General features: G+C 63.8%; 56 protein-coding genes, 1 tRNA gene and 1 pseudogene (2 of these 58 only partly in view). 39 read left to right on the plus strand and 19 right to left on the minus strand.

Translation table 11 applies throughout. The features are described 5' to 3' along the window. The 3 genes from D3880_RS05730 to D3880_RS05740 form a co-directional block, all read right to left on the minus strand. On the minus strand, window positions 1-9 hold the beginning of the coding sequence (locus tag D3880_RS05730) for a GGDEF domain-containing protein (RefSeq protein WP_119892532.1). It extends 930 nt beyond the left edge of the window; the window shows 9 of its 939 coding nt (coding positions 1-9); it begins with the start codon at window positions 7-9; its stop codon lies off the left edge, out of view. A 221-nt stretch (window positions 10-230) separates the two neighbouring features. Beyond that, on the minus strand, window positions 231-2,138 hold the full coding sequence (locus D3880_RS05735) for an acyl-CoA synthetase (protein ID WP_119892533.1): 1,908 nt from the start codon (window positions 2,136-2,138) through the stop codon (window positions 231-233). A gap of 29 nt (window positions 2,139-2,167) precedes the next feature. Then, a complete protein-coding gene (locus D3880_RS05740) occupies window positions 2,168-2,824 on the minus strand; it encodes an alpha/beta hydrolase (protein WP_119892534.1) in 657 nt (218 codons plus the stop codon). Window positions 2,825-3,243: 419 nt separating this feature from the next. On the opposite strand from D3880_RS05740, the gene D3880_RS05745 reads away from it, so the two are divergent. The 8 genes from D3880_RS05745 to D3880_RS05780 all read left to right on the plus strand — a co-directional run bounded on the left by D3880_RS05745 (window position 3,244) and on the right by D3880_RS05780 (window position 10,415). Next, window positions 3,244-4,272 carry an amino acid ABC transporter substrate-binding protein gene (locus tag D3880_RS05745; RefSeq protein ID WP_119892535.1) on the plus strand — a complete coding sequence of 343 codons (1,029 nt, stop codon included), beginning with the start codon at window positions 3,244-3,246 and terminating at the stop codon, window positions 4,270-4,272. Between the two features lie 95 nt (window positions 4,273-4,367). Next, window positions 4,368-5,552 (plus strand): amino acid ABC transporter permease, encoded by a 1,185-nt coding sequence (locus D3880_RS05750; RefSeq protein WP_119892536.1) that lies wholly within the window; start codon window positions 4,368-4,370, stop codon window positions 5,550-5,552. A gap of 9 nt (window positions 5,553-5,561) precedes the next feature. Further along, window positions 5,562-6,656 carry an amino acid ABC transporter permease gene (locus D3880_RS05755; RefSeq protein ID WP_119892537.1) on the plus strand — a complete coding sequence of 365 codons (1,095 nt, stop codon included), beginning with the start codon at window positions 5,562-5,564 and terminating at the stop codon, window positions 6,654-6,656. A gap of 9 nt (window positions 6,657-6,665) precedes the next feature. Then, window positions 6,666-7,427 (plus strand): amino acid ABC transporter ATP-binding protein, encoded by a 762-nt coding sequence (locus D3880_RS05760; protein ID WP_119892538.1) that lies wholly within the window; start codon window positions 6,666-6,668, stop codon window positions 7,425-7,427. Between the two features lie 153 nt (window positions 7,428-7,580). Then, window positions 7,581-8,309, plus strand: coding sequence for a phosphatidylcholine synthase (gene pcsA, locus D3880_RS05765; RefSeq protein WP_119892539.1), 729 nt, complete (start codon window positions 7,581-7,583; stop codon window positions 8,307-8,309). A gap of 107 nt (window positions 8,310-8,416) precedes the next feature. Next, complete coding sequence (locus tag D3880_RS05770) at window positions 8,417-9,115, plus strand: glutathione S-transferase family protein (RefSeq protein WP_119892540.1); 699 nt, start codon at window positions 8,417-8,419, stop codon at window positions 9,113-9,115. Next, a complete protein-coding gene (locus tag D3880_RS05775) occupies window positions 9,112-9,432 on the plus strand; it encodes a GIY-YIG nuclease family protein (RefSeq protein ID WP_119892541.1) in 321 nt (106 codons plus the stop codon). Before D3880_RS05770 ends, D3880_RS05775 begins: the two co-directional genes overlap by 4 nt. A gap of 47 nt (window positions 9,433-9,479) precedes the next feature. Next, the gene (locus tag D3880_RS05780; protein WP_119892542.1) at window positions 9,480-10,415 is read left to right on the plus strand and encodes a glutathione S-transferase family protein; all 936 of its coding nucleotides are present in this window, start codon (window positions 9,480-9,482) and stop codon (window positions 10,413-10,415) included. On the opposite strand, the gene D3880_RS05785 is transcribed toward D3880_RS05780, so the two are convergent. The 4 genes from D3880_RS05785 to yjeH form a co-directional block, all read right to left on the minus strand. After that, window positions 10,396-11,271, minus strand: coding sequence for a DUF4344 domain-containing metallopeptidase (locus D3880_RS05785; RefSeq protein ID WP_238474413.1), 876 nt, complete (start codon window positions 11,269-11,271; stop codon window positions 10,396-10,398). The genes D3880_RS05780 and D3880_RS05785 overlap by 20 nt on opposite strands. Window positions 11,272-11,769: 498 nt before the next feature. Then, window positions 11,770-12,777 (minus strand): nucleoid-associated protein YejK, encoded by a 1,008-nt coding sequence (yejK, locus tag D3880_RS05790; RefSeq protein WP_119892544.1) that lies wholly within the window; start codon window positions 12,775-12,777, stop codon window positions 11,770-11,772. Window positions 12,778-12,813: 36 nt separating this feature from the next. Beyond that, the gene (locus tag D3880_RS05795; protein WP_119892545.1) at window positions 12,814-14,157 is read right to left on the minus strand and encodes a TAXI family TRAP transporter solute-binding subunit; all 1,344 of its coding nucleotides are present in this window, start codon (window positions 14,155-14,157) and stop codon (window positions 12,814-12,816) included. Between the two features lie 128 nt (window positions 14,158-14,285). Continuing rightward, window positions 14,286-15,551: an L-methionine/branched-chain amino acid transporter gene (gene yjeH / locus D3880_RS05800; protein WP_119892546.1), complete on the minus strand. Its 1,266-nt coding sequence runs from the start codon at window positions 15,549-15,551 to the stop codon at window positions 14,286-14,288. A 129-nt stretch (window positions 15,552-15,680) separates the two neighbouring features. Here yjeH and D3880_RS05805 point away from each other — a divergent pair, with 129 nt between their 5' ends. Genes D3880_RS05805 through D3880_RS05820 form a run of 4 tightly spaced genes read left to right on the plus strand, consistent with a single transcriptional unit; the run spans window position 15,681 to window position 21,326 of the window. Next, the gene (locus D3880_RS05805; protein ID WP_119892547.1) at window positions 15,681-16,100 is read left to right on the plus strand and encodes an Lrp/AsnC family transcriptional regulator; all 420 of its coding nucleotides are present in this window, start codon (window positions 15,681-15,683) and stop codon (window positions 16,098-16,100) included. After that, a complete protein-coding gene (gene sbcD / locus D3880_RS05810) occupies window positions 16,100-17,320 on the plus strand; it encodes an exonuclease subunit SbcD (RefSeq protein ID WP_119892548.1) in 1,221 nt (406 codons plus the stop codon). The genes D3880_RS05805 and sbcD overlap by 1 nt, the downstream gene beginning before the upstream one ends. Beyond that, the gene (locus tag D3880_RS05815; protein ID WP_119892549.1) at window positions 17,317-20,745 is read left to right on the plus strand and encodes an AAA family ATPase; all 3,429 of its coding nucleotides are present in this window, start codon (window positions 17,317-17,319) and stop codon (window positions 20,743-20,745) included. Before sbcD ends, D3880_RS05815 begins: the two co-directional genes overlap by 4 nt. Before the next feature lie 38 nt (window positions 20,746-20,783). Next, window positions 20,784-21,326: a hydrolase gene (locus D3880_RS05820; protein WP_119892550.1), complete on the plus strand. Its 543-nt coding sequence runs from the start codon at window positions 20,784-20,786 to the stop codon at window positions 21,324-21,326. 8 nt (window positions 21,327-21,334) lie between these two features. Here D3880_RS05820 and rlmF read toward each other — a convergent pair whose 3' ends face one another. The 8 genes and pseudogenes from rlmF to D3880_RS05860 form a co-directional block, all read right to left on the minus strand. After that, window positions 21,335-22,318, minus strand: a complete 984-nt coding sequence (gene rlmF / locus D3880_RS05825) for a 23S rRNA (adenine(1618)-N(6))-methyltransferase RlmF (RefSeq protein WP_119895675.1) — start codon at window positions 22,316-22,318, stop codon at window positions 21,335-21,337. 62 nt (window positions 22,319-22,380) lie between these two features. Continuing rightward, window positions 22,381-22,941, minus strand: a complete 561-nt coding sequence (locus D3880_RS05830) for a VTT domain-containing protein (RefSeq protein WP_119892551.1) — start codon at window positions 22,939-22,941, stop codon at window positions 22,381-22,383. A gap of 147 nt (window positions 22,942-23,088) precedes the next feature. Then, window positions 23,089-23,405: pseudogene (locus tag D3880_RS05835) on the minus strand (SLC13 family permease); the annotation flags it as partial. 15 nt (window positions 23,406-23,420) lie between these two features. After that, on the minus strand, window positions 23,421-23,717 hold the full coding sequence (locus D3880_RS05840; RefSeq protein ID WP_119892552.1) for a winged helix-turn-helix domain-containing protein: 297 nt from the start codon (window positions 23,715-23,717) through the stop codon (window positions 23,421-23,423). Between the two features lie 134 nt (window positions 23,718-23,851). Next, complete coding sequence (locus D3880_RS05845) at window positions 23,852-26,683, minus strand: valine--tRNA ligase (protein ID WP_119892553.1); 2,832 nt, start codon at window positions 26,681-26,683, stop codon at window positions 23,852-23,854. A 123-nt stretch (window positions 26,684-26,806) separates the two neighbouring features. After that, window positions 26,807-27,181 carry a DNA polymerase III subunit chi gene (locus D3880_RS05850; RefSeq protein ID WP_119892554.1) on the minus strand — a complete coding sequence of 125 codons (375 nt, stop codon included), beginning with the start codon at window positions 27,179-27,181 and terminating at the stop codon, window positions 26,807-26,809. Between the two features lie 8 nt (window positions 27,182-27,189). Further along, window positions 27,190-27,609 carry a DNA polymerase III subunit chi gene (locus D3880_RS05855; RefSeq protein WP_119892555.1) on the minus strand — a complete coding sequence of 140 codons (420 nt, stop codon included), beginning with the start codon at window positions 27,607-27,609 and terminating at the stop codon, window positions 27,190-27,192. Window positions 27,610-27,680: 71 nt separating this feature from the next. Beyond that, complete coding sequence (locus D3880_RS05860) at window positions 27,681-29,162, minus strand: leucyl aminopeptidase (RefSeq protein WP_119892556.1); 1,482 nt, start codon at window positions 29,160-29,162, stop codon at window positions 27,681-27,683. 139 nt (window positions 29,163-29,301) lie between these two features. Here D3880_RS05860 and lptF point away from each other — a divergent pair, with 139 nt between their 5' ends. Next, window positions 29,302-30,423 carry an LPS export ABC transporter permease LptF gene (gene lptF / locus D3880_RS05865; RefSeq protein WP_119892557.1) on the plus strand — a complete coding sequence of 374 codons (1,122 nt, stop codon included), beginning with the start codon at window positions 29,302-29,304 and terminating at the stop codon, window positions 30,421-30,423. Then, window positions 30,416-31,477, plus strand: coding sequence for an LPS export ABC transporter permease LptG (gene lptG, locus D3880_RS05870; RefSeq protein WP_119892558.1), 1,062 nt, complete (start codon window positions 30,416-30,418; stop codon window positions 31,475-31,477). The genes lptF and lptG overlap by 8 nt, the downstream gene beginning before the upstream one ends. A 41-nt stretch (window positions 31,478-31,518) precedes the next feature. On the opposite strand, the gene D3880_RS05875 is transcribed toward lptG, so the two are convergent. The 3 genes from D3880_RS05875 to D3880_RS05885 form a co-directional block, all read right to left on the minus strand. Beyond that, the gene (locus D3880_RS05875) at window positions 31,519-32,013 is read right to left on the minus strand and encodes an RDD family protein (RefSeq protein ID WP_119892559.1); all 495 of its coding nucleotides are present in this window, start codon (window positions 32,011-32,013) and stop codon (window positions 31,519-31,521) included. An 89-nt stretch (window positions 32,014-32,102) separates the two neighbouring features. Beyond that, the gene (locus tag D3880_RS05880) at window positions 32,103-32,315 is read right to left on the minus strand and encodes a cold-shock protein (protein WP_003459665.1); all 213 of its coding nucleotides are present in this window, start codon (window positions 32,313-32,315) and stop codon (window positions 32,103-32,105) included. 322 nt (window positions 32,316-32,637) lie between these two features. Next, window positions 32,638-32,722, minus strand: a tRNA-Leu gene (locus tag D3880_RS05885). Window positions 32,723-32,831: 109 nt separating this feature from the next. Between D3880_RS05885 and queA the strand changes: the two genes are divergently transcribed. From queA to D3880_RS05915, 6 genes are all read left to right on the plus strand, one after another. Further along, window positions 32,832-33,881, plus strand: a complete 1,050-nt coding sequence (gene queA / locus D3880_RS05890; RefSeq protein WP_119892560.1) for a tRNA preQ1(34) S-adenosylmethionine ribosyltransferase-isomerase QueA — start codon at window positions 32,832-32,834, stop codon at window positions 33,879-33,881. 14 nt (window positions 33,882-33,895) lie between these two features. After that, window positions 33,896-35,011: a tRNA guanosine(34) transglycosylase Tgt gene (gene tgt, locus D3880_RS05895; RefSeq protein ID WP_177412191.1), complete on the plus strand. Its 1,116-nt coding sequence runs from the start codon at window positions 33,896-33,898 to the stop codon at window positions 35,009-35,011. Window positions 35,012-35,051: 40 nt separating this feature from the next. Next, on the plus strand, window positions 35,052-35,387 hold the full coding sequence (yajC, locus tag D3880_RS05900) for a preprotein translocase subunit YajC (protein WP_119892562.1): 336 nt from the start codon (window positions 35,052-35,054) through the stop codon (window positions 35,385-35,387). Between the two features lie 63 nt (window positions 35,388-35,450). After that, entirely contained in the window at window positions 35,451-37,319 is a 1,869-nt protein-coding gene (gene secD / locus D3880_RS05905; RefSeq protein WP_119892563.1) for a protein translocase subunit SecD, read from the plus strand. Between the two features lie 12 nt (window positions 37,320-37,331). Then, window positions 37,332-38,243 carry a protein translocase subunit SecF gene (gene secF, locus D3880_RS05910; RefSeq protein ID WP_119892564.1) on the plus strand — a complete coding sequence of 304 codons (912 nt, stop codon included), beginning with the start codon at window positions 37,332-37,334 and terminating at the stop codon, window positions 38,241-38,243. Window positions 38,244-38,377: 134 nt separating this feature from the next. Next, window positions 38,378-38,932 carry a glycine zipper 2TM domain-containing protein gene (locus D3880_RS05915; RefSeq protein ID WP_119895676.1) on the plus strand — a complete coding sequence of 185 codons (555 nt, stop codon included), beginning with the start codon at window positions 38,378-38,380 and terminating at the stop codon, window positions 38,930-38,932. A gap of 62 nt (window positions 38,933-38,994) precedes the next feature. On the opposite strand, the gene suhB is transcribed toward D3880_RS05915, so the two are convergent. Beyond that, window positions 38,995-39,810, minus strand: a complete 816-nt coding sequence (gene suhB, locus D3880_RS05920) for a type III secretion system regulator SuhB (protein WP_119892565.1) — start codon at window positions 39,808-39,810, stop codon at window positions 38,995-38,997. Window positions 39,811-39,957: 147 nt separating this feature from the next. Here suhB and trmJ point away from each other — a divergent pair, with 147 nt between their 5' ends. From trmJ to der, 19 genes are all read left to right on the plus strand, one after another. Continuing rightward, window positions 39,958-40,731: a tRNA (cytosine(32)/uridine(32)-2'-O)-methyltransferase TrmJ gene (trmJ, locus tag D3880_RS05925; protein ID WP_119895677.1), complete on the plus strand. Its 774-nt coding sequence runs from the start codon at window positions 39,958-39,960 to the stop codon at window positions 40,729-40,731. Beyond that, entirely contained in the window at window positions 40,731-41,507 is a 777-nt protein-coding gene (cysE, locus tag D3880_RS05930) for a serine O-acetyltransferase (RefSeq protein WP_119892566.1), read from the plus strand. Before trmJ ends, cysE begins: the two co-directional genes overlap by 1 nt. 138 nt (window positions 41,508-41,645) lie before the next feature. Beyond that, the gene (iscR, locus tag D3880_RS05940) at window positions 41,646-42,137 is read left to right on the plus strand and encodes a Fe-S cluster assembly transcriptional regulator IscR (RefSeq protein WP_119892568.1); all 492 of its coding nucleotides are present in this window, start codon (window positions 41,646-41,648) and stop codon (window positions 42,135-42,137) included. Window positions 42,138-42,167: 30 nt separating this feature from the next. Beyond that, entirely contained in the window at window positions 42,168-43,382 is a 1,215-nt protein-coding gene (locus tag D3880_RS05945) for an IscS subfamily cysteine desulfurase (protein ID WP_119892569.1), read from the plus strand. Between the two features lie 46 nt (window positions 43,383-43,428). Continuing rightward, complete coding sequence (gene iscU, locus D3880_RS05950) at window positions 43,429-43,815, plus strand: Fe-S cluster assembly scaffold IscU (protein WP_119892570.1); 387 nt, start codon at window positions 43,429-43,431, stop codon at window positions 43,813-43,815. A gap of 24 nt (window positions 43,816-43,839) precedes the next feature. Then, window positions 43,840-44,163, plus strand: a complete 324-nt coding sequence (iscA, locus tag D3880_RS05955) for an iron-sulfur cluster assembly protein IscA (protein WP_119892571.1) — start codon at window positions 43,840-43,842, stop codon at window positions 44,161-44,163. An 8-nt stretch (window positions 44,164-44,171) separates the two neighbouring features. Further along, window positions 44,172-44,693: a co-chaperone HscB gene (hscB, locus tag D3880_RS05960; RefSeq protein ID WP_119892572.1), complete on the plus strand. Its 522-nt coding sequence runs from the start codon at window positions 44,172-44,174 to the stop codon at window positions 44,691-44,693. Between the two features lie 44 nt (window positions 44,694-44,737). Continuing rightward, window positions 44,738-46,600, plus strand: coding sequence for a Fe-S protein assembly chaperone HscA (gene hscA / locus D3880_RS05965; protein ID WP_119892573.1), 1,863 nt, complete (start codon window positions 44,738-44,740; stop codon window positions 46,598-46,600). Between the two features lie 7 nt (window positions 46,601-46,607). Next, window positions 46,608-46,946 carry an ISC system 2Fe-2S type ferredoxin gene (gene fdx, locus D3880_RS05970; protein ID WP_119892574.1) on the plus strand — a complete coding sequence of 113 codons (339 nt, stop codon included), beginning with the start codon at window positions 46,608-46,610 and terminating at the stop codon, window positions 46,944-46,946. A 23-nt stretch (window positions 46,947-46,969) separates the two neighbouring features. Continuing rightward, window positions 46,970-47,170: a Fe-S cluster assembly protein IscX gene (gene iscX / locus D3880_RS05975; protein WP_119892575.1), complete on the plus strand. Its 201-nt coding sequence runs from the start codon at window positions 46,970-46,972 to the stop codon at window positions 47,168-47,170. Window positions 47,171-47,271: 101 nt separating this feature from the next. Next, on the plus strand, window positions 47,272-47,703 hold the full coding sequence (gene ndk, locus D3880_RS05980) for a nucleoside-diphosphate kinase (RefSeq protein ID WP_119892576.1): 432 nt from the start codon (window positions 47,272-47,274) through the stop codon (window positions 47,701-47,703). A gap of 23 nt (window positions 47,704-47,726) precedes the next feature. Then, window positions 47,727-48,875 (plus strand): dual-specificity RNA methyltransferase RlmN, encoded by a 1,149-nt coding sequence (gene rlmN / locus D3880_RS05985; protein WP_119892577.1) that lies wholly within the window; start codon window positions 47,727-47,729, stop codon window positions 48,873-48,875. A gap of 13 nt (window positions 48,876-48,888) precedes the next feature. Continuing rightward, on the plus strand, window positions 48,889-49,650 hold the full coding sequence (gene pilW, locus D3880_RS05990) for a type IV pilus biogenesis/stability protein PilW (RefSeq protein WP_119895678.1): 762 nt from the start codon (window positions 48,889-48,891) through the stop codon (window positions 49,648-49,650). Next, window positions 49,647-50,681: a RodZ domain-containing protein gene (locus D3880_RS05995; RefSeq protein WP_119892578.1), complete on the plus strand. Its 1,035-nt coding sequence runs from the start codon at window positions 49,647-49,649 to the stop codon at window positions 50,679-50,681. The genes pilW and D3880_RS05995 overlap by 4 nt, the downstream gene beginning before the upstream one ends. A gap of 3 nt (window positions 50,682-50,684) precedes the next feature. Further along, window positions 50,685-51,797, plus strand: coding sequence for a flavodoxin-dependent (E)-4-hydroxy-3-methylbut-2-enyl-diphosphate synthase (ispG, locus tag D3880_RS06000; RefSeq protein ID WP_119892579.1), 1,113 nt, complete (start codon window positions 50,685-50,687; stop codon window positions 51,795-51,797). A 19-nt stretch (window positions 51,798-51,816) separates the two neighbouring features. Beyond that, window positions 51,817-53,106: a histidine--tRNA ligase gene (hisS, locus tag D3880_RS06005; RefSeq protein ID WP_119892580.1), complete on the plus strand. Its 1,290-nt coding sequence runs from the start codon at window positions 51,817-51,819 to the stop codon at window positions 53,104-53,106. Window positions 53,107-53,130: 24 nt separating this feature from the next. Next, window positions 53,131-53,772: a tetratricopeptide repeat protein gene (locus D3880_RS06010; RefSeq protein WP_119892581.1), complete on the plus strand. Its 642-nt coding sequence runs from the start codon at window positions 53,131-53,133 to the stop codon at window positions 53,770-53,772. Further along, window positions 53,765-54,916, plus strand: a complete 1,152-nt coding sequence (gene bamB / locus D3880_RS06015) for an outer membrane protein assembly factor BamB (protein WP_119892582.1) — start codon at window positions 53,765-53,767, stop codon at window positions 54,914-54,916. The genes D3880_RS06010 and bamB overlap by 8 nt, the downstream gene beginning before the upstream one ends. A gap of 77 nt (window positions 54,917-54,993) precedes the next feature. Beyond that, a protein-coding gene (gene der, locus D3880_RS06020; RefSeq protein WP_119892583.1) for a ribosome biogenesis GTPase Der crosses the window boundary here: on the plus strand, window positions 54,994-55,644 show its start. It continues 819 nt past the right edge of the window; only the first 651 of its 1,470 coding nucleotides appear in the window; it begins with the start codon at window positions 54,994-54,996; the stop codon falls past the right edge of the window.

Consider the following 55,644-nt stretch of genomic DNA (forward strand, 5'->3'; position numbering starts at 1 on the left):
GGTTTTCATGGCGAGAAAGAACTCGTGGGCTGAAGCTTGTGAGCCGCGGGCATCGCGAACGCTCCCTGTCGTTAATGCCTTTACCTTAGACGACATTATTGCGCCACTACTTTGGCGGCAGTCCTCTGGCAGGGTTGAGCCGACCAGCGGTCGTGGCGGAGGAGCCGGCCGCCGGCTGCTCGACCACAAGGGTACGGCTTGCGGCGAGCAGCCGTCGGCGTGGCTAAACTTCAGTCGCCCACGACCAGTTCCGACTTGATGGCGAAGCCGGCGAGCGTCTGCTGGATGCTGGCGCGCAGGGCGTCGGTCAGCTGCGGTACATGGATTTTCGCCACTTGGCCATGACGCTCATCGGTCACCACTTCGACGCGGATCGCCGCATCGAGCGGCTGCAGGCGTGCCTCGAAGGTGCGGCGAATGGCATCGAAGCGCAGCGCCGGCTTGAAGGTCTTGCCCACCGCGGTGAGCGGGATGGCGTCGATGATCCACACGTCCTTGGGCACCGCCGGCGGCTCGCTGACGTGCGCGGCGGCATGGGCGATCAGTTCCGCCTCGCTGACCTGCGCGCCCGGCTTGAGCTGCACATAGACCACCGGCAGTTCGCCGGCCTTCTCGTCGGGCTTGCCGACCGCCGCGGCCATGGCCACCGCCGGATGCCGGTGCAGGGCTTCCTCGATCATCTGCGGGTCGATGTTGTGGCCGCCACGGATGATCAGGTCCTTGCTGCGCCCGGTCAGCCAGATGTAGCCATCGGCGTCCATGCGCCCGAGGTCGCCGGTGTTGAACCAGTCGCCGTCGACCCAGATGCCCTGGTTCTTGCTGGTTTGCAGGTAGCCCTGGAACACCGTGATGCCGCGCAGGCAGACGTTGCCGATCTCGTTCGGCGCGGCATCGCGCCGGTAGCGGCCATCGTCGTCGAGCACGGCGATCTTCACCTCGCAGTAGGGCATGCGCAGGCCGATCGAGCCGGGGCGGCGTTCGCCGGCTGGCGGGTTGCCGCAGCTGCCGCAGGTGCCTTCGGTGAGGCCATAGCCTTCGATGATCTTCACCCCGGTCTTGGCTTCGAACTGGCGGATCAGTTCCACCGGCATCGGCGCCGCACCGCACAGGGCATAGCGCAGGCTGGAGAGGTCGTGGCCCTCGCTGGGCACCTGCAGCAGGCCGGCATAGATGGTCGGCACGCCGCTGAAGAAGCTGACTCGGTAGCGCTCGATGAGCTTCCAGAAGTTCTGGATCAGGCCGGTGTTGCGGTAGCCCTGCGGGGTGGCCAACAGCACCTCGGCGCCGACGAAGAAGGGCGCCAGGCCGGTGACCATCACGCCGTTGACGTGGAACAGCGGTAGGCCGCAGAGGGTGGTGTCGCGTTCACTGAAGTTGATCGCGTAGGCGAGGATCATCGCCATCGCCACCTCGTTGCGGTGGCTGTGCGGCGCCAGCTTCGGCGTGCCGGTGGTGCCGCCGGTGTGGAAGTAGCTGGCGATGTCGTCGGCGAGGATCTCGCGGCCACTTTCCAGGTGATCGGCCGGGCATTCGGCGATCAGCTCGTCGAAGTCCAGCACCCCTTCCGGCAGCGGCCCGCGCTGGGCCTTGAGCGCGCTGCGCTGCGGTTCGGGCAGGTAGTTGGCCAGGTCCACGGTGATCACCGCGTTCAGCTCCGGCAGCTGGCCGCGCAGGCTGGCGACCTTGTCCCACAGGTCGGTACCGGGGAAGGGCGCCAGGGTCACCAGCACCTTGGAGTCGGAGGCGTGGATCAGTTCGGCGATGTGCTCGGCATCCAGCAGCGGGTTGATCGCGTTGACTATCCCCGCCGCCTCGCCGCCCCAGAGGGTGAAGTGGGTGTGCGGCAGGTTCGGCAGCAGGAAGGACACCGCCTGGCCCGGACGCACGCCGAGGCGGTGGAAGGCATTGGCGGTCTGGGTGATCTTGGCGAACAGCTCGGCATAGCTCAGGCGGTAGGGGACTTCTTCGGCGTTACCCTGGAGCAGGAAGGTCAGCGCCGTGGCGTCCGCGCGGCGCTGCGCGCTGCGGCGCAGCAGCTCGTAGGTGCTGGCCGGCATGTCGCGATCCTGCAGGGGAGTGCGCTCGATCGATTCGGTGTCGCGCAGTGAGGCGATGGCGGGGATGGCAGTCTGGTTCATGGTCGGGCAACGGCCTTCTGTGAAATGGCTCAACCCAGTCGCGCCGCCAGCCAGGTGCCGATGTCGCGCACTTCTTCGGGCAGCACTTCGTGGGCCATGGGGTATTCCCGCCAGCTCGCCGGGACGCCCTGAGCGATCAGGCAGTCATACGCGGCGCGGCCCATGGCGGGCTGCACCACGTCGTCGAATGTGCCATGCAAACAATAAACCGGAAGTTGTTTTTTGTTATCGGCAAATGACAGCTCGGCGCCGAAGGTCGGCGCGTAGGTGGACAGCGCCAGCACGCCGCCCAGCGGCCCCTGCCAGCGCAGGAAGGCGGTGTGCAGCACCACCGCCCCGCCCTGGGAGAAGCCGGCGAGGAAGATGCGCGCCGGGTCGATGCCGCCGTCGCGCTCGGCCTCGATCAGCTGGATGACCTGCTGGGCCGAGGCTTCCAGTTGCTCGCTATCGATCGCCCGCGCCGGGCTCATGGCGAGGATGTCGTACCAGCTGGGCATGGCGTAGCCGCCGTTGATGGTGACGGCGCGGGTCGGCGCCTGCGGCAGGACGAAACGGGTGCTGAGCAGGCGCTGCTGCAGCGCCTCGGCGACCGGCAGGAAGTCGTAGCGGTCGGCGCCCAGACCGTGCAGCCAGATGACGCAGGCGTCGACTGCAAGTGTGGGCTGAAGTATCAGGGTATCGCGCATGTGCGGCTCCAGTGTGGTGCGCGCACCCTCGGATGGGGCGGGGGCGCGGCAGGGCAGTGGTGGATCGATGAAGAAGATGTCGCCAGGGTACAAGTTTTGCTCTTGACCCGCCCGAAAGGCGACGGAAAAGCCGTGCTGGTACGCCCCTTGCTATAGCTACGACTCCAGCAGGCGCGGGCATGCTGGCGTAACACCGCGGCCACCCACCGCAACCGCGCCAAGGGAATAACGCGTGTCTCCAACCCATTCAACCAATGGGTAAGAGGTGATTTTTGGCCTGCTGGCTTATCGCCAACTAGGCTTAAACCTCAGGTCTATACCCCGGTTGACCTTGCTGAGATCGAGAAGGTCGAGCGTGCCTCACAAGGGTGCGGCGGAAGGACCGAGACTCCATAAAAAAACAGCAACTGGAGGTTGTAATGAAGATGGTGAAATCCACCCTGGCTGTACTGACCGCTGCAGCGGTGCTCGGCGTCAGCAGCTTCGCCCAGGCGGGCGCCACCCTGGACTCGGTGAAAAAGAAAGGCTACGTGCAATGCGGTATCAGTGACGGCTTGCCGGGCTTTTCCTACGCCGACGCCAAGGGCAACTACCTGGGTATCGATGTGGATGTCTGCCGGGCCGTTGCAGCCGCAGTCTTCGGCGATGCGAGCAAGGTCAAATACAGCCCGCTGACCGCCAAGGAGCGCTTCACCGCGCTGCAGTCTGGCGAAGTCGACGTTCTCTCGCGCAACAGTACCTGGACCAGCTCGCGTGATGCGGCCATGGGCCTGAACTTCACCGGCGTGACCTACTACGACGGTCAGGGCTTCCTGGTGAACAAGAAGCTCGGCGTTTCCAGCGCCAAGGAACTGGACGGCGCCACCGTGTGCATCCAGGCCGGCACCACCACCGAGCTGAACCTCTCCGACTACTTCCGCTCCAACGGCCTGAAGTACACCCCGATCACCTACGACACCTCCGACGAGAGCGCCAAGTCGCTGGAGGCCGGCCGTTGCGACGTGCTGACCTCCGACCAGTCGCAGCTCTATGCCCAGCGCATCAAGCTGGCCAAGCCGGACGAGTACGTGGTGCTGCCGGAAGTGATCTCCAAGGAACCGCTGGGCCCGGCTGTACGCCAGGGTGACGAGGAGTGGTTCGACGTCGTGCGCTGGACCCTGTTCGCCATGGTCAATGCCGAGGAACTGGGCCTTGACTCGAAGAACGTGGAACAGACCGCGAAAACCACCAAGAACCCGGATATCGCCCGTCTGCTCGGCAGCGAAGGCGAGTTCGGCAAGGATCTGAAACTGCCGAAGGACTGGGCCGTGCAGATCGTCAAGCAGGTGGGTAACTACAGCGAAGTCTTCGATCGCAACGTCGGTGCCGGTAGCGATCTGAAGATTCAGCGTGGTCTGAATGCCCTGTGGAACAAGGGTGGTCTGCAGTACGCACCGCCGGTGCGTTGACCATCTGCCTCGGCGCCGCGTCCTGCGGCGTCGAGGCGTTCCTGACTCGCTGAACCGCATCTGCCGTCAAGGATGCGGCTTCCAAGAGGGCTGCTATGCAAAGCACTGCTGATATTCCGCGTCCTCGGCGTTCGGTCTGGACCGACCCGAAGGTGCGTGCATGGGTCTTCCAGATCATCGCCGTCGTCATTGTGGTGGCGTTCGGCTGGTTCCTGTTCCACAACACCCAGGTCAACCTGGAGAAGCGCGGCATCGTGTCCGGCTTCGATTTCCTCGGCCAGAGCGCCGGCTTCGGTATCTCCCAGCACCTGATCGACTACAGCGAAAGCGATACCTACGCTCGGGTGTTCGTCATCGGCCTGCTCAACACCCTGCTGGTGTCGGTGATCGGCATCATCCTGGCGACCATCATCGGCTTCATCCTCGGCGTGGCGCGGTTGTCGCCGAACTGGCTGATCCGCAAGCTGGCCACGGTGTACATCGAAACCTTCCGCAACATCCCGCCGCTGCTGCAGATATTCTTCTGGTACTTCGCGGTGATGCTGCCGATGCCGGGGCCGCGCAACAGCCTGAGCCTGGCCGACGCCTTCTTCATCAATAACCGTGGTCTGTACATGCCGTCGCCGACCCAGGCGGAAGGCTTGTGGCCGTTCCTGATCGCGCTGCTCATCGCCATCGTCGCCGTGGTGGTGATCTACCGCTGGGCCAAGGCACGCTTCGAAGCCACTGGCGAGCGCTTCCCGGTGTTGTGGACGTCGCTGGCGCTGCTGATCGGCTTGCCGGCCTTGAGCATCCTGGCGCTCGGCACCCCGTTCCACTGGGAAGTACCACAGCTGACTGGTTTCAACTTCCGCGGCGGTTGGGTGGTGATTCCCGAGTTGGTGGCGCTGATGCTGGCGCTGTCGATCTACACCGCGGCCTTCATCGGAGAGACCGTGCGCGCCGGCATCCTGGCGGTCAGCCACGGGCAGACCGAGGCGGCCCGTTCCCTCGGCCTGAGGCCCGGCTCGATCCTGCGCCTGGTGATAGTGCCGCAGGCGCTGCGGGTGATAGTCCCGCCGCTCACCAGCCAATACCTGAACCTGGCGAAGAACTCGTCGCTGGCCGCCGGTATCGGCTATCCGGACATGGTCTCGTTGTTCGCCGGCACGGTACTCAACCAGACCGGCCAGGCCATCGAGGTGATGGCGATCACCATGAGCGTGTACCTGGCCATCAGCATCAGCATTTCCATGCTGATGAACTGGTACAACAAGCGCATCGCGCTGGTCGAGCGCTAAGGAGCAGGCATGACGACGCATACCTTCAAACCCGACCAGCCGCCACCGCGTACTGTGGTCGGGCCGCTGGCCTGGCTGCGCGACAACCTGTTCGCCAGCCCGCTGCACGTGCTGCTGACTCTGCTGGCGCTGTACCTGCTGTGGCTGATCGTGCCACCGATCATCAACTGGGCCTTCCTGCAGGCCGACTGGACCGGCACCACCCGTGCCGACTGCACCGGCGAGGGCGCCTGCTGGGTGTTCATCAAGGAGCGCTTCGGCCAGTTCATGTACGGCTTCTATCCGAGCGAGCTGCGCTGGCGCGTCGACCTCACCGTGTGGTTGGCGATCATCGGCACCGCGCCGCTGTTCCTGCCGATGATGCGGCACAAGGCCTGGTACGGCATCGGCTTCCTGTTTTTCTACCCGCTGCTGGCCTACTGGCTGCTGCATGGCGGGCCGGGCCTGGAAGAGGTGCCGACCAGCCGCTGGGGCGGCCTGATGCTGACCCTGGTGATCGCCTATGTCGGCATCACCGGCGCCTTGCCACTGGGCATCCTGCTGGCCCTCGGGCGGCGTTCGGACATGCCGGCGATCAAGGTCATCTGCGTCACCACCATCGAGTTCTGGCGCGGCGTGCCGCTGATCACCGTGCTGTTCATGTCGTCGGTGATGCTGCCGCTGTTCCTCCCCGAGGGGCTCGGCCTGGACAAACTGCTGCGGGCGCTGGTCATGGTGGTCCTGTTCGAGGCCGCCTATGTCGCCGAAGTGGTGCGCGGCGGCCTGCAAGCGATTCCCAAGGGCCAATACGAAGCGGCCAGCGCGCTGGGCCTCGGCTATTGGCGCAGCACCGGCCTGGTGATCCTGCCGCAGGCGCTGAAGATGGTCATTCCGGGCATCGTCAACACCTTCATCGCCCTGTTCAAGGACACCAGCCTGGTGATCATCATCGGCCTGTTCGACCTGCTCAACAGCATCAAGCAGGCGACCACCGACCCGAAATGGCTGGGCATGTCCACCGAGGGTTACGTGTTCGCCGCGCTGGTCTACTGGGTTTTCTGTTTCAGCATGTCCCGCTACTCCATGCACCTGGAGCGCAAGCTGGACACCGGCCACAAGCGTTAGGAGTTATTCATGAGCGAAGCAAGCAAACCAACCAGCGCCGAGCCGATCATCCAGATGCAAGGCGTGAACAAGTGGTACGGCCAGTTCCACGTGCTGAAAGACATCGACCTGAACGTCAAGCAGGGCGAGCGCATCGTGCTCTGCGGGCCATCCGGCTCCGGCAAGTCGACCACCATCCGCTGCATCAACCGCCTGGAGGAACACCAGCAGGGGCGCATCGTGGTGGATGGCACCGAGCTGACCAGCGACCTCAAACAGATCGAGGCGATCCGCCGCGAGGTCGGCATGGTGTTCCAGCATTTCAACCTGTTTCCGCACCTGACCGTGTTGCAGAACTTGACCCTGGCGCCGATGTGGGTGCGGCAGATGCCCAAGCGCAAGGCCGAGGAAATCGCCATGCACTACCTCGAGCGGGTACGTATTCCCGAGCAAGCGCTGAAGTACCCCGGCCAGCTCTCCGGCGGCCAGCAGCAGCGGGTGGCGATCGCCCGCGCGTTGTGCATGAAGCCGAAGATCATGCTGTTCGACGAGCCGACCTCGGCGCTCGACCCGGAGATGGTCAAGGAGGTGCTGGACACCATGATCGGCCTGGCGCAGAGCGGCATGACCATGCTCTGCGTGACCCACGAGATGGGCTTCGCCCGCACCGTGGCGGACCGGGTGATCTTCATGGACAAGGGCGAGATCGTCGAGCAGAACGAGCCCCATGCGTTCTTCGACAACCCGCAGAATGAGCGGACCAAGCTGTTCCTCGGGCAGATCCTGCATTGAGGTCGGGTTGGACCTAGGATGTAGGTTGGGTTGAGGAGCGCAGCGACGATACCCAACGGACGGAGTTGACCGCGGCTTTGGCGCCTGGGTCGCCGCCGTCCGTTGGGTATCGCTGCGCTCAACCCAACCTACGATCTACGGACAGGAGCCCACGTGAGCGCCACACTGACCCCCTTCAGCAAGGCCAAGGCCTGGAGCGTCCATGCGGTCACCGCCAGCGGGGTGATCCTGGCGCTGCTGGCGTTGTTGGCGCTGTTCGACGGCCAGCCGAAGAGCTGCCTGCTGTGGCTCGGTGCCGCCTTGCTGGTGGATGGCCTGGACGGCACCCTGGCGCGCAAGTTCGAGGTCAAGGAGGTGTTGCCGCACTTCGATGGCTCGACCCTCGACCTGGTCATCGACTACCTGACCTACGTGTTCATCCCGGCGATCTTCGTCTACCGCTTCATCCCGCTGCCGGCCTACAGCGCCTTGCCGGCGGTGGCGGTGATCCTGCTGTCGTCGCTGTTCTGCTTCTGCAACGTCAACATGAAGAGCAAGGACAACTACTTCGTCGGCTTCCCGGCGGCGTGGAATGTCGTGGTGGCCTACTTCTACCTGCTGGATTTCGCGCCCTGGCTGAGCCTGCTGACCATCGCGCTGCTGGCGGCGCTGACCCTGACGCGGCTGAAGTTCCTCCATCCGTTCCGGGTCCGCCAGTTCATGCCGCTCAACATCACCGTGACCTTCGTCTGGATGCTCAGCTGCGCCGCGCTGATCGTCCAGTACCCGGCCAACCCGCCGCTGCTGCTCGGGCTCTGGCTGCTGGCCACGGCCTACTTCGTCGCCATCTGCCTGTGGCGCAGCGCGCGGGAGTGGTTTGGCGAGAGCGGTAGGATGGGTTGAGCGCAGCGATACCCATCGATTCGCCCGCGCGGGTATCGCTGCGCTCAACCCACCCTACGACCTTGTCAGGCTAAACTCGCCGACGACTTTCTTGCAGGATGCTGCCGATGATCACCCTGTTCCAATTCCCCCGCGCTTTCGATGTGCCCAACCCCAGCCCTTTCTGCCTGAAGGTGGAGACCTTCCTGCGCCTGACCGGCCTGGAATACCAGGTCAAAGCCGTGGCCAACCCCGGCAAGGGGCCGAAGGGCAAGCTGCCGTTCATCAAGCTGGACGCGGAGGTCATTGCCGACTCGGCGATCATCCTGCGCAGCCTCAGCGAGCGCCTGGGCCTGACTCTCGACAGCCACCTAGACGCCGCCGGACGCGGCCGCAGCCTGGCGATCACGCGCCTGTGCGACGAGCACCTGGCACCGCTGATGGTGTATTTCCGCTGGCTCGATGACGAGGGCTGGGCGCAGGTCAAGCCGGCGTTCTTCGGCCGGCTGCCGGCGCCGCTGCGCCTGCTGGTGCCGCGTCTGGTGCAGGGCAAGATCCGCAAATCGCTGCAGGCCCAGGGGCTGGGGCGGCACAATCGCGACGAGCTGCTGACCTTCGCCCGCGAGGATTTGCAGGCGCTCAGCGACCTGCTCGGCGCTGCGCCGTACTTCGGCGGGGTGCAGCCGTGCAGTGCCGATGCGGCGGCCTATGGCGTGCTGGCCAACCTGATCCTCTGCACGGTGCAGACCCCGCTCGGTCGCCTGGCGCGGGAGTTCCCGAGCCTGGTGGCCTACTGCGAGCGCCTGCGCGACAAGTTCTGGGCATGACGGCGGCGAGCAAGACCTGGTTCGTCTACCTAGTGCGCACCGCCAACGGCGCGCTGTACTGCGGCATCAGCGATGACCCTGAGCGCCGCTTCGCTCAGCACCAGAGCGGCAAGGGCGCGCGTTTCTTCCATTCCAGCCCGGCGCAGGCCCTGGTGTATGTCGAGGCCTGCGGCGCCAAGGGCGAAGCGCTGCGCCGCGAGCGGGCGATCAAACGCTTGCCGAAGAGCGCCAAGGAGCGTCTGGTGCTGGCCGCTGCGGGTATTCATATGCCTGATGGCGCTGTATGTGCGGCCAGCCAAGAGGCTACGCCGGCCTGAGCTATGGGGCTAAGCTGCTGATCTAGTCCACCGTCCGCGAGCCCGCCATGCACGAGTTGATCCTGCACCATTACCCGACTTCGCCGTTCGCCGAGAAGGCCCGCCTGCTGCTGGGCTTCAAGCAACTGTCCTGGCGTTCGGTGACGATTCCGCCGGTGATGCCCAAGTCCGACCTGGTGGCGCTGACCGGCGGCTACCGCAAGACCCCGGTGCTGCAGATCGGCGCCGATATCTACTGCGACAGCGCGCTGATCGCCCGCCGTCTGGAAGCCGAGAAGGCGATGCCGGCGCTGTTCCCCGAAGGTCAGGCGTTCAGCGTCGCCAGCTTTGCCCAGTGGGTCGACTCGGTGGTGTTCCAGCATGCGGTGAGTCTGGTGTTCCAGCCGGAATCCATCGGCGTGCGCTTCGGCAAGCTGCCACCGGAAGTGGTCAAGGCCTTCGTCGCCGACCGCGCCGCGCTGTTCAGCGGCGGTACGACCAGCAAGCTGCCGGCCGAGGTCGCCCAGCACAACTGGCCATGCCTGATGGCGCGGCTGGAACAACAACTGGCCCATGAGGAGGGCGACTTCCTGTTCGGCGAGCCGTCGCTGGCGGATTTCTCCCTCGCCCACTGCCTGTGGTTCCTCAAGGCCACGCCGGTGACCGCGCCGCTGGTGGACGCCTACCCGGCGGTAGCGGCTTGGCTGGGGCGGGTGCTTGGCTTCGGCCACGGCTCGGCGAGCGAACTGGCCGCCGCCGAGGCCATCGCCATCGCCCGCGCGGCGACACCGGCAGCCCTGCCGGAGGAAGCCTTCGCCGAGCCGAACGGCTTCCAGGCCGGCCAGCGGGTGGCGATCGCGGCGACCGACTACGGCGTCGATCCGGTGGAGGGTGAGTTGCTGTTTGCCGGTCGCGAAGAGCTGATCCTGCGCCGCGAGGACCCGCGCGCCGGCGTGCTGCATGTGCACTTCCCCCGTCTGGGTTTCAGCATGCGGGCGCTGTGAGGCCGCCTTCGTCCGGCGGTGCGCTGCACTGCACGGCGGTCGCCGGCTGTTGCAGGCGTGGCAGGGTTTCGCCCAGCTCGCGAAAGTGGCGCAGGCGCTCATAGCAGAAGGTCAGCTCGCGGGCTTCGAGGCTGTACCAGGCGTCCGGCATGCCGCAGCCGGTCATCCGCAGGATCAGCGCGCGCGGCGGCGCGAAGAGCTCGCCGATCCGGCGGGCGAGGATTTCCAGGGTATCGTTGGCGCGCAGTTGGGCGATCAGCAACTCGGCATCGGGAAAACCGCCGGGCGGCGTTTCGTAGATCACCTGGATCTGTGGCCGCCCTTGGATGGCGGCGCGGCGGTGCTGGTCGCGGATCCACGCCACGGCCTTGCGCACCTGCTCGAACTCCTGATCGCAATACAGTGCCCGCCCCATCGGCAGCCCGGTGACGGCCGGCACCCAGGCCAGGCGATCCGGATTGCTGCCATACACCAGGCAGGCGATGTTGTAGTAGCGCTGCTCATCCAGGGGGTGAGAGTCCCAGGCGGGCACCTGTTCGGCCACCGGTTTCGGCCGCTGCCACTCCAGGCGCCAGAAGTCGATGATGTCCAGCAGCCGGGCATCGAGTTCGTTGGCCGGTAGCCCGGCATACAGCAGGTACAGACTCATGAAGCCGATCTGATCGGCGGCGTCTTCCTCGCGGCCGAGCACCGGCAAGTCCAGTTCGGCGATCAGCATGTGCCCCATTTCGTGCATCACGCTGAATTCGCTGTTGGTGACGATGAAACGGCTAACGCCGGGTGGCAGGCTGCTGGGCGGCGGCGGTTCGGCCGCCAGTGGGGTGCTGAGCAGCAGGAGCAGCAACAGCGGGTACAAGAAAACCGGCCGGGTGCATCCGGAAGCGGGCGTTTCAGGCGACGCGAGGCCAGCCGGCCGGGACATGCTCGGCCTCCTGTGTGTTGCTTGGACAGGTATGCCTCAGATGACTTTAGCAGCCTGCCCGGGGCAGCCGGGGTGATCCGTCGGAATCCACATCAGGGAGAAGAAGGCCTAAGAGCCTGTTCAATGTCTCGTGAAACCAGCGCCTATCATTGCCCATCGGTGGAAAATGCTTCGCAGTTTTCCACCCTACGCCAACGTTCAGACTTTGTAGGGTGGATAACGCTTTGCTTATCCACCATTACGCCGACACGGAGCGGTCAGCGGAGAGATCTTGAACAGGCTCTAACGGCTCGTAGGATGGGTTGAGCGCAGCGATACCCATCGTCCCGGCGCATCCGGCTGAAAGCCCCTTGGTGATGGATCTACCGCTTGTCGGGTATCGCTGCGCTCAACGCCAACCTACGGCCTGGCTCAGGACGGAGCCACTGCTGGTCAATCCTTGCGGCGCTTGAGCTGGTCCTTCAGCTGGGTCGGCACCTGGCGGATGATCAGCATGTCGCGGGCCTCGTCGTACTCGATCTTCGAACCCAGCAGGTGCGATTCGAAGCTGATCGACAGGCCCTCGGCGCGGCCGGTGAAGCGGCGGAACTGGTTGAGGGTGCGCTTGTCCGGCGGGATTTCCGGCGACAGGCCGTAGTCCTTGTTGCGGATGTGCTCGTAGAAGGCCCGTGGCCGTTCTTCGTCGATCACCCCGGACAATTCCTCCAGGGTCATCGGTTCGCCGATCTTGGCCTGACTGCTGGCGTAGTCCACCAGCGCATCGGTTTTCGCCCGAGCCTGCTCTTCCGGCAGGTCCTCGCTCTCGACGAAGTCGCTGAAGGCCTTGAGCAGGGTGCGCGTCTCGCTCGGCGCATCCACGCCTTCCTGGCAGCCGATGAAGTCGCGGAAGTATTCCGAGACCTTCTTGCCGTTCTTGCCCTTGATGAAGGAGATGTACTGCTTGGACTGCTGGTTGTTCTGCCACTCGGAAATATTGATCCGCGCCGCCAGGTGCAGCTGGCCGAGGTCCAGGTGTTTGGCCGGGGTGACGTCCAGCGCGTCGGTGACCGCCACGCCTTCGCTGTGGTGCAGCAGGGCGATCGCCAGGTAGTCGGTCATGCCCTGCTGGTAATGGGCCAGCAGCACATGGCCGCCGGTGGACAGGTTGGACTCGTCCATCAGCTTCTGCAGGTGCTCGACCGCCTGGCGGCTGAAGGCGGTGAAGTCCTGACCGCCGTCGAGGTAGTGCTTCAGCCAGCCGCTGAATGGGTAGGCGCCAGATTCGCCATGGAACAGGCCCCAGGCCTTGCCCTGCTTGGCGTTGTAGCTGTCGTTGAGGTCGGCCAGCAGGTTCTCGATGGCCTGCGAAGCGCCCAGCGCGGAGTCGCGGGCGTGCAGCACCGAGGGCGTGCCGTCGGGCTTCTTGTCGATCAGGTGGACGATGCAATGGCGGATCGGCATGGCGTTCTCGTGTCGAGGCTGGGCGAGGCGCGCAGTTTACCCGACCTCTCCTTGCCGAGTCGCCCGGCGCTGCTGCAACGCCTGCAGGCGCCCGATCACATAGCGCAGGTGCACGTGCAGCTCGTACAGCTCGTTGGAATAGGACAGCGGCACCTCGACCTTGGCCAGCTGGTCCTCCAGTTGCTCAAGGTGTTCGATCTCGGCGTCGAGCCGCTCCGGCAGGGTGCCGGCGTCCAGCTGGCGGTCGATGTCGCGCAGGTACTTGTACCAGCGGTAGATACGCGCGCGGATGCGCCAGCGGTACAGTGGGCCGATCAGCTTGAACAGCGGGAACATCAGCACCAGCAGCGGGATCAGCAGGATGATGTAGCGGTCGGCCAGCGAGGCGATGCGAAACGGCAGATAGCGTTGCAGCAGCGGCAGGCCGCTCTGGTAGTAGTGCTCGGCATCGCGCGACAGCGCGAAGGTGATCGGTTTGGCGGTGGGGAAGACGCCGGGCTTGTCGAGCAGGCTGCCGCTCTTCATCACCTCGCGCGTGGCTTCGAGGAACAGCGGCACCAGGGCCGGGTTGAAGTCATCGTTGATCACCAGGGTGGCGACCGGGGCGAGGGTGATGATGTCCCGTGGCGGGGCGTTCTGCGCCAGGTTGAGCAGGCCTTCGCTGACATTGACGCGGGTCAGGAACGGTAGGCGTGCCTCGTAGGCGGCGGCGCGGCGGAAGGTCGCCAGACTCAGGCCGGGATTGGCGGCGAGCTGCTGGACCAGCGCGTTCTCGGCCGGGGCGATGACAAACAGCGCGTCCAGCTCGCCGTTGCTTAGCGCGGTGGCCGCCGCGCTGCCGCCGACGCTCTGCCAGTTCGGCGGATACTGGGCTTCGGCGATGGCGTTGGCGTCGAGGACCGCCGCGGTCGCCGCCCGTGTGCCGCTACCCGGAGCGCCCAGCGCCAGGCGCAGGGGCAGCAGGTCGGCAATGCGGTCGAGTGGCAGTTCGCTGCGGTAGAACAGCCACAACGGCTCCTTGTACACCGCCCCGAGGCTTTGCAACTTGCGCCGCTCGCCAGTCGCCAACTGCTGCTCCAGACCGCTTTGGACCAGGGCGATCTGCACCTCGGCATCCTTGGCCAGCAGGCGCTGCAGGTTGTCCCGCGAGCCGGCGCTGGGCACCAGGGTCAGCTCGAAGCCCTGCTTGGCCAACTCCGTTTTCAGTTTTTCGGCGAAGGCGATGTAGCCACCGCCCTGCGGTCCGGTGGCCATGCTCGCCTGCATGGCCGGCGGCGGCGCGACGAAATAGAACAGCGCGCCGATCAACAGCGCAAAAACCGGAAGCAGCCAGAGGTTGGCCAGGAGGATGATTTTCAGGTCGCGGAGAATACGGCGCATGGGGCTTCCTTGTCAGCGGATTCGCCCTCAAGGATAGAACCCAGGACCGGCTGAGGCACCCCCGTCCACTCCGAGACTAATGCAGGGTGCGCCGTGTGCACCGTTTACCGGAGGGACGCACGGCGCCCCTACGGGCGTTCTGCCACCACTCTGGCCTTCGGCGCGCGCCCCCAGTCGAGCAGCGCCAGCACGCCGAGCAGCCCGAGCGCATACAGCGCATCGCCGCCCAGCGCTATCAGCACCCCGGCGCAGAGCAGCGTGCTCAGGCCCGCCAGCCAGCGCCAGACGCCGCGCAGCAGGACACAGCCGGCGGCCATGCTGAGCAGGTAGATGACCACGAAGTTGCCATTGGCGTAGCGGATCAGGTGGTCCACCGAGAGATCCAGCAGCGCGGCGCCGGCGGCGCACAGGGCGCAGCTCAGCGCCACCAGCAGCAGGGCGCGGGCCGGCACGCCGTGGCGGTTGCGCTGCGCCAGCGGCGCCGGCAGTTTGCCCTCGTCGGCGAGGCTCCAGATCAGCCGGGCGAAACCCTGGATGTACACGTTCATCGAGGCGAAGCAGGCCAGGTAGCCGACCGTCGCCACCAGCCAGCGGGCCTGGTCGCCGAGCAGTAGGTCGAAGATCCGCGGCAGCGCGGTGGCGTCGGTGTTCACATCGCCGTAGCTGGCGAAGCTCAGCACCGCCACCGAACAGGCCCAGTACACCAGGCCGGCGAGCAGTACGCCGAGCAGCAGGGCGAGGGGGAAATCGCGCTGCGGGCGCTTGAACTCTTCGCCCAGGTGAGTGAAGGCCTCGATACCGACGAAGCACCAGAACATCACCCCCAGCGCCGCCGGCAGCAGGTGCCAGGAACCCTCGATCGGCGGCAGCAGCGGTTGGCTGGCCAGTGGCAGGTCGCCAACCCACCAGACCAGCGCGACGCTGGCGACGATCGCCACGGCGATCAGCCCCTGCACCAGGCCCGAGGCGCGCGCCGGGCGCTGGCCGAGCAGCAGGATGGCGCCGAGGGTGGCGAACTGGATGATCAGCGCCTCGCCCCGGCCGATCTCGAATACCGCCTGCCAGAAGCCGGTGGCGATGTTCAGCGCGGCGGGCAGACCGACCGGCAGCACGGCGAGGAACAGGAAGGCGGTCAGTCGTTCGGCGCGGGCGCCGAAGGCCCGGCCGATCAGGTGTGGCGCGCCGCCAGCGTGGGGGTAATGGCGACCGAGCTGGGCGAAGGTGAAGGCCACCGGCAGCACCAGGCCGATGAGGATCAGCCAGGCCCACAGCGACGCCTCGCCGGCGGCGGTGGCGGCCAACGCCGGCACCACGAAGATGCCGGTGCCGAGCAGTGAGGTGCTCAGCAGGCCGATCCCCTGCAGCAGGCCAAGCTCCTGGTTTAGACGGCTCATGTTGTATGCTCGATGCAATTTTCCGATTCCGCCATGGTAGGCGGCGCGCCCTTGTCTGGCAGCCGTCAAACCGTCGCCTTTGCCCGGCGAACTGGCGGAATTCACCTTATCCCTGTTTTTGAGAAGCCCGTGGACAAGTTCGACCGCCAGATCCTCGCCCTGCTGCGCGCCGATGCGCGTACTCCCGTCAGCCAGCTCGCCCGTGAAGTCAACCTGTCGCGTTCGGCCGTCAGCGAACGCGTTCGTCGCCTGGAAGCGGAGGGCGTGATCAAGGGCTACCACGCGCTGATCGCCGAGCCGGAAAACGGCGCGGTCAAGGCCTTCCTCGAGCTGTTCTACCAGGACAACCGCTGCCAGCAGTACGTCGAGCGCATGCGCGCCTTCGCCGAAGTCCGCCGCTGTTGCGGGATCAGCGGCGAGACCGACATGCTGGTCTACGTCGAGGCGCCGTCGATGGCGCGGCTCAGCGAGATCCGCGACGAGATCGAGCGCTACCCCGGCATGCAGCGGGTCAAGACCCATGTGGTGGTGCAGGAGTGGGCGATGTGATGCGCCTGCTGCATACCTCCGACTGGCACCTCGGCCAGCACTTCATGGGCAAGACCCGCCAGGCCGAGCACCAGGCCTTCCTCGCCTGGCTGCTCGCCCAGGTCCGTGAGCAGCAAGTGGATGCCGTGCTGGTCGCCGGCGATATCTTCGATACCGGTGCGCCGCCCAGTTATGCCCGCGAGCTGTACAACCATTTCGTCGTTGAACTGCACGCCATCGGCGCCGAACTGGTGGTGCTGGGCGGCAACCATGACTCGGTGGCCATGCTCGGTGAGAGCAAGACCCTGCTGGCGCAGCTCAACACCCGGGTGATCCCCGGCGTCTGCGCCGAGCTGGTCGAGCAGCTGCTGGTCCTGCATCGCCGTGACGGTACGCCGGGCGCGGTGCTCTGCGGCATTCCCTTCATCCGCCCGCGTGACGTACTGCAGAGCCAGGCCGGGCAGAGCGCGCAGGACAAGCAGCAGTCCCTGCAGCAGGCGATCCAGCAGCACTACCAGCGCCTCTATCAACTGGCCGAGGCCAAGCGCGACGAGCTCGGCGGCCAGTTGCCGATCATCGCCACGGGCCATCTGACCACCGTCGGCGCCAGCGCCAGCGAGTCGGTGCGCGAGATCTATGTCGGCGCGCTGGAAGCCTTCCCCACCAATGCCTTCCCGCCGGCGGCCTATATCGCCCTTGGCCATATCCACCGGCCGCAGAAGGTCGGCGGCCTGGAGCACATCCGCTACTGCGGTTCGCCGATTCCGCTGAGTTTCGACGAAGCCAGGCAGGGCAAGGAGGTGCTGCTGGTCGAGCTGGACGGTACCGGCCTGCGCGCGGTGACGGCGCTGCCGGTGCCGCGCTTCCAGCCCTTGTTGTCCGTGCGCGGCTCGTTGGTCGAACTGGCGGCGCAGATCGCCGAGGCGGCCCAGCAGGGCAGTGCCGAGCTGCCGGTCTGGCTGGAAGTGCTGGTCAGCAGCGACGACTACCTCAGCGATCTGCAGGCGCGGCTGGCCAAGCTGAGCGAGGGCCTGCCGCTGGAAGTGCTGCGCATCCGCCGGGAGCGCGGTGCGGCCCAGGCCAGCCTGAGCGGCCAGGCCAAGGAGACGCTCGACGAGCTGAGCCCGGACGAGGTGTTTGTCCAGCGGCTGAGCAGCGAGGAGTTGGACCCAGAGTTGCAGAGCGATCTGCGCGGTCTCTATCGCCAGGTGGTCAGCGCCCTGCGGGAGGATCAGGCATGAAGATCCTCAGCCTGCGTCTGAAGAACCTCAACTCGCTGAAGGGTGAGTGGAAGGTCGACTTCGGCGCCGAGCCCTTCGCCGGCAACGGCCTGTTCGCCATCACCGGGCCCACCGGCGCCGGCAAGACCACCCTGCTGGACGCCATCTGCCTGGCGCTCTATCACCGCACGCCGCGCATGAGCACGCTGTCGGCGAGCAGCAACGAGCTGATGACCCGGCACACCGCCGACTGCCTGGCCGAGGTCGAATTCGAGGTCAAGGGCGTGGCCTATCGCGCCTTCTGGAGCCAGCGCCGCGCCCGCGACAAGGCCGACGGCGCGCTGCAGGCGGCCAAGGTCGAGCTGGCCCGCGCCGATGGCGAGATCCTCACCGACAAGATCGGCGACAAGCTCAAGCAGACCGAAGCGCTGACCGGCCTGGATTTCGAACGCTTCACCAAGTCCATGCTCCTCGCCCAGGGCGGCTTCGCCGCCTTCCTCGAGGCCAACGCCAACCAGCGCGCCGAACTGCTGGAGGAACTCACCGGCACCGAGATCTACGGGCAGATTTCCCAACGGGTGTTCGAGCAGACCCGCGAGGTGAAGGTCGCCCTCGACCAACTGCGCGCCAAGGCCGAAGGCGTCGAACTGCTTGGCGACGAACAGCGCGGCCTGCTGGACGCCGAGGTGTTGCAGCTGAGCAGCGAAGAACAGACCTTGCTGGCCCGACAGACCGGCCTGCAGGCGCAGCGCCAATGGCGGGAAGCACTGGCCCGGGTCGAGCAGCAACGCGATGCTGCGCAGCAACAGGTGCTGCAGGCGCAGCAGGCGCTGAGCGAGGCGCAGCCGCAGTTGGCGCAACTGGCGGCCAGCGAGCCGGCCGCGCGCCTACAGGCCAGCCATGCCGACTGGCAGGGCGCGCAGCAGAGCGTATGGCAGACCGAACAGGCACAGGCGCAGACCCTGGCGGAACAGCAGCAGGTCGCCGAGCAACTGGGCGCCAGCCACTGGCAGGCCAGTCAATTGAGTTGGCAGATCGCTGAAGACCAACGTGCGCAGCGCGAGCAATTGGCGCAGCAGTACCAGCAACTGCTCGCCGAACAGGCGGCCCATCCGCAGCGCAGCCAGCTCGGCGAACAGCTGGGCGTCTGGCAGGGCCAATTCAGTGCCCGCGAGCAATTGCAGGCGGAAATCGTCGCACTGAGCAGCCAACAACAGCACCTTGAACAGACCTTGCGCACACTGGCCGAGCAACTGCAGGGGCAAAGGGCAGCGCTGGCTGCCGGGCAGGAACGGCTGCGCGAGGCGCAAGGGAGCGAAACCGGGCTGGCCGGACAGATCGAGCAACTGCTCGGCGGCCAGGCCGAAAGCGCGCTGCGTGCCGAATGGCAGCTGCTGCATCAGCAGGCCAGCCAGTTGCAGCAGCTGCAGCAGATCGGCGCGGCGCGTCAGCAATTGGCGGCCGAGGCCACGCAATTGCAGGCTCGCCTGGCCGAACTGCAAGCCCAACTGGCCGATAAACAAGCGCAGCGCGAACGCCTGGTCGAGCAATTTCGCGAGCTGAAGCAGCAGATCGCCGACAAGGAAAAACTGCTCGAGCAGGAACAGCGCATCCAGGCCCTGGAGGCTTACCGGGCGCAGTTGCAAGCCGGTGAAGCCTGCCCGTTGTGCGGTTCCCATGAGCATCCGGCGATCGCCGCTTACCAGGCGCTGGACGTTTCCGACACGCAAAAAGCCCTGAGCGCCAAGCGCGCCGAACAGGACGCCGTGCGCGAGCGTGGCGAGAAGCTGCGCGACGAGCTCACCGCCCTGACCGCTCAGCAAGATCAGCTGCAGCAGCAGTCGGCCCGCAACCAAGGCGAGCAGCAACAACAGGGCGAACGCTGGCAGCAGCTATGCCGCCAGTTGGATGTGCAGTTGAGCGATCTGTCGGCGCTGGCCGTTCGCCAACAGCAGCACGTCGCACAGGTGGGCGCGCTGGACGTCCGCCTGAACGAGCTGGAGCGCCTGAAAGGCGCCCTCGATGCCGCCCGCATCGAGCGCCAGGGGCTCGAACAGGCGCGCAGCCAGCTCGAACAGCAATGCGCGCTCATGCAGCAGGAACAGACCAGCCGCCAGGCTCAGCAGGGCGAGAACCAGCAGCGCCTGGAGCAGCTGCAGGTCCGCCAGCAGGAGCAGGAACAACGGTTGCACGGTTCGCTGACCGTGCTGGGCTATCGCGTGCCGGACGACGGCGGTAGTTGGCTGGCCGAGCGGCAAGCCGAATGGCAGGCCTGGCAGCACGCCGAGCAACGTCAGCAACAGCTGGAGCGCCAGCTGTTGAGCCTCGACGCCACGCTGGCCAGCGCCGAACGCGATGCCGCGCACTGGCAGCAGCGCTGGTTGGCGCTGGGCCTTACCGAGCCGGCCGCGCTGCCCGCCAGTGCCGACCCCGGCGCGGCCCTGCAGCAGGCCGAAGCCAGCCTCAGCGCCGCGCACAATCGCGCCCAGGCGCTATTGGGCCGCCAGCAGTCGCTGGGCGAACAGCTCAGCCGGCAGCAGGCGCAGTTGCAGGCCAAGGCCGCGGCCTGGAACCAGGCACTGGCGAGCAGCCCGTTCGCCGACGAGGCGGAGTTCCGCGCGGCGCTGCTCAGCGAAGAACAGCGCAGTCATTTGCTGGCCTTGCGTAATCGCCTGGACAAAGCCCTGACCGAGGCCCAGGCCCTGCAGGCCGCCGCCGAGCAGAGTCTGGCGCAGTTGCTGGCCACGCCTCTCAGCGAGTCGAGCCGCGAGCAACTGGAGGAGCAGTGGCAGGCGCTCGGCGCCGAATTGCGCAGAGTCGGCCAGCGCCAGGGCGAGATCCGCGCCCAGTTGCGTGACGACGACGCGCGCCGGCAGGGCCAGCAGGCGCTGTTCGCCGCCATCGCCGCGCAACAGGGCGAGTACGATCTATGGCAGCGCCTCAACGGCCTGATCGGCTCGGCCGACGGTGCTAAGTACCGCAAGTTCGCCCAGGGCCTGACCCTCGATCACCTGATCTACCTGGCCAACCAGCAACTGCAGCGTCTGCACGGCCGTTACCAGCTGGCGCGCAAGGGCAGCGGCGAACTGGAGCTGGAAGTGGTGGATACTTGGCAGGCCGACGTCGCCCGCGACTGCCGCACTCTGTCCGGCGGTGAGAGCTTCCTGGTCAGCCTGGCGCTGGCACTGGCGCTGTCCGATCTGGTCAGCCACAAGACCAGCATCGACTCGCTATTCCTCGACGAAGGCTTCGGCACCCTGGACGGCGAAACCCTGGAAGTCGCCCTCGACGCCCTCGACGCGCTGAACGCCACGGGCAAGATGATCGGCGTGATCAGCCACGTCGAAGCCTTGAAGGAGCGCATCCCGGTGCAGCTCAAGGTGCACAAGGGCGTCGGCATGGGCTACAGCCGCCTGGATGGGTGCTTTGCCGTGGCCGGCGCGTAGATTGATCGTGAACCCGCTCGAAACAGAGGAGGCCAAGCATGCTGATCCGCGCACAAGACTCGACCCTGCTGCTCATCGACATTCAGGAACGCCTGTTCCCGGCGATTGAGGATGGCCCGGCCTTGGCCGAACACGCCGGCTGGCTGCTGCAGGTGGCGCAGCGGCTCGACGTGCCGGTGCTGGCCACCGAGCAGTACAGCAAGGGCTTGGGGCCGACCATTGCCGCGTTGCGCGAGCAGCTGGACGAGCCGGCCCTGATCGAGAAGATCCACTTTTCCGCGGCGCGTGAGAGCGAGCTGTTCCAGCGTCCCGGCGGCGATCGTCAGCAGTTCGTGGTCTGCGGCACCGAGGCGCATGTCTGCGTGCTGCAGACGGTGCTTGACCTGCTTGAACGTGGCCGCGAGGTATTCGTGGTGGCCGAGGCGGTCGGTTCGCGCCGCACCGAGGACAAGGCCCTGGCCCTGGAACGCATGCGCGCGGCGGGGGCGAGCATCGTCTCGCGCGAGATGGTCGCCTTCGAATGGCTGGAGCGCGCCGGCACCGAGTTGTTTCGCGAGATCAGCCGCGAATTTATCCGCTGAGCGAAAACTCAGTTCCAGCGCTGCTTGCGCCAGGCGCGGCGCTGGTTCTTGTCGAGGAAGGTCCAGGCAATGAAACGGCTCTGTTTCTGCCCTTGGGCCATTTCGACCACGCGGATATCGCTGGCGCCCAGGGCCTGCAGGGCTTCGCGCATGGCCGGCAGGTTGCTGGCCTTGGACACCAGGGTGCTGAACCAGAACACCTGCTCGGCGAAGGCGACGCTTTCCGCGGCCATGCGTGCGATGAACGCGGCTTCCCCGCCCGTGCAATGCAGTTCGGCGCCCTGGCCGCCGAAGTTCAGCTGCGGCAGCTTGCGGCTCGGGTCGAGTTTGCCGAGGTTCTTCCACTTGCGCTGGCTGCCGCGCGAGGCTTCGTCCAAGGAGGCGTGGAACGGCGGGTTGCAGAGGGTGACGTCGAAGCGCTCATCGCTGCCGATCAGGCCCTGGAAGATGTGTTCGGGCTCGGTCTGGCGGCGCAGTTCGATGGCTCCGAGCGCCGGGTTGGCTAGCAGGATGGCGGCCGCCGAGGCCAGCGCGAGCGGGTCGATGTCCGCGCCGACGAAGCGCCAGCCATAGTCGTGCTGGCCGATCAGCGGATAGATGCAGTTGGCGCCGACGCCGATATCCAGCGCATGGATGCCCGGCCCGCGCGGGATCACGCCGTCATGGCTGGTGCCGAGCAGGTCGGCGAGGTAGTGCAGGTAATCGGCGCGCCCGGGAATCGGCGGGCACAGGTAGCCGGCGGGGATGTCCCAGTGGCGGATGCCATAGAACTGCTCGAGCAGCGCGCGGTTGAACACCTTGACCGCCTCCGGGTTGGCGAAGTCGATGCTCTGCTTGCCGTACGGATTGAGGATCACGAACGCCGCCAGCTCCGGGCTGCCCTTGATCAGCTTGGGGAAGTCGTAGCGGCCCTGGTGGCGGTTGCGCGGATGCAGGACGGCCTTCTTCTCGGTCGCGCGCGGCGGAACTGGGCGGGGTGGTTGGTTACGCATGGCGACCGGATCCGGATTGGCTTCGAGGCAGGCGGGCATTATTCATAACACGCCGACTTTGGCTAGCTCAGGTGGAGCATCTTGCCGAGATAATCGAAAAACAGGCAGTACAGGGCGATGGGCAGCGGCAAGCCGAGCAGGGTGCCGGCCAGGTACTGGCGAAAGCGCACGCCGGACAGCGCCAGCGCGTAATTCAGCGCTGGCACGGTCTGGAACAGCACGCGCAGCAGGGCGATGCAGGCGATCGGCCGCGCGTCGAGATGGCCGATGATGCGTTTGGCCAGGCGGTTGTCCAACTCGCGCAGGGCCGCGCCGCCGAGCAGGCGGATGAGGAAGAAGGTGCAGCAGCAGGCGAAGGTCGCCGCGCCATAGGTAGCCAGCCCGCCCCAGACGCGGCCGAGGGCGAGTACGGCGGCGGCGAGGAACAGCCAGCCGGGAATCTGGATCAGGTTGCCGAGGGCGAACAACAGACTGAACAGCAGCAGGCCGCTGAACTTGTGCTGCAGGATCAGCTCGCGCAGGAAGTCCAGGCTCAGGTCTGCGCGCAGACCGCTGAACTGGAACACGGCCAGCAGCACGGCGAGAAAGACCACCACCAAGAGGAAGCGCATGTACTTGTTCATCGGGTCCGCCTTTGCGCTAGTTGTCCGCGGAGAGCCTGTTCACGCTCCTTTGAGCGGCACCTCGCGGCTTACTCCGCGCGTGGTTTTGTGCGTTTGCCCCCTCGCCCACAAGTGGGAGAAGGGCGATTTCGGGAGTGTGCAGGCCGCCTAGAGCGACAAGATCCAGGGCGCCCTTAGCACACTGACGACCCTCACCAGCAGAGTAAAGGGTACGCCGAGACGGACGAAATCGCCGAAGCAATACTGCCCGGGGCCGAGCACCAGGGTGTTGACTGGCGAGGAGATCGGCGCCATGAAGGCCGACGAGGCGGCCAGGGCGACAATCATCGTGAAGGGGGGCGAGGCGTGCAGCTGCTGGGCGGTGGTGACCGTTACTGGGCCATCAGCGCGGCGGTGGCGGTATTGGAGATGAACAGGCCGCTCAGCGCGGTGACGGCGAACAGGCCGGCGAGGATCGCGTAGGGGCGGCGGGGAGTCTGTCAGGGATAGCCAAGCACAGTTTTGATCTGCGGGAGATGGGCGGCGATCCACTGCTTGTCGATGGCGCCCCAATCGCGGATCAGGTAGTGGCCGGCGTTGTTGCGCTCACCGGCCTGTTGCTCGAACCGGCAATCGATATCCAGATCGGCCAGCGCCGCGAGGGTGTCCTGCGCGGTGCGCCTCGGCATGCCGGTGGCATCCATCAGCGCCGGCACGCTGGGCGCGGTGCCGCTGTCGATCAGCCAGGCGACGTACAGGCGGCGGTAGAAGCTGGTTTTGGTTTTGCTGACGTCCATGGGCAACTCCTGAGCGTTGAGCGATAGGTTGGGCTGAGCTTGCGAAGCCCAACGCTCCGGCTGTTGGGCTTCACTGCGTTCAGCGCCAACCTACGGATAAAGCGAGGCCCGCAATCGCGGGCCTCGGGTTCAACTTACAGACTGGCGATCTTCTCGCGCTGCTCGATCAGCTTGGCCAGCGCCTGTTCGGCTTCGGCCAGCTTGGCGCGCTCCTTGTCGAGCACCTCGGCCGGCGCCTTGGCGACGAAGCCTTGGTTGGCCAGTTTGCCGCCGACGCGCTGGACCTCGCCGTCGAGGCGCTGGATTTCCTTGTCCAGGCGCGCCAGTTCGGCGCCCTTGTCGATCAGCCCGGCCATCGGCACCAGCACCTGCATCTCGCCGACCAGCGCGGTGGCGGACATCGGTGCTTCCTCGCCCTGGTCGAGCACGCGCACCGATTCGAGCTTGGCCAGCTTCATCAGCAGCGGCTCGTTGTCGGCCAGGCGGCGATGGTCCTCGGGCGAGGCGTTGTTGAGGATGATGTCGATGCGCTTGGCCATGGAGATCTTCATCTCGCCACGGATCTGCCGCACGCCGAGCATCAGCGCCTTGACCCACTCGATGTCGCCTTCGGCGGCGTCGTCGATGCGCGCCTCGTTGGCCACCGGCCAGGGTTGCAGCATCAGGGTCGGGCCTTGCTTGCCGGCCTGGGCCTTGATGCGCTGCCAGATTTCTTCGGTGATGAACGGCATGAACGGGTGGGCCAGACGCAGCGCCACTTCCAGCACGCGGATCAGGGTGCGGCGGGTGCCGCGCTGACGCTCGATCGGGGCGTTCTCGTCCCACAGCACCGGCTTGACCAGCTCCAGGTACCAGGCGCAGTACTCGTCCCAGACGAATTCATACAGCGCCTGCGCGGCCAGGTCGAAACGGAACTGCTCGAGCTGGCGGGTGACTTCGGCTTCGCTGCGCTGCAGCTGCGAGATGATCCAGCGGTCCACCGAGGACAGCTCGACCGGTTCGTCGTTGACGCCGGTGTCCTGGCCATCGGTGTTCTCGATGACGAAGTTGGCGGCGTTCCACAGCTTGTTGCAGAAGTTGCGGTAACCCTCGACGCGGCCCATGTCGAACTTGATGTCGCGGCCGGTGGAGGCCAGCGAGCAGAAGGTGAAGCGCAGGGCGTCGGTGCCATAGCTGGCAATGCCTTCGGGGAACTCCGCCTTGGTCTGCTTGGCGATCTTCTCCGCCAGCTTGGGCTGCATCATGCCGCTGGTGCGTTTTTCCAGCAGGGTGTCGAGGCTGATGCCGTCGACGATGTCCAGCGGGTCGAGGACGTTGCCCTTGGACTTGGACATCTTCTGGCCCTGGCCGTCGCGCACCAGACCGTGGACGTAGACGGTCTTGAACGGGATCTGCTGGGTCAGGTGCAGGGACAGCATGATCATCCGGGCGACCCAGAAGAAGATGATATCGAAGCCCGTCACCAAGACATCCGTGGGGTGGAAGGTCTTGAGAAAATCGGTCTGCTGCGGCCAGCCGAGGGTGGAGAAGGTCCACAGGCCGGAGCTGAACCAGGTGTCCAGCACGTCATCGTCCTGGCGCAGTTTGCTGTCGCCGAGGTTGTGCTTGGCACGCACTTCCGCCTCGTCGCGGCCGACATAGACGTTGCCGGCTTCGTCGTACCAGGCCGGGATGCGGTGGCCCCACCACAGCTGACGGCTGATGCACCAGTCCTGGATGTCGCGCATCCAGCTGAAGTACATGTTCTCGTACTGCTTGGGCACGAACTGGATACGGCCGTCTTCCACGGCGGCGATGGCCTGCTCGGCCAGCGGCTTGGTGGAGACGTACCACTGGTCGGTCAGCCACGGCTCGATGACGGTGCCGGAGCGGTCGCCGCGCGGCACTTTCAGCGCGTGATCGTCGATCTTCTCCAGCAGGCCGGCGGCCTCGAAGGCGGCGACGATCTTCTTGCGCGCCTCGAAGCGGTCGAGGTAGGCGTATTCGCCCGGCAGGCTGGCGTCGACCTCGTCGTTGACGCTGCCGTCGAGGTTGAACACCTGGGCGACCGGCAGCACCGCGGCGTTCTTGTCGAAGATGTTGAGCAGCGGCAGGTTGTGGCGCTTGCCGACTTCGTAGTCGTTGAAGTCGTGGGCCGGGGTGATCTTCACGCAGCCGGTGCCGAACTCGGGATCGCAATACTCGTCGGCGATGATCGGGATGCGCCGGCCCACCAGCGGTAGCTCGACGAAGGTGCCGATCAGCGCCTTATAGCGCTCGTCGGTTGGGTGCACGGCGACGGCGGCGTCGCCGAGCATGGTTTCCGGGCGGGTGGTGGCGACGACCAGATGGTCCTTGCCGTCGGCGGTCTTGTGGCCGTCGGCCAGCGGATAGCGCAGATTCCACAGGTGGCCCTTCTCGTCGTGGTTTTCCACTTCGAGGTCGGAGATCGCCGTGTGCAGCTTGGTGTCCCAGTTGACCAGGCGCTTGCCGCGGTAGATCAGGCCGTCCTCGTGCAGGCGCACGAAGGCTTCCTTGACCGCATCGGAGAGGCCGTCGTCCATGGTGAAGCGCTCGCGCGACCAGTCCACCGAGGAGCCGAGGCGGCGGATCTGCCGGGTGATGTTGCCGCCCGACTCTTCCTTCCATTCCCAGACCTTGTCCAGGAACTTGTCGCGGCCGAGGTCATGGCGCGACAGGTTCTGCGCGCCCAGTTGGCGCTCCACCACCATCTGGGTGGCGATCCCGGCATGGTCGGTGCCTGGCTGCCACAGGGTGTTGCGGCCCTGCATGCGGCGGAAGCGGATCAGCGCATCCATGATCGCGTTGTTGAAGCCGTGGCCCATGTGCAGGCTGCCGGTGACGTTCGGCGGCGGCAGGGCGATGGTGTAGGGCTCGCCCGCACCTTGCGGGGCGAAATAGTTGTTGGACTCCCAGGTCTGGTACCAGGAAGTTTCGATGGCGTGCGGCTGGTAGGTCTTGTCCATGTGCGGCGGGACCGAAGGCTAATAAACGGAAAGCCGGCGAGTATAACAAAGCTGCGCCGGGCAACGGGCATGGGCAGGCGGATGGCGCTTCGATCCTCCGCCTGACGGGCTGGGGCAGGCGGATTACGGCTTGCGCTGGCTCAGCAGGCGACCGAGTCGGGCTTCGAGACGGCGTTTCAGCTCGGCTTCGATCTGCGGCACGAAATCGTCGATCACGTCCTGCAGGAGCAGCTGCGCCGCGGCGTGCAGCTCGTCGTCGAGGCACTTGAGTTCGCTGCTGGAGGCACTGTTGCTCGGCTGTGCGCGGGCTGGCGCAGGCGGCGCTGCGGGCGGCGTGAGCGGCGGGGCGATGACTTCGGACAGCACGGGAATGCCATCGGCGTCGACCGTCTCGGTCAGCAGTGGCGGGTCCAGGGTGCCGTCGTCGAGGAGCTCGCGGATCGACTCGAGGTCGTCCAGCAGATGCTCGGCTTTGGGCGGATGTTTTGGCGTGTCCATGGCGGGAATTACAGTTCTACACGCGTGGGATCATAGCCGCGTTGGCGGTACAGACGGAAATTCTCCCGGCAGGCGGTCAGCAAATCCGGTTCCTGATTGACGATCTCGATCACCCGGCTGAAGCACTCGAGAAAGGGCGAAATGTTCGCCTGCAGGTTGATCAGCAGGCCCTGCCGGTTGGCGGGCTCGTCGTCGAGGCCGAGCACCACCGGGGCCTGTGGACCGTCGCCGTGCAGGTTGTGCGGCACGAAGGTTTCCGCCTTGAAACGCCAGAGAAGCTCGTCCAACGCCTGGCTCTGGGCTTCGTCCTGGCAGCGTACGAACACCGGCAGGCCGTGGCGCCAGCCCTTCAGGGCCAGCTGACAGGCCGCCCGCAGGCGGTCCGTCGGGGTGGCCGAGGAGAGAACGTAGAATTCGACGCGGGTCATGATCTTTCCGATGTTCCTGATGCAACGAGATGGCCTGGCGGCGGGTTACGCCGCCAGGCGGCTAACCCACCCTACACCCGATCCAGCAGGTACTGAGTCAGCAACGGTACCGGGCGGCCGGTGGCGCCTTTGTCCTTGCCGCCGCTGATCCAGGCGGTGCCGGCGATATCCAGGTGCGCCCAGTGGTACTTCTTGGCGAAGCGCGAGAGGAAGCAGCCGGCGGTGATGGTGCCGGCTTTCGGCCCGCCGATGTTGGCGATGTCGGCGAACGGGCTGTCCAGCTGCTCCTGGTATTCCTCGAACAGCGGCAGCTGCCAGGCGCGGTCGTCGGCGTGTTCGCCGGCCTTGAGGATCTGCTTGATCAGCGTTTCGTTGTTGCCCATCAGCCCCGAGGTGTTGCTGCCGAGGGCGACGATGCAGGCGCCGGTGAGGGTGGCGATGTCGATCACCGCCTGTGGCTGGAAGCGCTCGGCGTAGGTCAGGGTGTCGCACAGCACCAGACGACCTTCGGCGTCGGTGTTGAGGATTTCCACGGTCTGCCCGCTCATGCTGGTGACGATGTCGCCCGGGCGGGTGGCGCCGCCGCTCGGCATGTTCTCGGCGCAGGCCAGCAGACACACCAGGTTGATCGGCAGTTGCAGCTCCAGCACGGCGCGCAGGGTGCCGAGGACGCTGGCGGCGCCGCACATGTCGTACTTCATCTCATCCATGCCCAGGCCTGGCTTGAGGCTGATGCCGCCGGTGTCGAAGGTGATGCCCTTGCCCACCAGCACCTGCGGTTTTTCGTCCTTGCTGCCGCCCTGGTAGTTGAGCACGATCAGCCGCGGCGGCTGCTCGCTGCCCTGGGCCACGGCGAGGAAGGCGCCGGCGCCGAGTTCCTTGAGTTTCTTCTCGTCGAGGATTTCGACCTTGAGGTTCTTGTGTTCCTTGGCCAGGGTCTTGGCCTGCTCGGCGAGGAAAGTCGGGTGGCAGAGGTTCGGCGGCAGGTTGCCGAGGTCCTTGGTGTAGGCCATGCCGGTCGCGATCGCCTGGGCGTGGGCGCTGCCGCGTTCGACTGCGGCCAGCTCGGCCTTGTCGGCGATCAGGGTGATCTTCTTCAGCGCGCGCGGGTCGGCCTTCTGGCTCTTGAAACGGTCGAACACGTAGCCGCCATCGGCCAGGGTTTCCACCAGCAGGCGGGCCTTGCCATAGCTGTCGCGGCCTTTGACCGCCAGTTCGCCGAGCGCCAGGGTCGCGTCAGTGCCGCCCAGGCTCTTTAAGGTGCCGAGCACGGCGGCAACTAATTTGCGGAATTGCCGGTCAGGCAGTTCGCCCTTGCCGCTGCCGACCAGCAGCACGCGTTCGGCCTTGAGGCCCGGCAGGCTGTGCAGCAGCAGGGTCTGGCCGACCTTGCCGGCCAGATCGCCGCGCTTGAGCACCGCGCTGAGCGCGCCGCTGCTGATGGTGTCCACCGCCTTGGCGAGTTCGCCGAGTTTGCGGCCTTCGCCGACGGCGATCACCAGCGTGGCGGTTTTCAGGGTTTCCGGGCGAGCGCTTTTGACGAGGAATTCCATGGCGTGTGTCCCCAAGACAACGAGTCGGTATTACGGGATAATGCCGAGCATTTTTCCGGTGGTCCGCCTTGGGCGGGCCGGCAGCAAGCGGCTAGTTTGAGCGTAGCCGCCTGAGCCTGACAACCCTGGAGCGTCTGGTTTGATTGTCTTCCGTTATCTGTCTCGTGAATTATTGATGACCCTCAGTGCGGTCAGCGCCGTGCTGCTGGTGATCATCATGAGCGGGCGTTTCATCAAGTACCTGGCCCAGGCGGCCCAGGGTGCGCTCGATCCGGGTGTGCTGTTCCTGATCATGGGCTTTCGCATTCCCGGCTTCCTGCAGCTGATCCTGCCGCTGGGGTTGTTTCTCGGCATCCTGCTGGCTTACGGCCGCCTCTATCTGGACAGCGAGATGACCGTGCTGTCGGCCACCGGCATGAGTCAGCAACGACTGCTGGGCTACACCCTGGTGCCGGCGACGCTGGTCGCGTTGCTGGTGGCCTGGCTGAGCATGGGCCTGGCGCCGCAGGGCGTGGCTCAGGTGGCGCGGATTCTTAATGAACAGGACGCGCTGACTGAATTCGACACCCTGGTGCCGGGGCGTTTCCAAGCGATGAAAAACGGCTCGCGGGTCACCTACGTGCAGGACATGTCCAAGGATCGCGGCGAGCTGGGCGGCATCTTCATTTCCGACAAGAGCCTGTCCCGTGACGGCAGCAAGGAGCGCGGCATCACCCTGCTGCTCGCCGAAAAGGGCCGCCAGCAAGTGCAGGCGGACGGCAGCCGCTACCTGATCCTGGAGAACGGCTATCGCTACGACGGCAATCCGGGCAAGGCCGATTACCGGGCGATCCAGTACGACACCTATGGCGTGTTGCTGCAGCGTCCCGAGGTCAGCAGCGATATCAGCGAGCGCGAGGCGATCCCTACCCGCGAGCTGTTCGGCAGCGAGGATCCCAGGCATGAAGCCGAGTTGCAGTGGCGGCTATCGATCCCCTTGTTGGTGTTTATCGTGACGTTGCTGGCGGTGCCTCTTTCACGGGTCAATCCACGGCAGGGGCGTTTCCTCAAGCTGCTGCCGGCGATTCTTCTGTACATGGCTTACCTGGCCTTGTTGATTGCCGCGCGGGGTGCCCTGGATAAGGGCAAGATCCCGCTGTCTCTGGGGCTCTGGTGGGTGCATGGGGTTTTCTTCGTGATCGGCCTGGTTTTGTTGTACTGGGAGCCGCTGCGCCTGAAGTGGGCCGGCCGCCGTGCGGCGCGTGGGGTGATCCATGGTTAAGTTGGATCGTTACATCGGCACCAGCGTATTCATTTCCATTTTGGGTGTGCTGGGGGTGATCGTCGGCTTGGCGCTGCTGTTCGCGTTCATCGACGAGCTGGGTGATATCGAGGGTGGCTATGGCCTGTTCGATGCCGCCTGGTATGTGCTGCTGACCACGCCGCGGCGGGTCTACGACATGCTGCCGATGGCGGCGTTGATCGGTTGTCTGATCGGGCTCGGCAATCTGGCCAGCAACAGCGAACTGACCATCATGCGCGCGGCCGGCGTGTCTGTCGGGCGAATCGTCTGGGCGGTGATGAAGCCCATGCTGGTGCTGATGCTGGTCGGCATTCTGATTGGTGAGTATCTGGCGCCTTGGAGCGAGAATCTGGCCCAGGCCAGCCGCTCCATGGCTCAGGGTGGTGGCGAGGCGCAGAGCGCCAAGCGCGGTCTGTGGCATCGGCAGGGCAATGAGTTTGTGCATATCAATGCCGTGCAGCCGGGTGGCTTGCTATACGGGGTGACGCGCTATCAGTTCGATGAGCAGCGGCATTTGCTGTCGGCCAGCTTCGCCAGGCGCGCGCTGTACCAGGGTGATCACTGGCAGTTGAGCGAAGTGGCAACCACGCATTTCCGTGAGCGCAGCACCGAAGTGATCAATGCCCCTGAAGAGCGCTGGGATGTCCAATTGACTCCGCAGCTGCTCGGTACCGTGGTGCTGGAGCCCGAGGCGCTCTCGGTTACCGGCTTGTGGCGCTATATCCAGTATCTGGCCGAGCAGGGCTTGAATAATGGCCGCTATTGGCTGGCCTTCTGGAGCAAGCTGCTGCAGCCATTGGTGACGGCGGCGCTGGTGCTGATGGCGATTTCCTTCATCTTCGGTCCGTTGCGTTCGGTCACCCTAGGGCAGCGGGTCTTCACCGGGGTGTTGGTGGGGTTCGTGTTCCGCATCGCCCAGGATTTGCTCGGGCCTTCCAGTCTGGTGTTCGGCTTCCCGCCGCTGCTGGCGGTGCTGATCCCTAGCGCTATCTGTGCGCTGGCCGGGGTGTGGATGTTGCGCCGTGCGGGTTGATGCAAGGTGAAATAAAAAAAGCCGGCGCAATGCCGGCTTTTTCATTTCTTATGCGTGTCTTTGGGCAGCTGAACGATCAGCGAGTCCGAGTAGATGTCGTGCCAGCTGCGCTTTTGTTTGTCCCAGAGAACCCAGAACAAGCCAAGGCCAAGGCAGAGCAACGAGGGAATGGCAATCATGAAGCGCAGCAGCGCTTGCTTCAGGTCAATCGCCGTGCCGTCGGCATTCTGTACGCGGAGTCCCCAAACCTGCATGCCGAGGGTCTGGCCGCTGTGGGTCCAGAACTTGGCGAAGAAGGCGAACAGGCAGAGGAGCAGGAGGGAGCTCAGCAGTGGGTCGCCGTCCAGGGCGCCGGAGTCGCTCAGTTGGCGCAGATGGACCTCGCCCACAATGCTCATTTGCACCAGCTTGTAGATCAGCGTGACCACCATCAGCAGGGCGATGCACAGCAGGAAGTCGTAAAACATAGCTGCCAGACGGCGCGGCAAGCCGGCATGGGGAAAGTCGCCTTGCGGGCGAAGCAGGTGCTTGGGCATAAAGAGGGGGTAAACCTGGCTGGCAAAATTGAGGACGCAAAAAAGCCCCTGATGTCGCCATCAGGGGCTCTTTAATTTCGGCAGAGCGCTTAGCCCAGGACTTGAACCTGGTCAGCCTGCATGCCTTTTTGACCTTGCACAGCAACGAAGCTGACTTTCTGGCCTTCTTTCAGGCTCTTGAAGCCGTTGCCTTCGATCGCGCGGAAGTGCACGAACAGATCCGGACCGCTTTCGGGAGTGATAAAACCAAAACCTTTCTCGTCGTTAAACCACTTGACGGTACCGTTCTGACGATTCGACATATCTTATTTCCTTGGAACTAGAGTTGATGACAGTCTTTTCAATATAGAAGAGAACTGGACTGGCTGCAGAGAGTAAGAGACGTCGAGCGGGATGTAGCAAATCTATCGATCTGCTGCACCAGGTCACGATTCAAAGCGACCCATGCAAACACAGCGCAGAAACTCTACGCCAGTTTCGAGAGAGAATTCAACCCTTCGAAAAGCAGGAATTTGAGGAGGTGCTGAATGGTTGTTTGGCAGAGTCTGTTAGGGTGCTCGCCCATTGGCGAGGCGGGCTTTGCTGGTTCTAGCGGGCGCCCTCATTGCGATAGCGCTTAAAGTTTGGTGCCCCGGGGGAGACTCGAACTCCCACTCCTTTCGAAAACGGATTTTGAATCCGCCGCGTCTACCGATTCCGCCACCGGGGCACAGACGGCGCGCAGTATAGGGACAGCCCTGCCCTCGGTCAATCGGGCTGCGTGGTCAAATTTGGCTATTTCCGCTAAACTTCGCGGCCCTGCGAAATGACCCTTCATCATGCGTGTTGCCGACTTCCACTTCGAGCTGCCAGAGGCGCTGATAGCTCGTCATCCTTTATCTGAGCGCCGTGCCAGTCGCCTATTGGTGCTGGATGGCGAGAGCGGTGCGTTGGCGCATCGCCAGTTCGCTGATTTGCTCGAGTTTCTCCGTCCCGGTGACCTGATGGTCTTCAACAACACGCGGGTGATCCCGGCGCGGCTGTTCGGGCAGAAGGCTACCGGTGGCAAGCTGGAGATTCTCGTCGAGCGAGTGCTCGATAGTCACCGGGTGTTGGCGCATGTGCGCGCCAGCAAGCCGCCGAAACCGGGGTCGACGATTTTGCTGGAGGGCGGTGGCACGGCGGCAATGCTGGCGCGACACGACGCCTTGTTTGAGCTGCAATTTACCGAGGAAGTCTTGCCGCTGCTCGAGCGCGTCGGCCATATGCCGTTGCCTCCTTATATAGATCGTCCCGATGAGGCGGCGGACCGCGAGCGTTATCAGACGGTGTATGCCGAGCGCGCCGGTGCTGTCGCGGCACCAACCGCGGGCCTGCATTTCGATCAAGGCCTGCTCGAGGCCATTCGCGCGAAAGGCGTGGCGACGGCATTCGTCACCCTGCACGTGGGGGCTGGCACCTTTCAGCCGGTGCGGGTCGAGCGCCTTGAGGATCATCACATGCACCGCGAATGGCTGGAGGTCGGCCAGGATGTGGTTGAGGCGGTCGCGGCCTGTCGTCAGCGTGGCGGCCGTGTCGTCGCCGTGGGCACGACCAGTGTGCGCTCGCTGGAGAGTGCGGCGCGCGATGGCGTGCTCAAGGCATTCAGTGGCGATACCGACATCTTTATCTATCCCGGGCGGCCCTTCCATGTGGTCGATGCCTTGGTGACCAACTTCCATCTGCCGGAATCCACGCTGCTGATGCTGGTTTCGGCCTTTGCCGGCTATCCGGAAGCCATGGCGGCCTATTCGGCCGCAGTGGCGGAGGGCTATCGCTTCTTTAGTTACGGTGATGCCATGTTCATCACCCGCAATCCCGCGCCGCGCGGGCCAGAGGAAAAAGCATGACCGGTAGCTGCCGTATGTCCTTCGAGCTGTTGGCGACCGATGGCAAGGCGCGCCGTGGGCGGCTGACGTTTCCCCGTGGCGTAGTCGAAACGCCGGCCTTCATGCCGGTCGGTACCTACGGCACGGTCAAGGGGATGTTGCCGCGCGATATCGAGGCGATCGGCGCGCAGATCATCCTCGGCAATACCTTCCATCTCTGGCTGCGACCGGGTACGGAAGTGATCAAACGGCTGGGCGATCTGCATGACTTCATGCAGTGGCAGGGACCGATCCTCACCGATTCGGGCGGTTTCCAAGTGTTCAGCCTGGGAGCGATGCGCAAGATCAAGGAGGAGGGGGTGACCTTTGCCTCGCCGGTCGATGGCAGCAAGGTGTTCATGGGGCCGGAAGAGTCGATGCAGGTGCAGCGCGATCTGGGCTCGGACATCGTGATGATCTTCGATGAATGCACGCCGTACCCCGCCGATGAGCAGGTCGCACGGACGTCCATGGAGTTGTCGCTGCGCTGGGCCAAGCGCTCGAAAATCGCCCATGGCGACAGTACCGCGGCGTTGTTCGGCATCGTCCAGGGCGGCATGCATCAAGACTTACGCATGCGTTCGCTGGAAGGCTTGGAGCAGATCGGTTTCGATGGCCTGGCCATCGGCGGCTTGTCGGTGGGTGAGCCCAAGGAAGAGATGATTCGCGTGCTGGACTACCTGCCCGGCCAGATGCCGGCCGACAAGCCGCGCTATCTGATGGGGGTCGGCAAGCCGGAAGATCTGGTCGAAGGCGTGCGCCGTGGCGTCGATATGTTCGATTGCGTGATGCCGACCCGCAACGCGCGCAATGGCCACCTGTTCATCGACACCGGGGTGTTAAAAATCCGCAATGCGGTGCACCGTCACGATGACTCGCCGCTGGATCCGAGTTGCGACTGCTACACCTGCAAGCACTTCTCCCGCGCCTATCTGCACCACCTGGATAAGTGCGGTGAAATGCTCAGTAGCATGCTGAATACCATCCACAATTTGCGCCATTACCAGCGCCTGATGGCTGGTTTGCGCGAGGCTATTCAACAGGGTACATTGGCCGCCTTTGTCGATGCCTTCTACGCCCGGCGCGGCCTGCAAACGCCGGCGTTGGACTGAATAACTAAAACTTTCCAAGACCTTTCAACAGGAGTCCTTTATGAGCTTTTTGATCCCCGCTGCCTACGCGGATGCTGCTCCGGCCGCTGCCGGCCCCGTTGGTGCTGGTTTTGAGTGGGTTTTCCTGGTCGGTTTCCTTGTGATCTTTTACCTGATGATCTGGCGTCCGCAGGCCAAGCGTGCCAAGGAGCACAAGAACCTGCTTGGTGGTCTGCAAAAGGGTGATGAAGTGGTCACTTCCGGCGGTATTGCGGGCAAGATCAACAAGGTCACCGATGATTTCGTGGTGATCGAAGTGTCCGATACCGTCGAGCTGAAGATCCAGAAAGGCGCGATCGCCGCGACCCTGCCGAAAGGCACGCTAAAAGCCATCTAACCCACACATTATTAATAATCGACGGGGCGCTATAAGCGCCCCGTGTCATAAGCGGGCGGCGTCATGCTGAATAAATACCCTCTGTGGAAATATCTGTTGATCCTGGCAGTGCTGGTGATTGGCTTTATCTATTCCGCACCCAACCTGTTTCCGGATGATCCGGCCATTCAGATCAGTGGCGCCAGTACCGCGCTGAAGATCGAGCAGTCTGACCTCGAGCGCGTTAGCGAAGCGCTGGCCGATGCCAAAATCGTCGTCAAGGCGAGCAGCCTGAAAGCCGGTGGCAAAGATGGTCTGTTGCGTCTGGCCAAGCAGGAAGACCAGCTGCCAGCCAAGGACATCGTGCGCAAGACGCTGGGGGATGATTACGTCGTGGCGTTGAACCTGGCGCCGACCACGCCGCAGTGGTTGCGCAGCCTCGGGGCGTCGCCGATGAAGCTCGGTCTGGACCTGTCCGGTGGTGTGCATTTCCTCCTGGAAGTGGACATGGAGAAGGCGCTCGATGCGCGTCGCAAGGTCTATGAGGGTGAGGTCAAGAGCCTGCTGCGCAAGGAGCGTGTACGTTATCGCAGTCTGCCGCAGGCTGGCGGTGCGATTCAGCTGGGCTTTGCCGATGAGGACTCGCTGACCAAGGCGCAGAGTCTGATTCGTAAGGACTTCAACGATTTCCAGGTGACCGCCGCTGAGCGCAATGGCTTGCAGGTGCTGCGCTTGGAGATGACCCCGGCCAAGTTGGCCGAGATTCGTGAATATTCGATCAAGCAGAACCTGACTACCGTGCGTAATCGGGTCAACGAACTGGGGGTGGCTGAGCCGCTGGTGCAGCGCCAAGGCGCCAACCGCATCGTGGTCGAGTTGCCTGGAGTGCAGGACACCGCCGAAGCCAAGCGGATTCTCGGTAAGACCGCCAACCTGGAGTTCCGCCTGGCTGCCGGCCCGGATGCGACCAAGGCCACGACCGAGTCCTTCGAGTTCCGCGAGCCGGGGCGTCCGCCCGTGCCGTTGGAGCGCGGCCTGATCATCACCGGCGACCAGGTGACCGATGCGCAGGCGAGCTTCGACGAGAATGGCCGTCCGCAAGTCAATATCCGTCTGGATGGCCATGGCGGCGAGCTGATGAACCGCGCCACGCGCAATAACGTCGGGCGCAGCATGGCGGTGATCTTCATCGAGCAGAAGCCGCAGACCCGCTATGTCAAGCAAGTGGTCGACGGCGTCGAGAAAGAAGTCGCCGTGCCGACCTTCAAGGAAGAGAAGAAGATCATCAGTCTGGCGACCATCCAGTCGGCGCTCGGCAGTCAATTCCGCATCACCGGCCTGGACGGCCAGGGCGAGTCTTCCGAGCTGGCGCTGCTGTTGCGCGCCGGTGGTCTGGCGGCGCCGATGTACTTCGCCGAAGAACGCACCATCGGCCCGAGTCTGGGGGCGGACAACATCACCAAGGGTATCGATGCTTCGCTCTGGGGCATGCTCTTCGTGTCGCTGTTCATCCTGGCGATCTACCGCTTCTTCGGGGTGCTTGCGACTGCCGCTTTGGCGCTGAACATGGTGCTGCTGCTGGCGCTGATGTCCTTGCTGGGGGCGACCCTGACCCTGCCGGGTATCGCCGGTATCGTGCTGACCATGGGCATGGCGGTGGATGCCAACGTGCTGATCTTCTCGCGGATTCGCGAGGAGATCGATAATGGCATGCCGGTACAGCGGGCCATTCATGAGGGTTTCAATCGTGCCTTCACGGCGATTCTGGATGCCAACCTGACCACTCTGCTGGTCGGCGGCATCCTCTTCGCGATGGGCACCGGGCCGGTCAAGGGCTTTGCCGTGACCATGTCGCTCGGCATCTTTACCTCGATGTTCACCGCCATCATGGTGACCCGCGGCATGGTCAACCTGATTTTCGGTGGCCGTGACTTCAAGAAGTTGTGGATTTAAGGGGAAGCGGCGATGAAACGTACGATCAACTTTATGGGCGTGCGCAATGTTGCGTTCGCCGTCACGCTGTTTCTGACCCTGCTGGCGGTGTTCAGCTTGGCCACCAAGGGCTTGAACTTCGGCCTGGACTTCACCGGCGGTACCCTGATCGAGCTGACCTATGAGCGCCCGGCCGATCTCGGCGAGGTGCGTGAGCAGCTGGCCAAGGCCGGCTACTCCGAGGCGGTGGTGCAGAGCTTCGGTGCCACTACCGACTTGTTAGTGCGCATGCCGGGGGATGATCCGCAGCTCGGCAATCAGGTTTCCGAGGCCTTGCGTCAGGCGGCGTCGGGCAATCCGGCGCAGGTCAAGCGGGTCGAGTTCGTCGGTCCGCAGGTGGGTGAGGAGCTGCGCGACCAGGGCGGTCTGGGAATGCTCCTGGCGCTGGGCGGGATACTGCTGTACCTGGCGTTCCGTTTCCAGTGGAAGTTCGCCGTGGGCGCCATCGTTTCGCTGATCCATGACGTGGTGGTGGCGGTGGGGATCATTTCCTACTTCCAAATCACCTTCGATCTCACGGTGTTGGCCGCGGTGCTGGCGATCATCGGCTACTCGCTTAACGACACCATCGTGGTGTTTGACCGCGTGCGCGAGAACTTCCGCGTGCTGCGCAAGGCCAGTCTGATCGAGAACATCAACATCTCCACCACGCAGACCCTGCTGCGGACCATGGCGACCTCGATCTCCACGCTGCTGGCCATCGTCGCCTTGCTGTTCTTTGGCGGTGACAACCTGTTCGGCTTCTCCATCACCCTGTTTATCGGGGTGCTGGCGGGTACCTACTCATCGATTTACATCGCTAACGTGGTGCTGGTCTGGCTGAATCTGACCACTGAAGATCTGATCCCGCCGGCCGTGAGCGAAGAGGTCGACGAGCGTCCCTGAGCCACTTTTCAATATTGTGATCTTGCTCTTGCAGTGGTTTGCTGGCGGTGGCGGTGGAACTTCACCTCCGCCAGCTACTCCAAGGCTAGGAGTAAGGTATTTCATGCCGGATGACTGAACGCCAGGAGGTGCAAGTGAACAAGTCCATGCTCGTTGGTGCGGTGCTAGGCGCGGTGGGTGTTACCGCGGGCGGTGCTGTAGCCACTTACAGTCTGGTCGGTGGTGGCGGCCCCGAGTACGCCGAAGTGCTTGCTGTGCAGCCGGTCAAAGAGACCATCAAGACCCCTCGCGAAGTCTGCAAAGACGTGGCGGTCACGCATCAGCGGCCGGTAAAGGATCAGCATCAGATTGCCGGTACCGTGCTGGGTGCGGTAGCAGGTGGCCTGCTGGGCAACCAAGTTGGTGGCGGTACCGGCAAGAAGATTGCGACCGTGGCCGGTGCTGTTGGCGGTGGTTATGCCGGCAACAAGGTGCAGGAAGGCATGCAGCAGCGCGACACCTACACCACCACGGAAACCCGCTGCCATACCGTGACCGACACCAGTGATAAGGTCGTTGGTTACGATGTGAAATACCAGCTGGATGGCAAGGCTGGTCAGGTGCGCATGGATCATGATCCGGGCCGCCAGATTCCTGTCGAGAAAGGCAAGCTGGTGTTGGTGCAGCAGTCCGCGCAAATCTCGCAGTAATACACTGCCAATAAAAAACGCCCTTCGGGGCGTTTTTTATTGGTTGGATCCGCAGGGCGGGATTAGCGCTTCATCGATGGCGCCAGGTGCGGCTGAATAGCAGTGAGAACGGCTTTGAAGCATTTGGTGTTGCCGGCAACGATATGGCCCTTTTCGAGGAATTCGTGGCCACCGGAGAAGTCGCTGATCAGGCCGCCTGCTTCCTGGATCAGCAGGGCGCCGGCCGCCATGTCCCACTCGGAGAGGCCGAATTCCCAGAAGGCATCGAAGCGGCCGGCGGCCACATAGGCGAGATCCAGGCTGGCGGCGCCGGCGCGGCGGATGCCGGCGGTTTGGCCGACCAGGCTGCGGAACATGCCTAGGTAATTGTCGAGATTGTCGATCTGGGTGTCGCGGAAGGGGAAACCGGTGCCGATCAAGGCGCCATCCAGGCTTTTGCGAGAGCTGACGCGCAGGCGGCGACCGTTGAGGGCGGCGCCACGGCCACGACTGGCGGTGAATTCTTCCTGGCGCACCGGATCGAGTACCACAGCGTGCTCGAGGCGGCCGCGGTATTTACAGGCAATGCTGACGGCAAAATGCGGTACGCCGCGAACGAAGTTGGTGGTGCCGTCCAGCGGGTCGATGATCCACAGATAGTCGGCGCCTTCGCCGCTGCCTTCGATCAGGCCGCCTTCTTCGCCGAGGAAGCCGTGATTCGGGTAGGCCTTGCGCAGGGCTTGAATGATCGTCTGTTCGGCGGCGCGGTCGACCTCGGTGACGTAGTCCTTGGCATCTTTCTCGTTGACCGAGATGGTGTCCAAGCGCTCGATGGAGCGGAAAATCAGTTCTGCGGCGCTGCGGGCTGCGCGCAGCGCGATATTCAGCATTGGCTGCATGGAGGGTCTCACCTGGGTCGTTAAAGAAAGCCGAACATTCTAACAGAAAAGCCTAGTGTAAGAAGCGCTGCCTGTGCCCCGCGTGGCGTTCGCTCAAGGGCTTCTGTAAGCTCTATGCCCCTTTGGTTGTCTGGTTGGGTGCTCGCGGTGCTGCAAAATATTCGCGTGGTTCTGGTTAACACCAGTCATCCCGGCAACATCGGTGCTGCCGCGCGGGCCATGAAAAACATGGGGTTGTCGCATCTGGTGCTGGTTGACCCGGTGGCCTTCCCCAGTGCCGAGGCGGTTGTTCGGGCCTCGGGCGCTGACGATATTCTGGCGGCTGCTCAGGTGGTCTCGACCCTTGAGGAGGCGCTGGTGGGTTGCAGTCTGGTGCTGGGTACCAGTGCGCGCGACCGGCATATCCCTTGGCCGCTGCTCGATCCGCGTGAGTGCGCAGTAAACACGGTGGAGCGGGCGGGGCAAGGAGTTCAGGTGGCCTTGGTGTTTGGTCGCGAATACGCCGGGTTGACCAATGACGAACTGCAGCGCTGCCACTTTCATGTGCACATTCCCTCGGATCCGCAGTTCAGCTCGCTCAATCTGGCGGCTGCTGTGCAGGTTTTGACCTATGAGGTGCGCATGGCCTGGTTGGCGGCACAGGGGCAGCCGACCAAGATGGCGAAGCAGGAGAATAGACCCGAGGTCGACGCGCAGTTGGTCACCGCAGATGAGTTGGAGTTGTTCTACGGCCATCTTGAGAGCACCTTGATAGAAATCGGTTTTCTCGACCCGGAGAGGCCGCGGCACCTAATGTCCCGTTTGCGGCGGCTTTATGCGCGCAGTGCCATCAGCCGGCTGGAGATGAATATCCTGCGCGGCATTTTGACCGAGACGCAGGCGACAGCTCGCGGGTTACCCCATAAGCGGAGGAGTGAGTGATGTTTGAGCGTGTGCGGGAAGATATTCAGAGCGTCTTCCACCGTGATCCGGCTGCGCGCAATCCGTTCGAGGTGCTGACCTGCTACCCGGGGTTGCATGCGGTCTGGCTGCATCGGCTGGCTCACGGGTTGTGGGGCTTCGGCTGGAAATGGTTGGCGCGCCTGGTGTCCAGCTTCGGGCGCTGGTTTACCGGTATCGAGATTCACCCGGGAGCGAAGATCGGGCGGCGCTTCTTTATCGACCATGGCATGGGCATCGTCATCGGTGAAACGGCCGAGATCGGGGATGACGTGACCCTCTATCAGGGCGTGACCCTGGGTGGTACCAGTTGGAACAAGGGCAAGCGTCATCCGACGCTCGCGGACGGCGTGGTGGTCGGGGCGGGGGCCAAAGTACTGGGTCCTTTTACCGTCGGGGCTGGGGCCAAGATCGGCTCCAACGCTGTGGTGACCAAAGAGGTGCCGGCGGGTGCCACGGTGGTAGGGATTCCAGGGCGCATCATCGTCAAAGCGGATGACGTGCTGGAGACCAAGCGCCAGGCCATTGCCGAGAAGTTTGGTTTTGACGCGTATGGCGTTAGTCAGGATATGCCGGACCCGGTGGCGCGGGCGATTGGTCAGCTGCTCGATCATCTGCAGGCGGTGGATGATCGCCTGGAGGGGATGTGTTCGGCACTCAAGGCGCTGGGTAGCGACTATTGCGCTAAAGAGCTGCCCGCTTTGCGCGATGAGGACTTTGCTGACGTCAAGGATGCGGGCGACAAGCCGGCGGCTTGATGCGCTTGGGTGCGCGCTCTGCTATGATGCGCGCCCTTTTCCAGGGCTAATTCCGAGTAGGGTGATGGGTCTAATAGTTGACTCAAATACTCGGAAATAGCATACTCGCGCCAAACCAGTGATCCTGCGGTAAAAGCCATGCGATTGACCACCAAAGGCCGGTATGCCGTCACCGCCATGCTTGATTTGGCGCTGCACGCGCAGCATGGTCCGGTGTCCCTGGCTGATATTTCCGAGCGCCAAGGCATTTCCCTGTCCTACTTGGAACAATTATTCGCCAAGCTGCGTCGCGGCAATCTGGTTTCCAGTGTGCGCGGTCCGGGTGGCGGCTATCAGTTGTCACGGGACATGAGCGGCATTCAGGTGGCGGAGGTCATCGATGCAGTCAATGAGTCCGTGGATGCCACGCGCTGCCAGGGCATGGGTGACTGCCACGCCGGGGATACCTGTCTGACCCACCATCTGTGGTGTGATCTCAGCCAGCAGATCCATGAGTTTCTTAGCGGTATCAGCTTGGCCGACCTCGTGACTCGCCGTGAGGTGCAGGAAGTCGCCCAGCGTCAGGATCAGCGTCGTTGCAATAGCCGCGCGATGCATCTGGATAAGATTGAAGCGTCCGCCGTCGACTGAGTGGGGCGTCTGCCTGATAGGAGAAAGCCAATGAAATTGCCGATTTACCTCGATTATTCCGCGACGACGCCGGTCGATCCGCGCGTTGCGCAGAAAATGAGCGAGTGCCTGCTGGTTGATGGCAACTTCGGTAACCCGGCTTCGCGTTCCCATGTGTTCGGCTGGAAGGCCGAAGAGGCGGTGGAGAATGCCCGTCGCCAGGTGGCCGAGCTGGTCAATGCCGATCCGCGTGAAATCGTCTGGACCTCGGGCGCGACCGAGTCTGACAACCTGGCCCTGAAGGGCGTGGCACACTTCTATTCGGGTAAAGGTAAGCATCTGATCACCTCGAAGATCGAGCACAAAGCCGTGCTCGATACCGCGCGCCAGCTTGAGCGCGAAGGCTTCGAGGTCACCTATCTGGAGCCGGGCACAGATGGCCTGATCACTGTGGCCATGGTCGAGGCGGCCCTGCGCGAGGACACCATCCTGGTGTCGGTCATGCACGTCAATAACGAGATCGGCACCATCAACGATATCGCCGCCATCGGCGAGCTGACGCGCGCCCGCGGCGTGTTGTTCCATGTCGACGCGGCCCAGTCCACCGGCAAGGTGGATATCGATCTGAGCAAGCTCAAGGTTGACCTGATGTCCTTCTCAGCGCACAAGACCTACGGTCCGAAAGGTATCGGTGCGCTGTATGTCGGTCGCAAACCGCGCGTACGACTGGAAGCTCAGGCCCACGGTGGCGGCCATGAGCGCGGCATGCGCTCCGGCACCTTGGCAACCCATCAAATCGTCGGCATGGGTGAAGCGTTCCGCATCGCCAAAGAAGAAATGGTCCAGGAGCGTGAGCGTATCCGTGGCCTGAGCCAGCGTTTCTTCAGGCAGGTCGAAGACCTCGAGGAGCTGTATGTGAACGGCAGCATCACTGCCCGCGTTCCGCACAATCTCAACCTCAGCTTCAACTATGTCGAAGGCGAGTCGCTGATCATGGCGCTCAAGGATCTCGCGGTGTCGTCCGGTTCGGCGTGCACTTCGGCTTCGCTGGAGCCCTCCTATGTGCTGCGTGCCTTGGGGCGTAACGACGAGTTGGCGCACAGCTCGATTCGTTTCACCTTCGGCCGTTTCACCACGGAAGAAGAAGTCGATTACGCCGCGCACAAGGTTCGCGACGCAGTCACCAAGCTGCGCGAGTTGTCGCCGCTGTGGGATATGTTCAAAGAGGGTGTCGACATTTCCAAAGTCGAATGGCAGGCGCACTAAGTAGTCGCCATTGAAGAGCGACCCCTGATGAGAGAGGAATACCACCATGTCATACAGTGAAAAGGTCATCGACCATTACGAAAATCCGCGCAACGTCGGCAAGCTCGACGCCGAGGACCCGGATGTGGGCACCGGCATGGTCGGGGCGCCGGCCTGCGGTGACGTGATGCGTCTGCAGATCAAGGTCAACGAGCAAGGCGTGATTGAAGACGCCAAGTTCAAAACCTATGGCTGTGGCTCCGCCATCGCTTCCAGCTCCTTGGCGACCGAGTGGATGAAGGGCAAGACCCTGGATCAGGCGGAAACCATCAAGAACACCCAGTTGGCCGAAGAGCTGGCGTTGCCGCCGGTGAAGATTCACTGCTCAGTGCTCGCCGAGGACGCCATCAAGGCGGCCGTGCGCGACTACAAGCAGAAAAAAGGTTTGCTCTAAGCGGTTGACGAGTAAGGAGTTCCGATGGCTATCAGCATGACCGAAGCCGCAGCCCAACATGTGCGTCGCTCCCTTGAGGGGCGGGGCAAGGGCGAGGGTATCCGTCTGGGGGTTCGCACCACCGGCTGCTCCGGGCTGGCCTACGTACTCGAATTCGTCGATGAGCTGGCTGGTGAGGATCAGGTGTTCGAGAGCCATGGCGTGAAGGTGATCATCGATCCGAAGAGCCTGGCTTATCTCGACGGCACCGAGCTGGACTTCGTCAAAGAGGGTTTGAACGAAGGCTTCAAGTTCAATAACCCCAACGTGCGTGGTGAGTGCGGCTGCGGCGAAAGCTTCAACGTCTGAGGCGGGTTGTGGGTATTCCCTGTCATTTTGCCCTGTTCGATCTGCAGCCAAGCTTTCGCTTGGATCTGGAGCAGCTGGCCGCGCGCTACCGCGAGCTGGCGCGCAGCGTCCATCCGGATCGCTTTGCCGATGCCGGCGAGCGTGAGCAGCGCCTGGCGCTGGAACGTTCCGCCAGTCTCAACGAGGCCTATCAGACGCTGAAAAGCGCGCCGTTGCGTGCACGCTACTTGCTGACTCTGCGCGGGCCGGAGCTGCCGCTGGAGGCGACCGTGCAGGATCCCGAGTTCCTGCTGCAGCAGATGCATTGGCGCGAAGAACTCGAAGAGCTGCAGGACAGTGCCGACCTAGCGGGTGTGGCGATCTTCAAACGCCGTTTGAAACTGGCTCAGGATGAGCTGAACGATAGCTTTGCCGCTTGCTGGGATGACCCGCGGCGCCGCGAAGAGGCCGAGCGCCTGATGCGGCGTATGCAATTTCTCGACAAGCTCTCCTACGAAGTGCGCCAGCTGGAAGAGCGCCTCGACGATTAACCCCTTGCGTTGCTTGCGCGGCGCGCCTGACATCCAGACTTCCTATGGCCTTACTGCAGATTGCCGAGCCCGGACAAAGCCCTCAGCCACACCAGCGTCGTCTGGCCGTCGGGATCGATCTGGGCACCACCAACTCGCTGGTCGCTGCCGTGCGCAGTGGTTTGGCTGCGCCTTTGCCTGACCATGACGGGCAGGTGATCCTGCCGTCGGCAGTGCGCTATCACGCCGATCATGTCGAGGTCGGCCAGTCAGCCAGGGTGGCTGCTGCCAGCGACCCGCTGAATACCGTGCTGTCGGTCAAGCGCCTAATGGGGCGTGGCTTGGAAGACGTCAAGCAGTTGGGTGAGCAACTGCCCTATCGTTTCGTCGATGGCGAGTCGCATATGCCGTTCATCGAGACGGTGCAGGGCGCGAAAAGCCCGGTGGAAGTTTCCGCCGATATCCTCAAGGTCTTGCGTCAGCGTGCCGAGGCGAGCCTGGGTGGCGAGTTGGTCGGGGCGGTGATCACGGTGCCGGCCTATTTCGACGAGGCGCAGCGCCAGGCGACCAAAGATGCCGCGCGCTTGGCCGGTCTCAATGTGTTGCGGCTGCTCAATGAGCCGACCGCGGCGGCCGTAGCTTATGGTTTGGATCAGCAAGCCGAAGGGGTCGTGGCGATCTACGACCTGGGCGGCGGAACCTTCGACATATCGATCCTGCGTCTGACCCGTGGGGTCTTCGAGGTGCTGGCAACGGGGGGTGACAGCGCGCTAGGTGGCGACGACTTCGATCATGCCATCGCCGGCTGGATCGTCGAGCAGGCCGGCTTGTCTGCTGACCTTGCGCCGGGCGTCCAACGCAGCCTGTTGCAAAGCGCTTGTGCGGCGAAAGAAGCACTGACCGATGCGGCGCAAGTCGAGGTGGTGTATGGCGACTGGCGTGGCCAGTTGTCCCGTGCGCACTTCGACGCACTAATCGAGCCGCTGCTGGCGCGCAGCCTCAAGGCGTGCCGGCGCGCAGTGCGCGACGTCGGTATCGAAATCGATGAGGTCGAGGCCGTGGTGATGGTCGGCGGTTCGACCCGTGTGCCGCGGGTGCGCGAGGCGGTGGGCGCGCTGTTTGGTCGCCAGCCGTTGACCGATATCGATCCGGATCAAGTGGTTGCCATCGGTGCAGCGATCCAGGCCGATACCCTGGCCGGCAACAAGCAGGATGGCGAAGAGTTGCTGCTGCTGGATGTGATTCCGCTGTCGCTGGGCTTGGAAACCATGGGTGGCCTGATGGAGAGGGTGATTCCGCGCAACACCACGATTCCGGTGGCGCGGGCCCAGGATTTCACCACCTATAAAGACGGCCAGACGGCCATGATGATCCATGTGTTGCAGGGTGAGCGCGAGCTGATCAGTGCCTGTCGTTCGCTGGCACGCTTCGAATTGCGCGGGATTCCGCCGATGGTGGCGGGTGCGGCGAAGATTCGCGTGACCTTCCAGGTCGATGCCGATGGTCTACTCAATGTCGCTGCGCGCGAGTTGGGTTCAGGTGTCGAGGCCAGCATCCAGGTCAAGCCGTCCTATGGGCTTACCGATGGCGAGATTGCCCGCATGTTGCAGGACTCCTTCCAGAACGCCGGCGAAGACAAGGCGGCGCGGGCTCTGCGCGAGCAGCAGGTGGATGCCGAACGTCTGCTGGAGGCCGTGCAGTCGGCGCTGGACACCGATGGTCAGGATCTGCTCAGTGCGGACGAGCGCGTGGCGATTGATATGCAGATGCAGGCGTTGCGCGAGCTGCTGGGCAGCACCGATGCGGTGGCCATCGAACAGCAAACCAAGCGCCTTTCCCAGATTACCGATGCCTTTGCCGCGCGGCGGATGGATGCCACCGTCAAGGCGGCCTTGTCCGGCCGTCGGCTCAACGAACTTGAGGATTAACGAGAAGATGCCGCAGATCATTATTCTGCCTCACGCCGAACACTGTCCTGAGGGGGCGGTGATTGACGCGCAGCCAGGCGAAACCGTGTTGAATGCCGCGCTGCGCTGCGGCATCGACATCGAGCATGCCTGCGAAAAGTCCTGTGCCTGCACCACTTGCCATGTGATCGTGCGCGAGGGTTTCAACTCCATGGAGCCTTCCGATGAGCTGGAGGACGACATGCTGGACAAGGCCTGGGGGCTCGAGCCCAATTCGCGCCTGTCCTGCCAGGCTGTGGTGGTGGATGAAGATCTGGTGGTCGAGATCCCCAAATACACCATCAATCAGGTGTCCGAAGGACACTGAGACGGGATCGCAGGAGCGCAAACATGAGTCTGAAATGGACCGATGTGCTGGATGTTGCCATCGAGCTGGCCGAGCGCAAGCCGGAGGTCGATCCGCGTTATGTCAATTTCGTCGATCTGCATCGCTGGGTGCTGGAGTTGCCGGACTTCAGCGATGACCCGCAGCGCGGCGGTGAAAAGGTGCTCGAAGCGATTCAGGCGGCCTGGATCGAAGAGTCCGACTAAGCGGATAGCGCCTGCGGGCGCAGCCCTACGCATTTAACCGGAACCCGCGTATAATTTGCGGGTTTAATTTTTCGCTTTAACCCTTGTTTCTGGAGCTTTCCATGGCTGTTCAACGCACTTTCTCCATCATCAAGCCTGACGCCGTTGCTAAAAACGTAGTTGGCGAGATCGTCACTCGTTTCGAAAAAGCCGGCCTGCGCGTCGTGGCTTCGAAAATGGTTCAGCTGTCCGAGCGTGAAGCCGGCGGTTTCTACGCCGAGCACAGCGAGCGTGGCTTCTTCAAAGATCTGGTTGCTTTCATGGTTTCCGGTCCGGTCATCGTTCAGGTTCTGGAAGGTGAAGACGCTATCGCCAAAAACCGCGAACTGATGGGTGCTACCAACCCGAAAGAAGCGGCTGCTGGCACCATTCGCGCCGATTTCGCCGTTTCCATCGACGAAAATGCTGTACACGGCTCCGATTCCGAAGCCTCCGCTGCGCGTGAAATCGCTTACTTCTTCGCTGCTACCGAGGTTTGCGCGCGCATTCGCTGAGGCGAGCTCGCGAGGATGAAGCCATGACTGACGCTGCCGGCAAAATCAATCTGTTGGGTCTAACCCAGCCTGAGATGGAAAAATTCTTCGAGTCGATCGGCGAGAAGCGTTTCCGTGCCGGTCAGGTGATGAAGTGGATTCACCATTTTGGCGTCGATGATTTCGACGCCATGACCAATGTCGGCAAGGCCTTGCGCGAAAAGCTCAAGGCCTGTGCCGAGATTCGCGGTCCGGAAGTGGTCAGCCAGGACATCTCCAGCGATGGCACCCGCAAGTGGGTGGTGCGCGTGGCGTCCGGTAGCTGCGTCGAGACCGTGTACATTCCCCAGGGCAAGCGCGGCACCTTGTGCGTTTCGTCCCAGGCGGGCTGCGCGCTGGATTGCAGCTTCTGCTCTACCGGCAAGCAAGGCTTCAACAGCAACCTCACCGCCGCCGAAGTGATCGGCCAGGTGTGGATTGCCAACAAATCCTTCGGTTCCGTGCCGGCGACCGTCGATCGCGCCATCACCAACGTGGTGATGATGGGCATGGGCGAGCCGCTGCTGAATTTCGACAACGTAGTCGCCGCCATGCATCTGATGATGGATGACCTCGGCTATGGCATCTCCAAGCGCCGGGTGACCCTGTCCACCTCCGGCGTGGCGCCGATGATCGACGAACTGGCCAAGGTCATCGACGTCTCCTTGGCGCTGTCGCTACACGCGCCTAATGATGAGCTGCGCAACCAGTTGGTGCCGATCAACAAGAAATACCCCTTGGCCATGCTGCTGGAAACCTGTCAGCGCTATATGTCGAGCCTCGGTGAGAAGCGCGTACTGACCGTTGAGTACACACTGCTTAAAGATGTGAACGATCGGCCTGAGCACGCTGAGCAGATGATCGCATTACTGAAAGACGTGCCTTGCAAGATCAACCTGATTCCTTTTAATCCTTTCCCGCATTCGGGATACGAGCGGCCGAGCAACAATGCTATCCGCCGATTCCAGGATCAATTGCACCATGCCGGTTTCAACGTCACCGTGCGCACCACGCGCGGTGAAGACATCGATGCGGCGTGCGGTCAGTTGGTCGGACAGGTAATGGATCGCACGCGCCGAAGTGAGCGTTACATTGCCGTGCGCCAGCTGAGTAACGATGCTGACGCTCCGCAAACCGCCGCGAGCCGAACCTGAAGAGAGGATGTTCATGACCCTGCGCGCCGCGCTTTGTGTGTTATTCGCCGGTTTGTTGGCCGGCTGTGTAAGTTCCGGCAGCGTCGATCCGATGAAGACCGGCGAGGGACGCGATGGGGCGCGGGATGCCTATATCCAGCTGGGTCTCGGCTATCTCCAGCAGGGGGCACCCGGCAAGGCCAAGCTGCCATTGAAGAAGGCCCTTGAACTCGATCCATCGAGCAGCGATGCCCATGCTGCCTTGGCGCTGGTGTTTCAAACAGAGATGGAACCGGAACTGGCTGACGAGCACTTCCGCGAGGCGCTGTCCCAGAACAGCAAGGATCCGCGTATCCTGAACAACTATGGCAGCTTCCTCTATGAGCAGGGCCGCTATCAGGATGCGATGGAGCGTTATCTGCAGGCGGCCCAAGACAACCTCTATCCCGAGCGTTCACGGGTGTTCGAAAACCTCGGAATGACGTCGCTGAAGCTGAATCAGTCGCAACAGGCGGAGAGCTACTTCGAGCGTTCTGTGCGCCTGAACAAGCGCCAACCGCGGGCGCTGCTGGAGCTGGCCGAGTTGAGTTACCAGCGCAAAGAGTATGTGCCGGCGCGCAACTTCTATGACAGCTTCAGCCAGTTGAGCGAGCAGAATGCCCGCAGCCTGCTGCTCGGCACGCGTCTGGCCAGCATCTTCGAAGATCGCGACAAGGCCGCCAGTCTGGGGCTGCAACTCAAACGTCTTTATCCCGGTACGCCGGAATATCAGCAATACCTGTCGGAGCAACGATGAAAGCGGCGCACCCCGAAGCTGTAGCGACGTCTCGCGTCAACCCGGGCGAGACTCTGCGTAAGGCCCGCGAACACAAGAACTGGAGCGTGGCCGAAGTGGCCGCCCAGCTCAATCTGACGGCCCAGCGCCTGATCCAACTGGAAGCGGGCGAGTTCGACAAGTTGCCCGGGCATACGTTCGCGCGCGGCTACCTGCGCGCCTATGCCAAGCTGCTGGGAATGGACCAGGCCCTGGTGGTGCAGGAGTTCGACCAGTTCACCGGTACCGACGCCAGTGGCAGCAGCGTGCATGGCCTGGGTCGCATCGAGCAACCGGTGCGCTTGTCGCAGAGCGTGTTGCGCTTCGTCAGCTTCGGCTTGTTGCTCGCCCTGGCCGGCATCGGTTTCCTCTGGTGGCAGGATCAGGCGGCTGACCGCGGTGGCGAACAGGCTGGCCTAAGTCTTGAACATGTGGAGGTTGAAAGTGCCGACGGCACCACGCAAATCCATCCACTGGACGAGCCGGAGGATCAAGCGGTAGTCGAGGCGCAGGTCGAAAGCCAGGCGCCGTTGGCCGAGGTGCAGCCGGAATTGGCCGCACAGCCGGAAGCCGAGGTCACCGGCACCTCTGCTGCACCGGTCGCGCCGGCTGTTACGCCCGTCAATCCGCCGGCAACTCAAGCGCCTGCGCCGATCAGCCCAGCGCCCGTGCAGGACACCGCCGCACAAACACCGACACCGACACAGGCTCCGACTCCGGTCGCGGTCGCCACGGCTGCTGCGCCGAGCGTGCCAGTCAGCGCCGCCGCTGGCGAGGGCCAGGTACGCCTGGGCTTCACCGCCAATTGCTGGATTCAAATTACTGACGCCAATGGCAAGGTGCTGGCCAGCGGGCTGAAACGCCCGGGCGACAGCGTCGAGCTGAGCGGCAGGGTCCCTCTGGAACTGCGTCTCGGCTACGCCCGTGGCGCGCAAGTCAGCTACAACGGTCAGGCAGTGGATGTGGCACCTTTCATCAGTGGCGAGACTGCACGCCTGAAACTGGGGCAATAAGCCATGCACGGTGAATCTCCGATCAAACGTCGCCAATCGCGCAAGATTTGGGTCGGCTCGGTGCCGGTCGGCGGCGATGCGCCCATTGCGGTGCAGAGCATGACCAACACCGATACCTGCGATGTCGCCGCCACCGTGGCGCAGATCCGCCGTCTGGAAGAGGCGGGTGCCGATATCGTCCGCGTTTCGGTTCCGGATATGGACGCCGCCGAGGCGTTCGGCAAGATCAAGCAGCAGGTCCAGGTGCCGCTGGTCGCCGACATCCATTTCGACTACCAGATCGCCCTGCGCGTGGCCGAGTTGGGCGTCGATTGCCTGCGCATCAACCCGGGCAACATCGGCCGCGAGGACCGGGTCAGGGCGGTAGTCGAAGCCGCGCGTGACAAGGGCATCCCGATCCGCATCGGCGTCAATGCCGGTTCGTTGGAAAAAGACCTGCAGAAAAAATACGGTGAGCCGACCCCGGCCGCGCTGGTCGAGTCGGCGCTGCGCCATGTCGAACACCTCGATCGTCTGAACTTCCCGGATTTCAAGGTCAGCGTGAAGGCCTCCGACGTGTTCATGGCGGTCGAGGCCTATCGCCTGCTGGCCAAGCAGATCGAGCAGCCGCTGCATCTGGGCATCACCGAGGCCGGCGGCCTGCGCTCGGGCACGGTGAAGTCGGCGGTCGGTCTGGGCATGCTGCTCGCCGATGGCATCGGCGACACCATCCGCATTTCCCTGGCGGCTGACCCGGTGGAGGAGGTCAAGGTCGGTTACGACATCCTCAAGTCCCTGCATCTGCGCTCGCGTGGCATCAACTTCATCGCCTGCCCGAGCTGCTCGCGGCAGAACTTCGATGTGGTCAAGACCATGAACGAGTTGGAAGGCCGTCTCGAGGATCTCCTGGTGCCGCTGGATGTGGCGGTGATCGGTTGCGTGGTCAATGGTCCCGGCGAAGCCAAGGAGGCGCATATCGGCCTGACCGGCGGTACGCCGAACAACCTGATCTATATCGACGGCAAGCCCGCGCAGAAACTGACCAATGACAACCTGGTGGACGAGCTCGAGAAGCTGATCCGCCGCAAAGCGGCCGAGAAGGCCGAGGCCGACGCGGCACTGATTGCCCGTGGCTGATGACTGCTAAGGATTTTCTGTGAGTAAGCTTTTGCAAGCCATTCGTGGCATGAACGACATCCTGCCCGAGCAGAGCCCGCTTTGGCGCTATTTCGAGGGAGCGGTGGCGAGTCTGCTGGATGGCTATGGCTATCGGCAGATTCGCATGCCGATCGTCGAGGCCACCGAGCTGTTCAAACGCTCGATCGGTGAGGTCACCGACATCGTCGAGAAGGAGATGTACACCTTCGACGACCGCAATGGCGACTCCCTGACCCTGCGCCCGGAAGGCACCGCCAGCTGTGTGCGCGCGGTGCTCGAGCATGGCATCAGCAACAATGGCCAGGTGCAGAAACTCTGGTACATCGGCCCGATGTTCCGTCACGAGCGTCCGCAGAAGGGGCGCTACCGGCAGTTCCACCAGATCGGCGTGGAGGTCTTCAACCTCGCCGGTCCGGATATCGATGCCGAGCTGATCGTACTGACCTGGCGTCTCTGGGGCCTGCTCGGTATCCGCAACGCGGTGACCCTGGAGCTCAATAGCCTGGGCACCAGCGAAGCGCGCGCCACTTATCGCGACGCCCTGGTGCAGTATCTGGCGGCGCGCAGCGAGTCGCTCGACGAAGACAGCAAGCGCCGGCTGAAGAGCAATCCGCTGCGCATTCTCGACAGCAAGGTGCCGGAAACCCAGGCGCTGCTGATCGATGCGCCGAAGCTGGCGGACTACCTTGACGAGGAGTCGCGTGTGCACTTTGACGGCCTCAAGGCCCGCCTGGATGCAGCCGGCATTCCCTACGTGATCAACCCCAAGCTGGTGCGCGGGTTGGATTACTACAGCAAGACCGTGTTCGAGTGGCTCACCGACCAACTGGGGGCGCAGGGCACCGTCTGCGCCGGCGGCCGTTACGACGGTCTGGTCGAGCAGATGGGTGGCAAGCCGACGGCGGGCGTAGGCTTCGCCATGGGTATCGAACGCCTGATTCTGCTGCTGGAAACCCTACAGCAGGTGCCGGAAGAGATTTCCCGCCAGGTCGATGTCTACCTCTGCGCCCTGGGCGAGGCAGCCGAGCTGGCAGGCCTGAAGCTGGCCGAGCGCCTGCGCGATCAGCTGCCGGGGCTGCGCTTGCAGGTGAATGCCGGCGCAGGCAACTTCAAGAGTCAGTTGAAGAAAGCCGACAAGAGCGGTGCGCTCTTCGCTCTGGTAGTGGGTGAAGACGAGTTGGCCCAGCAAGTGATAGGTTTCAAGCCCCTGCGTGGTCAGGGGGAACAGCAAAATATTGCCTGGTCTGAGTTGTCTCAGCACCTGGCGGCCTGTCTGCAGCAGGCGTGAGCATTTAGCGAAAGGAGTATTGGGGTGTCGCGTACAGAAGAAGAACAGTTGGCACTGGTCCAGGACTGGTGGCAGCGCAATGGCAAGCCCCTGCTGACTGGCGGCGCCTTGGCGCTGGTGGTGGTGTTCGGCTGGCAGGCCTGGCAGAAGTACCAGACCAACCAGGCGCAAGGGGCGTCGATGCTCTACCAACAGCTGCTGGAAACCACTTTCAGCCCGAGCGGCCAGCCGGATGCGGCCAAGGTCAGCGAGCTGGCCGGTAAGCTGAAGAGCGAGTATGCCGGTAGTCACTATGCCCAATATGGCAGCCTGTTCGTCGCCAAGGTGGCGGTCGATGCCGGCAAGCTTGACGATGCCGCTGCCGAGTTGCAGGCCGTCGTGAGCAAGCCATCGGATGACACCCTGGGTGAGCTGGCGCGTCAGCGTCTGGCCCGGGTGCTGTCGGCGCAAGGCAAGACCGAGGAAGGCCTCAAACTGCTCGAAGGCGAAGGCGACAAGGCCTATCTCGCCAGCCGCGAAGAACTCCGTGGCGACCTGCTGGCCAAGCTCGGGCGTACCGATGAAGCCCACGCCGCTTACGAGAAGGCCAAGGCGTCGCTGTCTGATGATGCCGCCGTGGGCAGCTTGCAAATGAAACTCGACGACCTGGCGAAAGGGGATGCGTGACGTGATGCGCTGGAAATATGCCGCACTGCTGGCCTTCGCCGTTCTCGCGGCGGGCTGCAGCAGCAATAGCAAGAAGGAACTGCCGCCCGCCGAACTGCCGGACTTCACCGAAGAAGTGCAGCTGAAGACCGAGTGGAGCCGCTCGATTGGCGACGGCCAGGGCGACAGCTACAACATGCTGGTTCCGGCCGTGGATGGCGACAGCATCTTCGCCGCCGACGTCAATGGCGAAGTCAAGGCGATGAACCGTCTGACCGGTGACGTACTGTGGGAGCAGGACCTCGACCTGCCGGTGTCCGGTGCGATCGGCGCCGGCTACGGCCTGGTGCTGGTGGGCACCCTGCGCGGTGAGGTGATCGCCCTGGATGCCAGTTCCGGCGAAGAAAAATGGCGCGCCCGGGTGACCAGCGAAGTGCTGGCGCCGCCGGCGAACAATGGCGATGTGGTGGTGGTGCAAACCCAGGACGACCGGATTATCGCCCTCGATGCCGCCACCGGCAGCCAGCGCTGGGTGTTCGACAACACCCCGGCAGTGTTGACCCTGCGTGGCACCAGTGCACCGCTGGTCACCAGCCGTCTGGCGATCGCCGGGCTGTCCACCGGCAAGGTCATCGCCCTCGACATCCAGCGCGGCCTACCTGTCTGGGAGCAGCGCGTGGCCGTACCGCAAGGGCGCTCCGAGCTGGATCGCATCGTCGACATCGACGGTGCCCTGCGGCTTTCCGGCAATACCGTGTATGTCACCACCTATCAGGGCCGGGTCGCCGGACTGGATCTGGATAGCGGGCGAATTCTCTGGCAGCACGAGGCTTCCAGCTACGTTGGTCTGGCCGAGGGTCTGGGCAGCGTCTATGTGAGCGAAGCCAGTGGCACCGTCGACAGCATCGATGAGCGTTCGACTTCCGTGCTGTGGAGCAACGATAAGCTGGCGCGGCGGCAACTGTCGGCGCCGGAAGTATTCTCCAGCTACGTGGCCTTCGGCGATCTGGAAGGCTATCTGCATTTGGTCAGCCAGACCGACGGCCGCTTTGTCGGCCGCGAGCGCATCGACAGCGACGGCCTGCGGGCGCGCCCGCTGGTGGTGGGTGACTGGCTGTATGCTTACGGCAATGGCGGCAAGCTGGTCGCGCTGACCATCCGCTAAGCTGGGTTCTAGTGTCCGGCCGCTGCCGTTTCACGGCAGCGGCCGTTGTGTTTTCTGTAATTGACTGGAGGGGCCTAATGGTTCCCGTAATCGCCCTGGTGGGCCGGCCGAACGTCGGCAAATCCACCTTGTTCAACCGCCTGACCAGGAGCCGCGACGCCATCGTCGGCGACCTTTCCGGTCTGACCCGTGATCGTCAGTACGGTGAGGCGCGCTGGCAGGGGCGTACCTACATCGTGATCGACACCGGCGGCATTTCCGGCGACGAGGAGGGCATCGACGCGAAGATGGCCGAGCAGTCGCTGCAGGCCATCGAGGAAGCCGACATCGTGCTGTTCATGGTCGACGCCCGCGCCGGCCTGTCGGCAGCCGACCAGATGATTGGCGAGCACCTGCGCAAGCGCAACAAGCGCAGCCTGCTGGTGGCGAACAAGATCGACAACCTCGATCCGGATGTGGCGCGTGCCGAATTCAGCCCGATGGGCCTCGGCGATGCCCTGCCGATCGCCGGTGCGCATGGTCGCGGCATCACCCAGTTGCTGGAAGCGGCACTCGGCGGCTTCCCCAAGGATGACGAGGAACAGGAAGAAGCGCACGCCGAAGAGGTGGCCGAAGGCGAGGAAGCCAAGCGCATTCCCGGGCCGAGCGAGAAGGATGGCATCAAGATCGCCATCATCGGTCGGCCCAACGTCGGCAAATCGACCCTGGTCAACCGCATGCTCGGCGAG

This window comes from Pseudomonas cavernae, assembly GCF_003595175.1.
GTDB lineage: Bacteria > Pseudomonadota > Gammaproteobacteria > Pseudomonadales > Pseudomonadaceae > Aquipseudomonas > Aquipseudomonas cavernae.

Coding starts and splice junctions, on each gene's coding strand:
- D3880_RS05795 (WP_119892545.1), bottom strand. CDS start 14,157: ATGCGCCGTATTCTCCGCGACCTGAAAATCATCCTCCTGGCCAACCTC.
- yjeH (WP_119892546.1), bottom strand. CDS start 15,551: ATGAGCCGTCTAAACCAGGAGCTTGGCCTGCTGCAGGGGATCGGCCTG.
- D3880_RS05855 (WP_119892555.1), bottom strand. CDS start 27,609: ATGACCCGCGTCGAATTCTACGTTCTCTCCTCGGCCACCCCGACGGAC.
- D3880_RS05880 (WP_003459665.1), bottom strand. CDS start 32,315: ATGTCGAATCGTCAGAACGGTACCGTCAAGTGGTTTAACGACGAGAAA.
- D3880_RS05750 (WP_119892536.1), top strand. CDS start 4,368: ATGCAAAGCACTGCTGATATTCCGCGTCCTCGGCGTTCGGTCTGGACC.
- yejK (WP_119892544.1), bottom strand. CDS start 12,777: ATGCCGATCCGCCATTGCATCGTCCACCTGATCGACAAGAAGCCCGAC.
- hscA (WP_119892573.1), top strand. CDS start 44,738: ATGGCCTTACTGCAGATTGCCGAGCCCGGACAAAGCCCTCAGCCACAC.
- D3880_RS05845 (WP_119892553.1), bottom strand. CDS start 26,683: ATGGACAAGACCTACCAGCCGCACGCCATCGAAACTTCCTGGTACCAG.
- fdx (WP_119892574.1), top strand. CDS start 46,608: ATGCCGCAGATCATTATTCTGCCTCACGCCGAACACTGTCCTGAGGGG.
- D3880_RS05815 (WP_119892549.1), top strand. CDS start 17,317: ATGAAGATCCTCAGCCTGCGTCTGAAGAACCTCAACTCGCTGAAGGGT.
- D3880_RS05850 (WP_119892554.1), bottom strand. CDS start 27,181: ATGGACACGCCAAAACATCCGCCCAAAGCCGAGCATCTGCTGGACGAC.
- D3880_RS05770 (WP_119892540.1), top strand. CDS start 8,417: ATGATCACCCTGTTCCAATTCCCCCGCGCTTTCGATGTGCCCAACCCC.
- sbcD (WP_119892548.1), top strand. CDS start 16,100: ATGCGCCTGCTGCATACCTCCGACTGGCACCTCGGCCAGCACTTCATG.
- iscX (WP_119892575.1), top strand. CDS start 46,970: ATGAGTCTGAAATGGACCGATGTGCTGGATGTTGCCATCGAGCTGGCC.
- D3880_RS05875 (WP_119892559.1), bottom strand. CDS start 32,013: ATGCCCAAGCACCTGCTTCGCCCGCAAGGCGACTTTCCCCATGCCGGC.
- D3880_RS05860 (WP_119892556.1), bottom strand. CDS start 29,162: ATGGAATTCCTCGTCAAAAGCGCTCGCCCGGAAACCCTGAAAACCGCC.
- rlmN (WP_119892577.1), top strand. CDS start 47,727: ATGACTGACGCTGCCGGCAAAATCAATCTGTTGGGTCTAACCCAGCCT.
- D3880_RS05775 (WP_119892541.1), top strand. CDS start 9,112: ATGACGGCGGCGAGCAAGACCTGGTTCGTCTACCTAGTGCGCACCGCC.
- iscR (WP_119892568.1), top strand. CDS start 41,646: ATGCGATTGACCACCAAAGGCCGGTATGCCGTCACCGCCATGCTTGAT.
- secD (WP_119892563.1), top strand. CDS start 35,451: ATGCTGAATAAATACCCTCTGTGGAAATATCTGTTGATCCTGGCAGTG.
- D3880_RS05760 (WP_119892538.1), top strand. CDS start 6,666: ATGAGCGAAGCAAGCAAACCAACCAGCGCCGAGCCGATCATCCAGATG.
- queA (WP_119892560.1), top strand. CDS start 32,832: ATGCGTGTTGCCGACTTCCACTTCGAGCTGCCAGAGGCGCTGATAGCT.
- cysE (WP_119892566.1), top strand. CDS start 40,731: ATGTTTGAGCGTGTGCGGGAAGATATTCAGAGCGTCTTCCACCGTGAT.
- tgt (WP_177412191.1), top strand. CDS start 33,896: ATGTCCTTCGAGCTGTTGGCGACCGATGGCAAGGCGCGCCGTGGGCGG.
- D3880_RS05945 (WP_119892569.1), top strand. CDS start 42,168: ATGAAATTGCCGATTTACCTCGATTATTCCGCGACGACGCCGGTCGAT.
- D3880_RS05745 (WP_119892535.1), top strand. CDS start 3,244: ATGAAGATGGTGAAATCCACCCTGGCTGTACTGACCGCTGCAGCGGTG.
- pilW (WP_119895678.1), top strand. CDS start 48,889: ATGACCCTGCGCGCCGCGCTTTGTGTGTTATTCGCCGGTTTGTTGGCC.
- lptG (WP_119892558.1), top strand. CDS start 30,416: ATGGTTAAGTTGGATCGTTACATCGGCACCAGCGTATTCATTTCCATT.
- D3880_RS05755 (WP_119892537.1), top strand. CDS start 5,562: ATGACGACGCATACCTTCAAACCCGACCAGCCGCCACCGCGTACTGTG.
- D3880_RS05735 (WP_119892533.1), bottom strand. CDS start 2,138: ATGAACCAGACTGCCATCCCCGCCATCGCCTCACTGCGCGACACCGAA.
- rlmF (WP_119895675.1), bottom strand. CDS start 22,318: ATGCGTAACCAACCACCCCGCCCAGTTCCGCCGCGCGCGACCGAGAAG.
- D3880_RS05820 (WP_119892550.1), top strand. CDS start 20,784: ATGCTGATCCGCGCACAAGACTCGACCCTGCTGCTCATCGACATTCAG.
- D3880_RS05740 (WP_119892534.1), bottom strand. CDS start 2,824: ATGCGCGATACCCTGATACTTCAGCCCACACTTGCAGTCGACGCCTGC.
- ispG (WP_119892579.1), top strand. CDS start 50,685: ATGCACGGTGAATCTCCGATCAAACGTCGCCAATCGCGCAAGATTTGG.
- D3880_RS05830 (WP_119892551.1), bottom strand. CDS start 22,941: ATGAACAAGTACATGCGCTTCCTCTTGGTGGTGGTCTTTCTCGCCGTG.
- iscU (WP_119892570.1), top strand. CDS start 43,429: ATGTCATACAGTGAAAAGGTCATCGACCATTACGAAAATCCGCGCAAC.
- secF (WP_119892564.1), top strand. CDS start 37,332: ATGAAACGTACGATCAACTTTATGGGCGTGCGCAATGTTGCGTTCGCC.
- D3880_RS05780 (WP_119892542.1), top strand. CDS start 9,480: ATGCACGAGTTGATCCTGCACCATTACCCGACTTCGCCGTTCGCCGAG.
- D3880_RS05840 (WP_119892552.1), bottom strand. CDS start 23,717: ATGGACGTCAGCAAAACCAAAACCAGCTTCTACCGCCGCCTGTACGTC.
- yajC (WP_119892562.1), top strand. CDS start 35,052: ATGAGCTTTTTGATCCCCGCTGCCTACGCGGATGCTGCTCCGGCCGCT.
- iscA (WP_119892571.1), top strand. CDS start 43,840: ATGGCTATCAGCATGACCGAAGCCGCAGCCCAACATGTGCGTCGCTCC.
- D3880_RS05995 (WP_119892578.1), top strand. CDS start 49,647: ATGAAAGCGGCGCACCCCGAAGCTGTAGCGACGTCTCGCGTCAACCCG.
- bamB (WP_119892582.1), top strand. CDS start 53,765: ATGCGTGACGTGATGCGCTGGAAATATGCCGCACTGCTGGCCTTCGCC.
- ndk (WP_119892576.1), top strand. CDS start 47,272: ATGGCTGTTCAACGCACTTTCTCCATCATCAAGCCTGACGCCGTTGCT.
- suhB (WP_119892565.1), bottom strand. CDS start 39,810: ATGCAGCCAATGCTGAATATCGCGCTGCGCGCAGCCCGCAGCGCCGCA.